Annotated in this window: 52 protein-coding genes and 4 tRNA genes; 2 read left to right on the top strand and 54 right to left on the bottom strand. The window is 56.3% G+C overall.

Features of this window, described 5'->3' with window-relative positions; genetic code table 11:
* Window positions 1-78: 78 nt before the first annotated feature.
* The 3 genes from AC3WWR_RS23700 to AC3WWR_RS23710 all read right to left on the bottom strand — a co-directional run bounded on the left by AC3WWR_RS23700 (window position 79) and on the right by AC3WWR_RS23710 (window position 3,133).
* Entirely contained in the window at window positions 79-837 is a 759-nt protein-coding gene (locus AC3WWR_RS23700) for an alpha/beta hydrolase family protein (RefSeq protein WP_020800587.1), read from the bottom strand.
* The gene (locus AC3WWR_RS23705; RefSeq protein ID WP_492599124.1) at window positions 827-1,936 is read right to left on the bottom strand and encodes a DUF3182 family protein; all 1,110 of its coding nucleotides are present in this window, start codon (window positions 1,934-1,936) and stop codon (window positions 827-829) included. The genes AC3WWR_RS23700 and AC3WWR_RS23705 overlap by 11 nt, the downstream gene beginning before the upstream one ends.
* Before the next feature lie 204 nt (window positions 1,937-2,140).
* Window positions 2,141-3,133, bottom strand: coding sequence for a GlxA family transcriptional regulator (locus AC3WWR_RS23710; RefSeq protein ID WP_489326534.1), 993 nt, complete (start codon window positions 3,131-3,133; stop codon window positions 2,141-2,143).
* A gap of 102 nt (window positions 3,134-3,235) precedes the next feature.
* Here AC3WWR_RS23710 and AC3WWR_RS23715 point away from each other — a divergent pair, with 102 nt between their 5' ends.
* Window positions 3,236-3,790, top strand: coding sequence for a cysteine hydrolase family protein (locus AC3WWR_RS23715; RefSeq protein ID WP_168759023.1), 555 nt, complete (start codon window positions 3,236-3,238; stop codon window positions 3,788-3,790).
* A gap of 118 nt (window positions 3,791-3,908) precedes the next feature.
* Here AC3WWR_RS23715 and AC3WWR_RS23720 read toward each other — a convergent pair whose 3' ends face one another.
* Together AC3WWR_RS23720 and AC3WWR_RS23725 are read right to left on the bottom strand one after the other, a co-directional pair.
* Complete coding sequence (locus AC3WWR_RS23720; protein WP_020799826.1) at window positions 3,909-4,430, bottom strand: single-stranded DNA-binding protein; 522 nt, start codon at window positions 4,428-4,430, stop codon at window positions 3,909-3,911.
* 9 nt (window positions 4,431-4,439) lie between these two features.
* Entirely contained in the window at window positions 4,440-5,837 is a 1,398-nt protein-coding gene (locus AC3WWR_RS23725; RefSeq protein ID WP_008065728.1) for an MFS transporter, read from the bottom strand.
* 191 nt (window positions 5,838-6,028) lie between these two features.
* On the opposite strand from AC3WWR_RS23725, the gene uvrA reads away from it, so the two are divergent.
* Window positions 6,029-8,863, top strand: a complete 2,835-nt coding sequence (uvrA, locus tag AC3WWR_RS23730) for an excinuclease ABC subunit UvrA (protein ID WP_492599125.1) — start codon at window positions 6,029-6,031, stop codon at window positions 8,861-8,863.
* A gap of 66 nt (window positions 8,864-8,929) precedes the next feature.
* On the opposite strand, the gene bfr is transcribed toward uvrA, so the two are convergent.
* The 49 genes from bfr to birA form a co-directional block, all read right to left on the bottom strand.
* A complete protein-coding gene (bfr, locus tag AC3WWR_RS23735; RefSeq protein WP_008053867.1) occupies window positions 8,930-9,394 on the bottom strand; it encodes a bacterioferritin in 465 nt (154 codons plus the stop codon).
* A 149-nt stretch (window positions 9,395-9,543) separates the two neighbouring features.
* Window positions 9,544-10,998: a catalase gene (locus AC3WWR_RS23740; RefSeq protein ID WP_033039276.1), complete on the bottom strand. Its 1,455-nt coding sequence runs from the start codon at window positions 10,996-10,998 to the stop codon at window positions 9,544-9,546.
* A gap of 238 nt (window positions 10,999-11,236) precedes the next feature.
* Complete coding sequence (gene rplQ / locus AC3WWR_RS23745; RefSeq protein WP_007970429.1) at window positions 11,237-11,623, bottom strand: 50S ribosomal protein L17; 387 nt, start codon at window positions 11,621-11,623, stop codon at window positions 11,237-11,239.
* A gap of 42 nt (window positions 11,624-11,665) precedes the next feature.
* Window positions 11,666-12,667 (bottom strand): DNA-directed RNA polymerase subunit alpha, encoded by a 1,002-nt coding sequence (locus AC3WWR_RS23750; protein ID WP_007970428.1) that lies wholly within the window; start codon window positions 12,665-12,667, stop codon window positions 11,666-11,668.
* Window positions 12,668-12,689: 22 nt separating this feature from the next.
* Entirely contained in the window at window positions 12,690-13,310 is a 621-nt protein-coding gene (gene rpsD, locus AC3WWR_RS23755; protein WP_003176404.1) for a 30S ribosomal protein S4, read from the bottom strand.
* A gap of 18 nt (window positions 13,311-13,328) precedes the next feature.
* A complete protein-coding gene (gene rpsK, locus AC3WWR_RS23760) occupies window positions 13,329-13,718 on the bottom strand; it encodes a 30S ribosomal protein S11 (protein ID WP_002555466.1) in 390 nt (129 codons plus the stop codon).
* Between the two features lie 30 nt (window positions 13,719-13,748).
* A complete protein-coding gene (gene rpsM / locus AC3WWR_RS23765) occupies window positions 13,749-14,105 on the bottom strand; it encodes a 30S ribosomal protein S13 (protein ID WP_009045849.1) in 357 nt (118 codons plus the stop codon).
* A gap of 130 nt (window positions 14,106-14,235) precedes the next feature.
* A complete protein-coding gene (gene rpmJ / locus AC3WWR_RS23770; protein ID WP_002555468.1) occupies window positions 14,236-14,352 on the bottom strand; it encodes a 50S ribosomal protein L36 in 117 nt (38 codons plus the stop codon).
* 24 nt (window positions 14,353-14,376) lie between these two features.
* Complete coding sequence (gene secY / locus AC3WWR_RS23775) at window positions 14,377-15,705, bottom strand: preprotein translocase subunit SecY (protein ID WP_008065724.1); 1,329 nt, start codon at window positions 15,703-15,705, stop codon at window positions 14,377-14,379.
* Complete coding sequence (rplO, locus tag AC3WWR_RS23780) at window positions 15,706-16,143, bottom strand: 50S ribosomal protein L15 (protein WP_003228720.1); 438 nt, start codon at window positions 16,141-16,143, stop codon at window positions 15,706-15,708.
* A gap of 3 nt (window positions 16,144-16,146) precedes the next feature.
* Window positions 16,147-16,323, bottom strand: a complete 177-nt coding sequence (gene rpmD / locus AC3WWR_RS23785) for a 50S ribosomal protein L30 (RefSeq protein WP_003176408.1) — start codon at window positions 16,321-16,323, stop codon at window positions 16,147-16,149.
* Between the two features lie 2 nt (window positions 16,324-16,325).
* The gene (gene rpsE / locus AC3WWR_RS23790) at window positions 16,326-16,826 is read right to left on the bottom strand and encodes a 30S ribosomal protein S5 (RefSeq protein WP_003186035.1); all 501 of its coding nucleotides are present in this window, start codon (window positions 16,824-16,826) and stop codon (window positions 16,326-16,328) included.
* Between the two features lie 3 nt (window positions 16,827-16,829).
* The gene (gene rplR / locus AC3WWR_RS23795) at window positions 16,830-17,180 is read right to left on the bottom strand and encodes a 50S ribosomal protein L18 (RefSeq protein WP_003186037.1); all 351 of its coding nucleotides are present in this window, start codon (window positions 17,178-17,180) and stop codon (window positions 16,830-16,832) included.
* Between the two features lie 10 nt (window positions 17,181-17,190).
* A complete protein-coding gene (gene rplF / locus AC3WWR_RS23800) occupies window positions 17,191-17,724 on the bottom strand; it encodes a 50S ribosomal protein L6 (protein ID WP_003176412.1) in 534 nt (177 codons plus the stop codon).
* A 12-nt stretch (window positions 17,725-17,736) separates the two neighbouring features.
* On the bottom strand, window positions 17,737-18,129 hold the full coding sequence (gene rpsH / locus AC3WWR_RS23805) for a 30S ribosomal protein S8 (protein ID WP_008065722.1): 393 nt from the start codon (window positions 18,127-18,129) through the stop codon (window positions 17,737-17,739).
* A 209-nt stretch (window positions 18,130-18,338) separates the two neighbouring features.
* Window positions 18,339-18,644 carry a 30S ribosomal protein S14 gene (rpsN, locus tag AC3WWR_RS23810; protein ID WP_003176414.1) on the bottom strand — a complete coding sequence of 102 codons (306 nt, stop codon included), beginning with the start codon at window positions 18,642-18,644 and terminating at the stop codon, window positions 18,339-18,341.
* Between the two features lie 13 nt (window positions 18,645-18,657).
* Window positions 18,658-19,197 (bottom strand): 50S ribosomal protein L5, encoded by a 540-nt coding sequence (gene rplE / locus AC3WWR_RS23815; RefSeq protein ID WP_003210069.1) that lies wholly within the window; start codon window positions 19,195-19,197, stop codon window positions 18,658-18,660.
* A 20-nt stretch (window positions 19,198-19,217) separates the two neighbouring features.
* Window positions 19,218-19,532, bottom strand: a complete 315-nt coding sequence (gene rplX, locus AC3WWR_RS23820) for a 50S ribosomal protein L24 (protein ID WP_003186046.1) — start codon at window positions 19,530-19,532, stop codon at window positions 19,218-19,220.
* 11 nt (window positions 19,533-19,543) lie between these two features.
* Window positions 19,544-19,912: a 50S ribosomal protein L14 gene (gene rplN / locus AC3WWR_RS23825; RefSeq protein WP_002555479.1), complete on the bottom strand. Its 369-nt coding sequence runs from the start codon at window positions 19,910-19,912 to the stop codon at window positions 19,544-19,546.
* Window positions 19,913-19,935: 23 nt separating this feature from the next.
* Window positions 19,936-20,202: a 30S ribosomal protein S17 gene (gene rpsQ, locus AC3WWR_RS23830; RefSeq protein ID WP_003176419.1), complete on the bottom strand. Its 267-nt coding sequence runs from the start codon at window positions 20,200-20,202 to the stop codon at window positions 19,936-19,938.
* Between the two features lie 2 nt (window positions 20,203-20,204).
* Entirely contained in the window at window positions 20,205-20,396 is a 192-nt protein-coding gene (rpmC, locus tag AC3WWR_RS23835) for a 50S ribosomal protein L29 (protein WP_002555481.1), read from the bottom strand.
* Window positions 20,396-20,809, bottom strand: a complete 414-nt coding sequence (gene rplP / locus AC3WWR_RS23840; protein ID WP_003228729.1) for a 50S ribosomal protein L16 — start codon at window positions 20,807-20,809, stop codon at window positions 20,396-20,398. The genes rpmC and rplP overlap by 1 nt, the downstream gene beginning before the upstream one ends.
* Before the next feature lie 12 nt (window positions 20,810-20,821).
* Complete coding sequence (gene rpsC / locus AC3WWR_RS23845; protein ID WP_008065719.1) at window positions 20,822-21,508, bottom strand: 30S ribosomal protein S3; 687 nt, start codon at window positions 21,506-21,508, stop codon at window positions 20,822-20,824.
* A 13-nt stretch (window positions 21,509-21,521) separates the two neighbouring features.
* A complete protein-coding gene (gene rplV, locus AC3WWR_RS23850; RefSeq protein ID WP_003103908.1) occupies window positions 21,522-21,854 on the bottom strand; it encodes a 50S ribosomal protein L22 in 333 nt (110 codons plus the stop codon).
* Between the two features lie 11 nt (window positions 21,855-21,865).
* Window positions 21,866-22,141 carry a 30S ribosomal protein S19 gene (gene rpsS, locus AC3WWR_RS23855; protein ID WP_002555486.1) on the bottom strand — a complete coding sequence of 92 codons (276 nt, stop codon included), beginning with the start codon at window positions 22,139-22,141 and terminating at the stop codon, window positions 21,866-21,868.
* Between the two features lie 16 nt (window positions 22,142-22,157).
* Complete coding sequence (gene rplB, locus AC3WWR_RS23860; RefSeq protein ID WP_003186055.1) at window positions 22,158-22,982, bottom strand: 50S ribosomal protein L2; 825 nt, start codon at window positions 22,980-22,982, stop codon at window positions 22,158-22,160.
* 14 nt (window positions 22,983-22,996) lie between these two features.
* Entirely contained in the window at window positions 22,997-23,296 is a 300-nt protein-coding gene (rplW, locus tag AC3WWR_RS23865) for a 50S ribosomal protein L23 (RefSeq protein WP_002555488.1), read from the bottom strand.
* On the bottom strand, window positions 23,293-23,895 hold the full coding sequence (gene rplD / locus AC3WWR_RS23870; RefSeq protein ID WP_003228735.1) for a 50S ribosomal protein L4: 603 nt from the start codon (window positions 23,893-23,895) through the stop codon (window positions 23,293-23,295). Before rplD ends, rplW begins: the two co-directional genes overlap by 4 nt.
* A gap of 12 nt (window positions 23,896-23,907) precedes the next feature.
* Complete coding sequence (gene rplC / locus AC3WWR_RS23875; RefSeq protein ID WP_003186059.1) at window positions 23,908-24,543, bottom strand: 50S ribosomal protein L3; 636 nt, start codon at window positions 24,541-24,543, stop codon at window positions 23,908-23,910.
* 80 nt (window positions 24,544-24,623) lie between these two features.
* A complete protein-coding gene (gene rpsJ / locus AC3WWR_RS23880; RefSeq protein ID WP_003186070.1) occupies window positions 24,624-24,935 on the bottom strand; it encodes a 30S ribosomal protein S10 in 312 nt (103 codons plus the stop codon).
* 158 nt (window positions 24,936-25,093) lie between these two features.
* Window positions 25,094-26,287 (bottom strand): elongation factor Tu, encoded by a 1,194-nt coding sequence (gene tuf, locus AC3WWR_RS23885; RefSeq protein ID WP_008065716.1) that lies wholly within the window; start codon window positions 26,285-26,287, stop codon window positions 25,094-25,096.
* Between the two features lie 30 nt (window positions 26,288-26,317).
* Window positions 26,318-28,423, bottom strand: a complete 2,106-nt coding sequence (fusA, locus tag AC3WWR_RS23890; RefSeq protein WP_008065706.1) for an elongation factor G — start codon at window positions 28,421-28,423, stop codon at window positions 26,318-26,320.
* Between the two features lie 30 nt (window positions 28,424-28,453).
* The gene (rpsG, locus tag AC3WWR_RS23895; RefSeq protein WP_002555493.1) at window positions 28,454-28,924 is read right to left on the bottom strand and encodes a 30S ribosomal protein S7; all 471 of its coding nucleotides are present in this window, start codon (window positions 28,922-28,924) and stop codon (window positions 28,454-28,456) included.
* Window positions 28,925-29,046: 122 nt separating this feature from the next.
* On the bottom strand, window positions 29,047-29,418 hold the full coding sequence (gene rpsL, locus AC3WWR_RS23900; protein ID WP_003186084.1) for a 30S ribosomal protein S12: 372 nt from the start codon (window positions 29,416-29,418) through the stop codon (window positions 29,047-29,049).
* A gap of 215 nt (window positions 29,419-29,633) precedes the next feature.
* A complete protein-coding gene (gene rpoC / locus AC3WWR_RS23905) occupies window positions 29,634-33,833 on the bottom strand; it encodes a DNA-directed RNA polymerase subunit beta' (protein ID WP_008065703.1) in 4,200 nt (1,399 codons plus the stop codon).
* Between the two features lie 64 nt (window positions 33,834-33,897).
* Entirely contained in the window at window positions 33,898-37,971 is a 4,074-nt protein-coding gene (gene rpoB / locus AC3WWR_RS23910; protein WP_008018199.1) for a DNA-directed RNA polymerase subunit beta, read from the bottom strand.
* A gap of 220 nt (window positions 37,972-38,191) precedes the next feature.
* Window positions 38,192-38,557, bottom strand: a complete 366-nt coding sequence (gene rplL / locus AC3WWR_RS23915) for a 50S ribosomal protein L7/L12 (RefSeq protein ID WP_020799830.1) — start codon at window positions 38,555-38,557, stop codon at window positions 38,192-38,194.
* A gap of 75 nt (window positions 38,558-38,632) precedes the next feature.
* The gene (gene rplJ / locus AC3WWR_RS23920; protein ID WP_008065701.1) at window positions 38,633-39,133 is read right to left on the bottom strand and encodes a 50S ribosomal protein L10; all 501 of its coding nucleotides are present in this window, start codon (window positions 39,131-39,133) and stop codon (window positions 38,633-38,635) included.
* A 198-nt stretch (window positions 39,134-39,331) separates the two neighbouring features.
* Complete coding sequence (rplA, locus tag AC3WWR_RS23925; RefSeq protein WP_003186095.1) at window positions 39,332-40,027, bottom strand: 50S ribosomal protein L1; 696 nt, start codon at window positions 40,025-40,027, stop codon at window positions 39,332-39,334.
* The gene (gene rplK, locus AC3WWR_RS23930) at window positions 40,027-40,458 is read right to left on the bottom strand and encodes a 50S ribosomal protein L11 (protein WP_007933726.1); all 432 of its coding nucleotides are present in this window, start codon (window positions 40,456-40,458) and stop codon (window positions 40,027-40,029) included. The genes rplA and rplK overlap by 1 nt, the downstream gene beginning before the upstream one ends.
* A gap of 117 nt (window positions 40,459-40,575) precedes the next feature.
* A complete protein-coding gene (gene nusG / locus AC3WWR_RS23935) occupies window positions 40,576-41,109 on the bottom strand; it encodes a transcription termination/antitermination protein NusG (RefSeq protein WP_007933727.1) in 534 nt (177 codons plus the stop codon).
* A 9-nt stretch (window positions 41,110-41,118) separates the two neighbouring features.
* Window positions 41,119-41,487 carry a preprotein translocase subunit SecE gene (gene secE / locus AC3WWR_RS23940; protein WP_007896620.1) on the bottom strand — a complete coding sequence of 123 codons (369 nt, stop codon included), beginning with the start codon at window positions 41,485-41,487 and terminating at the stop codon, window positions 41,119-41,121.
* Window positions 41,488-41,532: 45 nt separating this feature from the next.
* A tRNA-Trp gene (locus AC3WWR_RS23945) sits at window positions 41,533-41,608 on the bottom strand.
* Between the two features lie 173 nt (window positions 41,609-41,781).
* Window positions 41,782-41,857 (bottom strand) — tRNA-Thr (locus AC3WWR_RS23950).
* Window positions 41,858-41,883: 26 nt separating this feature from the next.
* Window positions 41,884-41,957, bottom strand: a tRNA-Gly gene (locus AC3WWR_RS23955).
* Between the two features lie 24 nt (window positions 41,958-41,981).
* A tRNA-Tyr gene (locus tag AC3WWR_RS23960) sits at window positions 41,982-42,066 on the bottom strand.
* 143 nt (window positions 42,067-42,209) lie between these two features.
* A complete protein-coding gene (locus tag AC3WWR_RS23965) occupies window positions 42,210-42,650 on the bottom strand; it encodes a hypothetical protein (RefSeq protein WP_020799831.1) in 441 nt (146 codons plus the stop codon).
* Window positions 42,651-42,657: 7 nt separating this feature from the next.
* Window positions 42,658-43,407, bottom strand: coding sequence for a pantothenate kinase (locus AC3WWR_RS23970; protein WP_033040659.1), 750 nt, complete (start codon window positions 43,405-43,407; stop codon window positions 42,658-42,660).
* Complete coding sequence (birA, locus tag AC3WWR_RS23975; protein WP_033040658.1) at window positions 43,397-44,356, bottom strand: bifunctional biotin--[acetyl-CoA-carboxylase] ligase/biotin operon repressor BirA; 960 nt, start codon at window positions 44,354-44,356, stop codon at window positions 43,397-43,399. Before birA ends, AC3WWR_RS23970 begins: the two co-directional genes overlap by 11 nt.
* Window positions 44,357-44,526: the final 170 nt, after the last annotated feature.

Raw genomic sequence — 44,526 nt, forward strand, 5'->3', positions numbered from 1 at the left:
GGCTCGCTCCCACATTTGAAATGCATTCCCCTGTGGGAGCGAGCCTGCTCGCGAAGGCGTCATGAGCGACACTACTATTCATTTTGACTGAATAATGCTCAACCGTTCACCCACCACCATTTCCGTTATCCAGTCCACCAGGATCGAGGTGTAGGCCTGCTGTGAAACCGGATCGCTCAGCGCATGATCGGCGCCGTCGATGATGCGGTGGGTCAGCGAGTGTGTCTGCTGGCACGCCGCGCGATAACTCATGATGGTCGCGTGAGGCACGTAATCATCGGTTTCGGACTGTACCAACAACACATCACCCGTGAATTGCGAACAGGCATGCAGTGCCCGATTGCTGTCGGCGCGCACCAGCGTGCTGCGGTAATCGCGCAGATCGAGCTTGTCCAAATCGCGCTTGGGCGTATGCCATTGATCGTCGCGGTACAGCGCCGGCACTCGCAGGGCCAGCCAGCGCACCGGCCGTAGCGAGGTGAGGATCGAGGCCAGGTATCCGCCGTAACTGGTGCCGACCACGGCAATCGCCGAGGTATCCAGCGCCGGGTGCGCCAACAAGCGGTCGTAGGCCGCCAGCAGGTCACGCAGATTGTCTTCACGGGTCACGCGGGTCAACGGAATACCCGTGCCGCCGGTATGCCCGCGCAGGTCGAAGGTCAAACATACGCACCCCAGACCGGCGATGCCTTTCGCCCGCTCCAGATCTCGCTCCTGGCTACCCCCCCAACCGTGCACGAACAGCACGCCAGGGACTTTTGATTTGGGGCTCAGGAAAGTCCCACTCATCTGTTCGTCGTCGATGTCGATTTGAATGCTTTCGCTTCTAGCCGTCATAGGATTTGACCGTTACGTACTTGAGAAGAAAATCACTGTTTTCCGCTGGCCCTCGGTACACCTCGATGGCGTCCGCCGGCAGTGGCTGATCGATGTAGGTTTCCACCGAAGACACAAGAATCGCGCGCATCCCCGGATCGTTGACGAAGCTCTGCAACGCTGCCACTTCCGCGCTGCTGGCCCCGCCCATGCGCCAGGATTGCTCGAGCACGCCGCTGCGTCGCTGGCCGTCACTGGCAATTCCCTGGGCGATGTCGTAATTGCGCCGCGAGGCGTAGAAACCGGGATAGGCTTCATCGGCGGCCGCGTCGAACACCTTGGCCTGCCTGATCGCCAATCGCACATCGTCAGGCAAATCCAGCGCCAGCAGATCGTCGTAGCCACCCTGCACCACCAGCAGGTTCGAACCACCATAGACCTCTTCGCCATGAGCGTCTTTGGTCAAGTATTGATCACCGCAATAACTGAGCAACCTGGCGCCGATGAAACTCTGCCCGACGCTGTGGGTAATCACCTGGTCCAGGTCCTGCTCCAGTACCACACCTTCACTGAACAGCGCCTTGGCTTCAGGACGGGCGAGGATTTCGTCGAACTGGTCGAGGCTAGTGATGACTTCCTGGCCGCGCCCCGCACAGGCATGAATTGGCTTCATACGGATCGGACCGCTGTAGAGCAGATGCTCCGCCGCCGGCCGTGCATCGTCGAAGGAGAAAACACTGAGACCGTCGAGCACTACCGTGCGCACCCGTTCGGAAAACATCGGCGCCCAGCCTTGCGGTGCATGGGCATGCCTGTTCAACAAACCATGGCTGATGGCCTTGGTGCAGATGAAATCGTGCTCGACGTATCCGCCCCATAAATCCTCTGGTCCCTTGACGCCCAACTGCCGGGCGGCAGCGGCGCCCACCAGGGTCTGGGTCGGCAACAAATAGATGTCCCGCCCGCCATGCACCTGCGGGTCGTAGCTGCCGCCGTATTTGAGCCCGAGGATTTGCGCCAGACAACGGGCCAGGGCGCGATTGGTTTCGACTTCGTGCTGCGGCGCATCGGGGCGGACCGAATGGGCGACTACCAGTTTTTTGCGGTTGGTTGGGGTCATGCGTCCCCCTTCAATTGTCGCTAAATGAATGTAGCTGATGGGGTGCAGGGTTCAGGCCAATCGTCCCTCGAAAATAACGGTTTTAAAATCAATCGGTTGTGCAAAAAGCATAGCGTCGCGCCTGCTTTATTCTGCACGACGGGTATCAGGACTCTGGCATTTTGCACGACTCGAGCATTTTGGCACTCCCGCAGGGTGATGCTTCTATCGGGGGGCCGCACTCGGCATCACCCCAAACCGCGCCCGGTAATCACTGGGGGCCAGTCCGGTAATCTTCTTGAATGTCGAACGAAACGCCCCCGGATCCTGATATCCCACGGTCCAGGCGATGTGATCGATGGTGCCGTTGGTGAATTCGAGCATTTCCCGGGCCTTGCCGACTCGCAGGTGCTGGCAGTACTCCGTCGGCTTAAGCCCGGTTGCCGCACGGAATCGCCGTAGGAACGTCCGCTCCTCCAGCCCTGCCCGTTCAGCCATCGCCGTCAGCGAGACATCGGTGGCACCCGTGCTTTGCAGCCAGTGTTGAACCCTGAGGATCGCGGCATCGCCATGGTTGAGAATCGGGGCGAAATTGCTGCCACACTCACTGGCGCTGTCGCTGTGTTCCACCACCAGGAAACGCGCAGTGCCGGTGGCAATGCTCGGGCCCAGCAGACGATTGACCAGGCGCAGACCCAATTCAGACCACGCCATCAGCCCGGCCGTGGTAATCAGGTCGCCGTCATCGACGATGGGCGTATCAGCCTTGAGCTTGATCGCCGGGTAGCGCTCGGCGAAGGTTTTCGCGGAAGTCCAATGGGTGGTGGCGCTGCGACCGTCCAGCAGTCCGCTTTCAGCCAATAGCAGCGAGCCCACGCAGACACCGCCCAGGGTCGCGCCGTTGGCGTGCTGCTGGCGAAGCCAACGCAGCAGCGCATGCGGCGCCTGGGCTTCGGTGAAGCCGGCAATCGACGGCGGAATCAACACCGCTACCAATGCGCTGTCCGCAGCGGGATGGCTGTCATAGACACGAACGGGCGCCTGTTCGCCATCGACCTGCCAATGGCTGATCCGCAACAAAGGCAAGCGCGCCGCCTGGTGCTCTGCAGCGATACGGTTGGCCACCCCGAACAGGTCCGTCAACCCATGCACCGCCGCCATCTGCGCGCCGGGATAGATCAACACGCCCAGCTCGGCGATTGCCCTTTGTGCTTCCATTGTCAGTTTTCCCCCTTCTATTGTCGGTGCGGCCAATCCCCGGACGGTCTGCCAGGGTCAATACTTCATTCCACACCCAAACCGCACTTCGAGGAAACAGTCATGGCCAAGCAAGCACTCATCGTAGTCGATATCCAAAAAGACTACTTCCCCCAGGGCAAGTGGCCGTTGGTCGGTGCCGATGCCGCCGCAGACAACGCTGTTCGTCTGCTCAAGGCCTTTCGTGAGGCCGGTGATTCGGTAGTGCACATCCGCCACGAGTTCACCTCCGCACAAGCGCCGTTTTTCACCCCGGGCTCGGACGGTGCGAAGCTGCACCCTAAAGTCCTCAACCAAGGCAATGAGCCGGTGGTGCTCAAGCACTTCGTCAACTCGTTCCGCGAAACCGAACTGCAGAGCATTCTCGACGAGCAAGGCATCAAGGAACTGGTGGTGGTCGGCAGCATGAGCCACATGTGTGTCGACGGCATCACCCGCGCCGCCAACGACCTCGGCTACAGCGTCACGGTGATCCACGATGCCTGTGCCTCCCGTGACCTGGAGTTCAATGGACTGACCGTTCCGGCAGCCCACGTGCATGCCGCGTTCATGTCGGCATTGGGTTTTGCCTACGCCAAGGTGGTGTCCACCGACGAGTTCCTCGCCGCCAGCCGTTAACCACAAAACGCGCCTTGCCGCGCAATACGGCTCCTACAGGGGAATCGAAAACCGCGGGTAACAAAAAGCCCGGCATCCTGATGGGAGTGCCGGGCTTTCATTCGTTCGAAGCTATTGCTTAGAACGGAATATCGTCATCAAAGCTGTCGAAATCCGGAGCTGGCTGCGGCGCGGCCTGCTGAGGAGCCGGGCGCGACTGTTGCGGTGCCGACTGCTGTGGACGCGGAGCCTGCTGGCGAGGAGCGGATTGCTGGTAGTTGTTACCGCCGCCCTGGCCTTGTTGGTCACCCTGTTGAGGACGACCGCCCAGCAGTTGCATGGTGCCTTGCATGTCGACCACGATTTCAGTGGTGTAACGCTTGATACCGTCTTTTTCCCACTCGCGGGTCTGCAGCTTGCCTTCGATGTAGACCTGCGAACCTTTACGCAGGTATTCGCCGGCGATTTCCGCGACCTTGCCGAACATCGACACGCGGTGCCATTCGGTTTTTTCGACTTTCTGACCGGTTTGCTTGTCGGTCCACTGTTCGCTGGTTGCCAGACTCAGGTTGGTCACGGCGTTGCCATTCGGCAGGTAACGAACTTCAGGATCCTGGCCGCAAGTGCCGACCAATATGACTTTGTTAACCCCACGGGCCATTACGTTCTCCTAGGCTACGCACGCTGCCCCGGCCGGGTTGTTCACCAGGCTTTCAAGGGTGGTGCGATCCAATAGTTCGGTGTCCAATTTGATGTAAATCGCCGCTTCGTCTGCGACTATCACTGCATCTGTTACCCCTACGACGGCCTTCAGGCGCTCAACCAGCCCCGCTTCGCGGATCGCCTCGGGCGACAATGGCAAGCGCAGGCTTGTCACGTAGGGAGGTTCACGCATGGTAACAGCAAAGGCCAGCCAGAGGGCAGCCAGACCAGCGCATCCAAGGAACACAACCGACAGACCGCCATGCTGGAACAGCCAGCCGCCAAGTATGCCGCCCAGTGCCGAGCCAAGGAACTGACTGGTGGAGTAGACCCCCATCGCCGTGCCCTTGCCGCCCGCCGGTGAAACCTTGCTGATCAGCGACGGCAACGAAGCTTCCAGCAGATTGAAGGCGGTGAAAAACACCACGGTACCAATCACCAGAGCCCGCAAGCTGTCGCCGAACTGCCAGAAGAATAGCTCAGTGAGCATCAGCGTCACGACGGCGCCGAGTAAAACACGTTTCATTTTGCGTCTCTTCTCGCCGTAGATGATGAACGGGATCATGGCGAAGAAGGAAATCAGCAGCGCGGTCAGGTACACCCACCAATGCTGCTCCTTGGGCAGCCCGGCTTTTTCGACGAGCGCCAGGGGCAAGGCGACGAAACTCGACATCAGCATTGCGTGCAACACAAAGATACCAAGATCCAGGCGCAGCAGGTCCGGGTGCTTGAGCGTCGGTATCAGGGCCTGGCGCGCGACGCCGGATTCACGGTGCTGCAACGGGCCCGTGGAGCGCGGCACCATGAACATCACAATCACGATGCCAACCAGCGCCATGCCACCTGTGGCAAGGAACAGTCCGGACAGCCCGAAGGCACGGGTCAGCAACGGTCCTACTACCATGGCAACAGCAAACGACAGGCCGATCGTCATGCCGATCATCGCCATGGCCTTTGTCCGGTGCTGTTCGCGTGTCAGGTCTGACAGTAAAGCCATCACCGCGGCGGAAATCGCCCCGGCACCTTGCAGGATGCGCCCGGCGATCACGCCCCAAATCGAGTCGGCGTTGGCCGCCAGGACGCTGCCAAGCGCGAAGACGATCAGCCCCAGGTAAATCACCGGGCGGCGGCCAATGCGGTCGGAAATGAAACCGAAGGGAATCTGGAAAATCGCCTGGGTCAGGCCATAAGCGCCAATCGCCAGCCCGATGAGGGCCGGGGTCGCTCCTGCGAGGTCCATGCCATAGGTCGCCAATACCGGCAACACCATGAACATGCCGAGCATACGGAAGGCGAACACCAGGGCCAGACCGCTTGCCGCGCGGGTCTCGCTGCCACTCATGCGCTCGCTGTGGGGATCGTGCATGGAAAAACCTCATGTGAACCGGCGGCGATTCTACCAGTCCCATCGATTGGCAGGGTATATCGCGACGCTTTGCCGCGTGTAGATGACAGAGCTTTCATGTAAGGCAGCCATTGCAACATTCGATAGTGTGCATCCATCCAGTATTTGGCCGTATACTCCTACGTTTTCGACGCCCGCCGAGCGAGGCCACCTTGGACAAGATCCTGATTCGTGGGGCTCGAACCCACAACCTGAAGAACATCGACCTGACCCTGCCACGGGACAAGCTGATCGTCATCACCGGCCTGTCCGGCTCGGGCAAGTCGTCCCTGGCTTTCGACACGTTGTACGCCGAAGGCCAGCGCCGCTATGTCGAGTCGCTGTCGGCCTATGCCCGGCAGTTCCTGTCGATGATGGAAAAGCCTGACGTCGACACCATCGAAGGCCTGTCGCCGGCGATTTCCATCGAACAGAAGTCGACCTCGCACAACCCGCGTTCGACCGTGGGCACCATCACCGAAATCTACGACTACCTGCGCCTGCTCTATGCGCGCGTCGGCATTCCACGCTGCCCGGACCACGACATTCCCCTGGAAGCGCAGACCGTCAGCCAGATGGTCGACCTGGTCCTTGCCGAACCTGAGGGCAGCAAGCTCATGCTGTTGGCCCCGGTCATTCGCGAGCGCAAAGGTGAGCACCTTTCGGTCTTCGAGGAACTGCGCGCACAAGGTTTCGTCCGTGCCCGGATCAACGGCAAGTTGTATGAGCTGGACGAAGCACCGAAGCTCGATAAACAGAAAAAACACACCATTGATGTCGTGGTCGACCGCTTCAAGGTGCGTGCAGACCTGCAACAGCGCCTGGCCGAATCCTTCGAGACCGCGCTGAAACTGGCAGATGGCATCGCCCTGGTGGCACCGATGGACGACGAGCCGGGCGAAGAGATGATCTTCTCCGCGCGCTTCGCCTGCCCAATTTGCGGGCACGCCATCAGTGAACTCGAGCCCAAGCTGTTTTCCTTCAACAACCCGGCCGGTGCCTGCCCGACCTGTGACGGCCTGGGGGTCAAGCAGTTCTTCGACATCAAGCGCCTGGTTAATGGAGAGTTGACCCTGGCCGAAGGCGCGATTCGCGGCTGGGACCGGCGCAACGTCTATTACTTCCAGATGCTTGGCTCGCTGGCCTCCCACTACAAGTTCAGTCTGGAAGTGCCGTTCAACGAACTGCCGGCCGAGCAGCAGAAGAGCATCCTGCACGGCAGCGGTTCACAAAACGTCGATTTCAAATACCTGAATGACCGGGGCGATATCGTCAAGCGCTCGCACCCGTTCGAAGGCATCGTGCCAAACCTGGAACGCCGCTACCGTGAAACCGAGTCGGCCTCGGTACGCGAAGAGCTGGCCAAGTTCCTCAGCACCCAGTCCTGCCCTGATTGCCGCGGCACCCGTCTGCGTCGCGAAGCACGGCATGTGTGGGTCGGCGAGAAAACCCTGCCGGCGGTGACCAACCTGCCAATCGGTGATGCCTGCGACTATTTCGAAGGGATGAAACTGACTGGCCGCCGTGGCGAGATCGCCGACAAGATCCTCAAGGAAATTCGCGAACGCCTGCAGTTCCTCGTCAACGTCGGCCTCGATTATCTGTCGCTGGATCGCAGCGCAGACACCTTGTCCGGTGGTGAGGCCCAGCGTATCCGCCTGGCCAGCCAGATCGGCGCCGGGCTGGTCGGTGTTCTGTACATCCTCGACGAACCCTCGATCGGCCTGCACCAGCGTGATAACGACCGGTTACTTGGCACACTGAAACACCTGCGGGACATCGGCAACACGGTGATCGTGGTAGAGCACGATGAAGACGCGATTCGCCTGGCCGACTATGTGGTGGATATCGGCCCTGGTGCGGGGGTTCACGGCGGACACATCATTGCTGAAGGTACGCCGGCCGAGGTAATGGCACATCCCGACTCCCTGACCGGCAAGTACCTCTCGGGCCGCGTGAAGATCGCGGTGCCGGCCAAGCGCACACCGCGCAACAAGAAGCTGTCGCTGACGCTCAAGGGCGCCCGTGGCAATAACCTGCGCAACGTAGACCTGGATATTCCCATCGGCCTGCTGACCTGCGTGACCGGCGTGTCCGGCTCAGGCAAGTCGACACTGATCAACAACACGCTCTTTCCGTTGAGTGCCACGGCGCTCAACGGTGCAACCACCCTGGAAGCGGCTGCTCACGACAGCATCAAGGGCCTGGAGCATCTGGATAAGGTCGTCGACATCGACCAGAGTCCCATTGGTCGTACCCCACGCTCCAACCCGGCCACCTACACCGGTCTGTTCACACCGATTCGTGAGCTTTTTGCCGGCGTACCGGAGTCACGATCGCGCGGTTATGGCCCCGGGCGCTTCTCCTTCAACGTGAAGGGCGGACGCTGCGAAGCTTGTCAGGGTGATGGCCTGATCAAGGTGGAAATGCACTTCCTGCCGGATATCTATGTGCCGTGCGATGTGTGCAAGAGCAAGCGCTACAACCGCGAAACCCTTGAGATCAAATACAAGGGCAAGAGCATTCATGAAACCCTCGAGATGACCATCGAGGAGGCCCGGGAGTTCTTCGATGCGGTGCCGGCTTTGGCGCGCAAACTGCAAACTCTGATGGACGTCGGCTTGTCGTACATCAAGCTGGGACAATCGGCGACCACACTTTCCGGTGGTGAGGCCCAGCGGGTCAAACTGTCGCGCGAACTGTCCAAGCGTGACACTGGCAAGACCCTGTACATCCTCGACGAGCCAACTACCGGGCTGCACTTTGCGGACATCCAGCAACTGCTGGATGTGTTGCACCGTCTGCGCGACCACGGCAATACGGTGGTGGTGATCGAGCACAACCTCGACGTCATCAAGACCGCTGACTGGCTGGTGGACCTGGGCCCGGAGGGCGGTTCCAAGGGCGGGCAGATCATTGCCGTTGGTACGCCGGAAGAGGTTTCAGAGATGAAGCAATCCCATACCGGTTATTACCTCAAGCCCCTGCTGGAGCGTGACAGGGCTTAACTGGGCCCCCACGAAAAAGCCCCTGTCACTTCATCGGTGACAGGGGCTTTTTTGTATTCGCCGCAATCAGGTGTGGGATTGCAGGTAATTCTCGAGACCGATCAACTTGATCAGGCCAAGCTGCTTTTCAAGCCAATAGGTGTGATCTTCTTCGGTGTCATGCAGTTGGACCCGCAGCATTTCGCGGCTGACATAGTCCTTGTGCTGTTCGCAGAGCTTGATGCCCTTGCACAGCGCGGCCCGAACCTTGTATTCCAGGCGCAAGTCCGCTTCGAGCATTTCAGTAACCGTGGTGCCGACATCCAGATCGTCCGGACGCATGCGCGGCGTGCCTTCGAGCATCAGAATCCGGCGCATCAGTGCATCAGCGTGCCCTGCTTCTTCTTCCATCTCGTGGTTGATTCGTTCGTAGAGCTTGGTGAAACCCCAGTCCTCATACATCCGCGAGTGGACGAAATATTGATCACGCGCGGCCAGTTCGCCGGTCAGCAACGTGTTGAGGTAATCGATAACGTCTGGGTGGCCTTGCATCGCCCTACATCTCCCTGCTTGAAAGTCTGTAGTTTGAACCAACATGACCACAACGTCACTCGCCGCACGCAATAAAAGCGAAGATATTCTGAGAAAAGCAGCTTAAATAACGCAAAAACCGCCCTAATAAGGGCGGTTCTGCTTCTCATTTAGACTTCGTTAAGCTGTACGTTGAGCAGCGTTGCAATTGCTTCTCCATACGCCGGATCGGCCTTGAAGAAATGCTGCAGTTGACGGTCGACGACGTCGCTTGAGACCCCCGCCATTGCGCCCGCAATGTTGTGGACCAGCAACGCTTTCTGTTCGTCATTCATCAATCGGTACAGTGCGCCAGCGTGACTGTAATAGTCGGTGTCTTTGCGATGATCATAACGATCAGCTGCGCCGTTTAATGCCAATGCAGGTTCAGCATAACGGGGCGCCTGCTTTGGCGACTCGATATAGCTATTGGGCTCGTAGTTGGGCGCCGCACCACCATTGCTGCCAAACGCCATCGAGCCATCGCGCTGATAGGTGTTCACCGGACTGCGCGGCGCATTCACCGGCAATTGCTGGTGATTGGTACCGATGCGGTAGCGGTGCGCATCAGCGTAAGCGAATACCCGACCTTGCAGCATGCGATCTGGCGACAGACCTACACCGGGCACCATGTTACTTGGGCCAAACGCAGCTTGCTCGACCTCGGCGAAGTAGTTCAGTGGATTTCGATTGAGCTCCAACTCACCCACTTCGATCAACGGGAACTCCTTCTGTGACCAGGTTTTAGTCACGTCGAACGGATTCTCATAGTGCGCGCAAGCCTGGGCCTCGGTCATGATCTGGATGCACACGCGCCATTTTGGGAACTCGCCTCGCTCGATCGCTTCGAACAAGTCGCGCTGGGCGTAATCAGGATCGGTACCCGCCAGCCGCGCCGCCTCTGCAGGTGCAAGATTCTTGATGCCTTGTTGGGTCTTGTAGTGCCACTTCACCCAATGACGCTCGCCCGTGGCGTTGATCAGGCTGTAAGTGTGGCTGCCGAAGCCGTGCATGTGACGATAGCCGTCGGGAATTCCCCGGTCGGAGAACAGAATGGTGACCTGGTGTAACGCTTCCGGTGAGTGCGACCAGAAGTCCCACATCGCCTGTGCACTTTTGAGGTTGCTTTGTGGCAGGCGCTTTTGAGTGTGGATAAAGTCCGGGAACTTGAGTGGGTCGCGAATGAAGAATACCGGCGTGTTGTTGCCAACAATGTCCCAGTTGCCTTCTTCGGTATAGAACTTCAGCGCGAAGCCACGAGGATCACGTTCGGTGTCTGCCGAACCGCGCTCACCACCGACAGTGGAGAATCGCAGGAAGGTTGGCGTTTGCTTACCGACAGCCTCAAATAGCTTGGCATTGGTGTATTGGGTGATATCGCGGGTGACGGTAAACGTACCGTAAGCACCTGAACCCTTCGCGTGCACACGACGCTCCGGGATATTTTCACGGTTGAAGTGGGCAAGCTTCTCGAGCAGGTGGAAGTCGTCGAGCAGCAATGGGCCGCGAGGGCCGGCGGAGCGGGAATTCTGGTTGTCGGCGACAGGAGCGCCACTGGCAGTTGTTAGCGTGTTGTTTTGGCTCATGTGATCTTCCTTCCTCTGTCGGTCTTGAACTGCCGGCTAATCGGCTGAGAGGGAGTATTGATCATCAATCTGACACCTACAAATTCATTAACCTATAGGCATCGATAGAAAATTACTAATGATCATCCCCGACCCATGATGACCACTTGAAGCGGTTAAAAGCTTGTACGCAGCGCGCTTTACTTTCAGGCACAAAAAACCGGGCACTAGGCCCGGTTTTTTGTTTCAGACTGACGTCTTACTCGGCGGATACAGCTTCGCCAGCAGTAGCACGATCAACCAACTCGACGTACGCCATAGGCGCGTTGTCGCCAGCGCGGAAACCGCACTTGAGGATGCGCAGGTAGCCACCCTCACGGGTAGCGTAACGCTTGCCCAGGTCGTTGAAGAGCTTACCAACGATAGCTTTCGAACGGGTACGGTCGAAAGCCAAACGGCGGTTAGCAACGCTATCTGTCTTGGCCAAAGTGATCAGCGGCTCGGCAACGCGGCGCAGTTCTTTAGCTTTTGGCAGAGTAGTTTTGATCAGCTCGTGCTCGAACAGCGACACCGCCATGTTTTGGAACATGGCCTTGCGGTGCGAGCTGGTGCGGCTCAGGTGACGACCACTTTTACGATGACGCATGGTTCATTCCTTACCAAACACTACGTTCGGTGATTACGACGATCAGGCAGTCGCCTTGTCGTCCTTCTTAAGACTTGCAGGCGGCCAGTTGTCGAGGCGCATGCCGAGGGACAGACCGCGGGAGGCCAGAACGTCCTTGATTTCAGTCAAGGATTTCTTGCCCAGGTTCGGAGTCTTCAACAGCTCTACTTCGGTACGCTGAATCAGGTCGCCGATGTAGTAGATGTTTTCCGCCTTAAGGCAGTTAGCCGAACGTACAGTCAGTTCCAGATCGTCAACCGGGCGAAGCAGGATCGGATCGATCTCGTCTTCCTGCTCGACAACCACTGGCTCACTGTCACCCTTGAGGTCGACGAACGCAGCCAACTGCTGTTGCAGAATGGTTGCAGCACGGCGGATAGCCTCTTCAGGATCCAGGGTACCGTTGGTTTCCAGATCAATAACCAGCTTGTCCAGGTTAGTACGCTGTTCGACACGGGCGTTTTCCACCACGTATGCGATACGGCGAACCGGACTGAACGAAGAGTCAAGCTGCAAGCGACCGATGCTGCGGCTTTCGTCTTCATCGCTCTGACGCGAGTCTGCCGGTTCATAACCACGACCACGAGCTACTACGAGCTTCATGTTCAGGGCGCCGTTAGACGCCAGGTTAGCGATTACGTGATCGGGATTAACGATCTCGACATCATGATCCAGCTGAATATCGGCAGCGGTAACCACCCCCGAACCCTTCTTCGACAAGGTCAGCGTAACTTCGTCACGGCCGTGCAGCTTGATAGCCAGACCTTTAAGGTTCAACAGGATTTCAATTACGTCTTCCTGTACACCTTCGATGGCGCTGTACTCGTGGAGCACACCGTCAATCTCGGCCTCGACTACTGCACAGCCGGGCATTGAGGACAACAGGATGCGGCGCAGCGCGTTGCCCAGGGTGTGGCCAAAGCCACGCTCGAGAGGCTCGAGCGTGATCTTGGCGCGGGTTGGACTGACAACCTGCACATCAATGTGGCGGGGTGTCAGGAACTCATTTACCGAAATCTGCATGGATGCACCTATTTTCTAGCCCTTACTTGGAGTAGAGCTCGACAATCAGGCTTTCGTTGATGTCGGCGGACAGATCACTGCGAGCTGGAACGTTCTTGAAAACGCCCGACTTCTTCTCAGTGTCTACTTCTACCCATTCTACGCGGCCACGTTGGGCACACAGATCGAGAGCTTGGACAATGCGAAGTTGGTTTTTTGCTTTCTCGCGAACAGCAACCACGTCACCAGCACGAACCTGGTAGGACGGAACGTTAACGGTCTGACCGTTTACGCTGATCGACTTGTGCGATACCAGCTGACGGGATTCGGCACGAGTCGAACCAAAGCCCATACGGTATACAACGTTGTCCAGACGGCATTCGAGCAGTTGCAGCAGGTTTTCACCGGTTGCACCTTTCTTGCCAGCTGCTTCTTTGTAGTAGCCGCTGAATTGACGCTCGAGAACGCCGTAGATACGACGGACCTTCTGCTTTTCACGCAGTTGGGTGCCGTAATCGGACTGGCGACCGCGGCGTTGGCCGTGGATACCAGGTGCTGCTTCAATGTTGCACTTCGATTCGATCGCGCGCACGCCGCTCTTCAGGAAGAGATCGGTGCCTTCGCGACGAGCGAGTTTGCATTTTGGACCAATGTAACGAGCCATTCTTTACAATCTCCTGGATTACACGCGGCGCTTCTTCGGCGGACGGCACCCGTTGTGCGGGATAGGCGTCACGTCGGTGATGCTGGCGATCTTGTAGCCACAGCCGTTCAAAGCGCGGACTGCGGATTCACGACCTGGACCTGGACCTTTGACGTTTACGTCGAGGTTTTTCAGGCCGTATTCCAGCGCAGCTTGACCAGCACGTTCAGCAGCTACTTGAGCAGCAAACGGGGTGGACTTGCGGGAACCGCGGAAACCCGAACCACCGGAGGTAGCCCAGGAAAGAGCGTTACCTTGACGGTCGGTAATGGTCACGATGGTGTTGTTAAAAGAAGCATGGATGTGGGCGATGCCATCAACCACTGTCTTTTTAACTTTTTTACGAGGACGAGCAGCAGGTTTTGCCATGATAATTTTCCTGTCGATTCGCTGGGGCGATTACTTGCGGATCGGCTTACGCGGACCTTTACGGGTACGCGCGTTGGTCTTGGTACGCTGACCGCGTACTGGAAGACCACGACGATGACGCAGACCGCGATAGCAACCGAGGTCCATCAAGCGCTTGATTTTCATGTTGATTTCGCGACGCAGGTCACCTTCAGTGGTGAACTTCGCCACTTCGCCACGCAGCTGTTCAATCTGCTCGTCGCTCAGATCCTTGATCTTTGCGGCTGGGTTTACCCCAGTCTCTGCACAAATTTTCTGTGCAGTAGTGCGACCAACACCATAGATGTAGGTCAGCGAGATAACAGTATGCTTGTTATCTGGAATGTTAACGCCTGCAATACGGGCCATTCAGTGGGACTCCAATTGACAGCTACCTACGCCCCGGAAGCCAAGAAATAGGGCGCGAGATAATATCGCTGTAATAACAAATAATCAACCCGGCAGCGCACTAGCTGCCGGGCTTGAAGCACAATCACACTCAGCCTTGGCGCTGTTTGTGACGCGGTTCCGCGCTGCAAATTACTCGAACAACACCTTCGCGGCGAATAATCTTGCAGTTACGGCACAGCTTTTTCACCGATGCACGAACTTTCATCACCAACTCCTCGAACCTTATGGGTCAGCGCAGCATGCCGCTGCCGTAACCCTTCAGGTTGGCTTTCTTCATCAGGGATTCGTACTGGTGCGAAACGAGGTGCGATTGTACTTGGGACATGAAGTCCATCACAACCACGACGACGATCAGCAACGAGGTCCCGCCAAGGTAGAACGGTACGTTCGCTGCAACCACCAGGAACTGGGGCAACAGGCAGACGGCCGTCATGTAAAGAGCACCGAACAGGGTCAAACGAGTCAGAACGCCATCAATGTAGCGCGCAGACTGCTCACCTGGACGGATACCCGGAATAAAGGCACCGGACTTCTTCAGGTTCTCCGCTACGTCTTTCGGATTGAACATCAACGCCGTATAGAAGAAGCAGAAGAAAATAATCCCTGCACTAAACAGCAGAATATTCAACGGCTGACCAGGAGCGATCGACTGCGAGATGTCCTGCAACCAGCCCATACCTTCAGACTGGCCGAACCAGGCACCCAACGAAGCCGGGAACAGCAAGATGCTGCTCGCGAAAATAGCCGGGATAACACCGGCCATGTTCACCTTCAGCGGCAAGTGGCTGGTCTGCGCAGCGAAGACCTTGCGGCCCTGCTGACGCTTGGCGTAGTGAACAGCAATACGACGCTGACCACGCTCAATGAACACCACGAAACCGATAATCGCTACTGCCAGCAAACCGATGGCAACCAGGGCGAAGATATTGATATCACCCTGACGCGCAGACTCGAAAGACTGCCCGATCGCTCTCGGAAGACCGGCGACGATACCCGAAAAAATCAACATCGAGATACCGTTGCCAACACCACGCTCAGTAATCTGCTCACCCAGCCACATCATGAACATCGCACCAGCCACAAAAGTGGTTACTGCGACGAAATGGAAGCTAAAGTCACCAGTGAACGAAACGCCCTGCCCTGCCAGACCAATGGACATGCCAATGGCCTGGACAAGAGCAAGAACGACGGTGAGGTAGCGGGTGTACTGGCTGATCTTGCGACGGCCAGCTTCACCTTCCTTCTTCAACTGCTCCAGCTGCGGGCTGACGGCGGTCATCAGTTGCATGATGATCGATGCCGAGATGTACGGCATGATCCCCAGTGCAAAAATGCTCATCCGCTCCAGCGCGCCGCCGGAAAACATGTTGAACAAGCTAAGAATGGTCCCCTCATTCTGTCGAAACAGGTCCGCGAGTCGGTCCGGGTTGATACCTGGAACCGGGATGTGTGCGCCTATTCGGTAGACGATAATCGCCAGGAACAGAAAACGCAGACGAGCCCAAAGTTCAGACATACCGCCTTTGCCGAGCGCAGAGAGAGCACCTTGCTTAGCCATTTATTCCTCGAACTTGCCGCCAGCTGCTTCGATAGCCGCACGCGCACCTTTGGTGGCGCCGATTCCCTTGCCGATAGTGACAGCGCGAGTCACTTCACCGGACAGCATGATTTTCACACGCTGTACGTTGACGTTGATCACGTTGGCATCTTTCAGGGACTGCACGGTGACGATGTCGCCTTCCACTTTAGCCAGCTCGGACAGACGCACTTCTGCGCGGTCCATGGCCTTCAGGGAAACGAAACCGAACTTCGGCAGGCGACGATGCAGCGGCTGTTGACCGCCTTCAAAGCCTGGAGCAATGGTGCCACCGGAGCGGGAAGTCTGACCTTTGTGACCACGGCCACCAGTCTTACCCAAACCACTACCGATACCACGGCCCGGACGATGCTTTTCGCGACGGGAACCCGGCGCTGGACTCAGATCATTGAGTTTCATCGATTAACCCTCGACACGCAGCATGTAGTAAGCCTTGTTGATCATCCCGCGATTCTCGGGAGTATCCTGGACTTCTACAGTGTGACCGATGCGACGCAGACCCAGACCCTTAACGCACAGTTTGTGGTTAGGGATGCGGCCGGTCATGCTTTTGATCAGCGTAACTTTAACGGTAGCCATGATCAGAAGATCTCCTTGACGCTTTTGCCACGCTTGGCGGCAATGGATTCAGGAGACTGCATTGCTTTCAAACCCTTGAAAGTGGCGTGAACCACGTTTACCGGGTTAGTCGAGCCATAGCACTTGGCCAGAACGTTCTGAACGCCAGCAACTTCGAGAACGGCACGCATTGCGCCGCCAGCGATGATACCGGTACCTTCAGAAGCAGGCTGCATGTACACCTTCGAAGCGCCGTGGGCGGACTTCATTGCGTACTGCAGGGTGGTGCCGTTCAGATCAACCTGGATCATGTTGCGGCGAGCAGCTTCCATTGCCTTCTGGATCGCAGCAGGCACTTCACGCGACTTGCCACGGCCGAAGCCAACACGCCCTTTACCATCACCAACCACGGTCAACGCGGTGAAAGTGAAGATACGGCCGCCTTTAACGGTTTTGGCTACGCGGTTAACTTGAACCAGCTTCTCGATGTAGCCTTCGTCGCGCTTTTGGTCGTTATTTGACATAACTTAGAACTCCAGCCCAGCTTCACGAGCAGCATCAGCCAGCGCTTTAACGCGGCCGTGGTACTTGAAGCCAGAGCGGTCGAAAGCCACCTGCGAGACGCCAGCGGCCTTAGCACGCGTAGCGACCAGCTGGCCAACCTTAGTGGCCGCGTCGATGTTGCCAGTGGCGCCATCACGCAGTTCTTTATCCAAAGTCGAGGCGCTTGCCAGGACTTTGTTGCCGTCGGCCGAAATGACCTGGGCGTAGATGTGCTGCGAAGAGCGGAACACGCAGAGACGCACGACTTCGAGTTCGTGCATTTTCAGGCGTGCTTTGCGAGCGCGACGCAGTCGAGTAACTTTTTTGTCGGTCATTTGCTATGCCCTACTTCTTCTTGGCTTCTTTACGACGGACGACTTCGTCCGCGTAGCGCACACCTTTGCCTTTGTACGGCTCTGGTGGACGGAAGTCGCGGATCTCGGCGGCCACTTGACCTACCAGCTGCTTGTCGATGCCCTTGATCAGGATATCGGTCTGGCTAGGAGTCTCAGCGGTGATGCCTTCCGGCAGTTCGTAATCCACTGGATGCGAGAAGCCAAGAGCCAGGTTCAGCACTGTGCCTTTTGCTTGCGCTTTGTAACCAACACCGACCAGCTGGAGCTTGCGCTCGAAGCCTTGGCTTACGCCTTGGACCATGTTGTTTACCAACGCACGAGTGGTACCAGCCATTGCGCGAGTTTGTTGATCGCCATTGCGAGCAGCGAAACGCAGCTCACCAGCTTCTTCAACGATCTCAACGGACGAATGGATGTTCAGTTCGAGAGTGCCCTTGGCACCCTTCACCGAAAGCTGTTGGCCTGCGAATTTTACTTCGACGCCGGCTGGCAGCTTAACGGGGTTCTTAGCGACGCGAGACATGCTTATCCCCCCTTAGAACACAGTGCAAAGAACTTCGCCGCCGACACCGGCAGCGCGCGCAGCACGATCAGTCATCACACCCTTGTTGGTGGAGACGATAGACACACCGAGACCGCCACGAACTTTTGGCAGATCATCGACGGACTTGTACTGACGCAGGCCTGGACGGCTAACGCGCTTCACTTCTTCGATAACCGGACGGCCTTCGAAGTATTTCAGCTCGATAGACAGCAGTGGTTTTGTTTCGCTGCTGATCTGATAACCCGCGATGTAACCTTCGTCCTTCAGGACTTTGGCAACAGCTACCTTCAACGTGGAAGATGGCATGCTTACGACGGACTTTTCAGCCATCTGGGCATTACGGATTCGAGTTAGCATGTCCGCTAACGGGTCCTGCATACTCATGGGCTAGACGCTCCTAATACAGAAAAATTAGCCTTGCGGCTACTACGTGTCGCCGAGAATCTCCGGGTATAAAAAACACGGGCTCAGGCGAGCCGGGTATTCTAGACACACCCCAGAAATGAATCAAGCCCCAAAAGGGGCTTGATCCAGATTCAAGGCCACCGGTGGTCAGGTTCTTGCGAACCCTTGCACCGAGACTTTGACAGTACTTACCAGCTGGCTTTAACCAGACCTGGTACGTCACCACGCATTGCCGCTTCACGCAGTTTGTTACGGCCAAGGCCGAACTTGCGGTAAACGCCGTGTGGACGACCGGTCAGGCGGCAGCGGTTACGCATGCGCGAGGCGCTTGCGTCACGTGGCTGCTTCTGCAGGGCAACTGTAGCTTCCCAACGCGCTTCTGGACTTGCGTTCAGATCAACGATGATAGCTTTCAGTGCTGCACGCTTCTTGGCGTACTTGGCAACCGTGAGCTGACGCTTCAGCTCGCGGTTTTTCATGCTCATCTTGGCCATGGTCCTACTCCAATCAGTTGCGGAACGGGAATTTGAACGCACGCAGCAGAGCGCGGCCTTCATCATCGTTCTTGGCAGTGGTGGTCAGGGTGATGTCCAGACCGCGGAGAGCATCGATCTTGTCGTAGTCGATTTCCGGGAAGATGATCTGCTCTTTCACGCCCATGCTGTAGTTGCCACGACCATCGAAGGACTTGGCATTCAGGCCGCGGAAGTCGCGAACCCGAGGCAGGGAGATCGACAGCAGACGATCCAGGAACTCGTACATACGCTCACGGCGCAGGGTCACTTTGACGCCGATCGGCCAACCTTCACGGACTTTAAAGCCAGCGATGGATTTGCGAGCGTAGGTCACAACGACTTTCTGGCCGGTGATCTTTTCCAGGTCAGCTACAGCGTGCTCGATGACTTTTTTGTCGCCGATCGCTTCGCCCAGACCCATGTTCAGGGTGATTTTGGTAACGCGCGGAACTTCCATCACGTTCGAAAGCTTAAGTTCTTCCTTAAGTTTCGGAGCGATTTCCTTCCGGTAAATCTCTTTTAGTCGTGCCATGGTCTTCTACCTAGCAGTGTTCAAGCATCAACCGCTTTTTGGGTCGACTTGAAGACACGAATTTTCTTACCGTCTTCTACTTTGAAACCAACGCGGTCAGCCTTGTTGGTTTCGCCGTTGAAGATGGCGACGTTAGAAGCGTGCAGTGGCGCTTCTTTCTCGACGATACCGCCTTGTACGCCCGACATCGGGTTAGGCTTGGTATGACGCTTGACCAGGTTCAGACCACCAACAACCAGACGGTTGTCAGCAAGAACCTTCAGCACCTTACCGCGCTTACCTTTGTCTTTGCCGGCGATCACGATGATCTCGTCGTCACGACGAATCTTTTGCATGTCGGATCTCCTTACAGCACTTCTGGGGCGAGCGAGACGATCTTCATGAACTTCTCAGTACGAAGTTCACGGGTCACTGGCCCAAAGATACGGGTGCCGATTGGCTCTTGCTTGTTGTTCAGAAGAACAGCAGCGTTGCCATCAAAGCGGATAATGGAGCCATCAGCACGACGTACGCCGTGACGAGTGCGGACTACAACAGCAGTCATCACTTGGCCTTTTTTCACTTTACCGCGAGGAATTGCTTCCTTCACGGTAACTTTGATGATGTCACCGATACCAGCGTAACGACGATGGGAGCCACCCAGCACCTTGATGCACATAACACGGCGAGCGCCGCTGTTATCGGCCACATCGAGCATGGATTGAGTCTGAATCATATAATTTCTCCGACCCCTAGTCCTTAGACTTCCACAGCGCGTTCGAGAACATCAACCAGCGCCCAAGACTTGGTCTTGGCCAAAGGACGAGTTTCACGAATAGTGACTTTGTCGCCGATGTGGCACTGATTGGTTTCGTCGTGCGCGTGCAGCTTAGTCGAACGCTTAACGTATTTACCGTAGATCGGGTGCTTAACGCGACGCTCGATCAGAACGGTGATGGTTTTGTCCATCTTGTCGCTGACAACACGGCCAGTCAGCGTACGGACAGTTTTTTCGGCTTCAGCCATGATTACTTACCTGCCTGCTGGTTGAGCACAGTCTTCACGCGAGCGATGTCACGCTTAACTTGCGAGAGCAGATGAGACTGCCCCAACTGGCCAGTTGCTTTCTGCATACGCAGATTGAACTGGTCGCGCAGCAAGCCGAGCAGTTGCTCGTTCAGCTGCTGTGCGGATTTTTCACGAAGTTCATTCGCTTTCATCACATCACCGTCCGTTTAACAAAGGAGGTGGCGAGCGGCAGCTTTGCAGCAGCCAGGGCGAAAGCCTCACGCGCCAGCTCTTCAGAAACACCCTCGATTTCATACAGGACTTTGCCTGGCTGAATCTGGGCAACCCAGTATTCCACGTTACCCTTACCTTTACCCATCCGAACCTCGAGAGGTTTTTTGGAGATCGGCTTGTCCGGGAATACACGGATCCAGATCTTGCCACCACGTTTTACGTGACGGGTCAGAGCACGACGCGCTGACTCGATCTGACGAGCGGTGAGACGACCACGAGCTACAGACTTCAGCGCGAACTCGCCGAAGCTGACTTTGCTACCGCGCAATGCCAGGCCACGGTTGTGACCAGTCATTTGCTTGCGGAACTTCGTACGCTTTGGTTGCAACATTTGGCGTACCCCTTACTTAGCAGCTTTTTTACGAGGCGCTGGTGCTTGTGGTTTCAGTTCTTCTTGGCGACCACCAATTACTTCGCCTTTGAAGATCCAAACCTTTACACCGATCACACCGTAGGTGGTGTGAGCTTCGTAGTTGGCATAGTCGATGTCGGCACGCAGGGTGTGCAATGGCACACGACCTTCGCGATACCATTCAGTACGTGCGATTTCAGCACCGCCGAGACGACCGCTCACTTGGATTTTGATGCCTTTGGCACCAATGCGCATGGCGTTCTGTACAGCGCGCTTCATAGCGCGACGGAACATTACGCGACGCTCCAGCTGCTGAGCTACGCTCTGCGCAACCAGCATACCGTCGAGCTCCGGCTTGCGGATCTCTTCGATATTGATGTGCACAGGCACACCCATTTGCTTGGTCAGGTCCTGACGCAGTTTCTCAACATCTTCACCTTTCTTCCCGATAACGATACCTGGACGAGCGGTGTGGATGGTGATGCGTGCAGTTTGAGCCGGACGATGGATATCGATACGGCTTACGGACGCGCTTTTTAGTTTGTCTTGGAGATACTCACGCACCTTCAGATCTGCGAGCAAATAGTCCGCATAAGTCCGACCGTCTGCGTACCAGACGGAGGTGTGCTCCTTGACGATTCCCAGGCGAATGCCAATGGGATGTACTTTCTGACCCATCTCTTCGACTCCGTTACTTGTCAGCAACCTTGACAGTGATATGGCAAGACCGCTTGACGATGCGATCAGCACGGCCTTTGGCACGTGGCATGATGCGCTTCAGCGAACGCCCTTCGTTGACGAAAACGGTGCTGACCTTCAGGTCATCAACGTCTGCGCCTTCGTTATGCTCGGCGTTGGCTACGGCCGACTCCAGCACTTTCTTCATGATCTCGGCGGCTTTCTTACTGCTGAAAGCCAACAGGTTGAGCGCTTCGCCCACCTTCTTCCCGCGGATCTGGTCGGCGACCAAGCGGGCTTTCTGGGCGGAGATTCGAGCGCCCGACAACTTAGCGGCTACTTCCATTTCCTAACCCCTTAACGCTTGGCTTTCTTGTCTGCCACGTGCCCGCGATAAGTGCGGGTACCGGCGAACTCGCCCAGTTTGTGGCCGACCATGTCTTCGTTCACGAGAACTGGGACGTGCTGACGACCGTTGTGTACTGCGATGGTCAAACCGACCATTTGTGGCAGGATCATCGAACGACGCGACCAGGTTTTCACCGGTTTGCGATCGTTCTTTTCCGCCGCCACTTCGATCTTCTTCAGTAGGTGAAGATCGATAAAAGGACCTTTTTTCAGAGAACGTGGCACTGTCGTATCCCTCTATTTACTTGCGACGACGGACGATCATTTTGTCGGTACGCTTATTACCACGAGTCTTCGCGCCCTTAGTCGGGAAGCCCCATGGCGATACCGGATGACGACCACCAGAGGTACGACCTTCACCACCACCATGTGGGTGGTCAACCGGGTTCATGGCAACACCACGAACGGTTGGGCGAACGCCACGCCAGCGTTTGGCACCAGCTTTACCCAGCGAACGCAGGCTGTGCTCGGAGTTCGAGACTTCGCCCAGGGTCGCACGGCATTCAGCCAGGACTTTACGCATTTCACCGGAACGCAGACGCAGGGTAACGTACACGCCTTCACGAGCGATCAGCTGAGCCGAAGCACCAGCGGAACGAGCGATCTGAGCGCCTTTACCTGGCTTCAATTCGATGCCGTGTACGGTGCTACCAACTGGAATGTTACGCAGTTGCAGAGCGTTGCCCGGCTTGATCGGTGCCAGGGCACCTGCGATCAGCTGGTCGCCAGCGCTCACGCCTTTAGGGGCGATGATGTAGCGACGCTCGCCATCTGCGTACAGCAGCAGAGCGATGTGAGCAGTACGGTTTGGATCGTATTCGATACGCTCGACAGTGGCAGCGATGCCATCTTTGTCGTTGCGACGGAAATCGACCAGACGATAATGCTGCTTATGACCACCACCGATGTGACGAGTGGTAATACGGCCATTGTTGTTACGACCACCAGACTTCGACTTCTTCTCGAGCAGCGGTGCGTGAGGAGCGCCTTTATGCAGCTCCTGGTTGACCACCTTGACCACAAAACGGCGGCCAGGGGAAGTCGGTTTGCATTTAACGATTGCCATGATGCACCCCTTCCTTACTCAGCACTGCTGCTGAAATCGAGATCTTGGCCTGGCTGAAGGGAGATAACTGCCTTCTTCCAGTCATTACGCTTGCCCAGACCGCGAGCAGTGCGCTTGCTCTTACCCAGAACATTCAGGGTAGTAACACGCTCTACTTTCACGCTGAACAGGCTTTCGACGGCCTTCTTGATTTCCAGCTTGGTTGCATCAGTAGCAACCTTGAAAACGAACTGGCCTTTCTTGTCTGCCAGAACCGTAGCCTTCTCGGAAACGTGCGGGCCAAGCAGAACTTTAAATACGCGTTCCTGGTTCATCCCAGCAGCTCCTCGAATTTCTTCACGGCCGACACGGTGATCAACACCTTGTCGTATGCGATCAGACTAACTGGATCGGAACCTTGCACGTCACGTACATCTACGTGTGGCAGGTTACGAGCAGCCAGGTACAGGTTCTGATCAACAGCGTCCGACACGATCAGAACGTCGGTCAGGCTCATGTTGTTCAGCTTGCCCAGCAGGTCTTTGGTTTTCGGTGTTTCAACGGCGAAATCCTGAACCACGACCAGACGATCAGTACGCACCAGCTCAGCAAGGATGGAACGCATTGCTGCGCGATACATCTTCTTGTTCAGCTTCTGCGAGTGATCCTGAGGACGAGCTGCGAAAGTGGTACCGCCGCCACGCCAGATTGGGCTACGGATAGTACCGGCACGAGCACGGCCAGTACCTTTCTGACGCCATGGGCGCTTACCGCCACCACGAACGTCGGAACGGGTCTTCTGCTGCTTGCTACCCTGACGGCCGCCAGCCATGTAGGCCACGACTGCTTGGTGAACCAGCGTCTCGTTGAATTCGCCGCCAAATGTCAGTTCGGAAACTTCGATCGCTTGAGCGTCATTTACATTTAATTGCATGTCAGCTTCCCCTTAACCGCGAGCCTTGGCTGCTGGACGTACAACCAAGTTGCCGCCAGTAGCGCCAGGAACAGCGCCCTTGACCAACAACAGATTGCGTTCAGCGTCCACGCGCACTACTTCGAGGGACTGCACGGTCACGCGCTCAGCGCCCATATGACCGGACATTTTTTTGCCCTTGAATACACGACCAGGAGTCTGGCACTGGCCGATAGAGCCTGGAACGCGGTGGGATACGGAGTTACCGTGGGTGTTATCTTGCCCGCGGAAATTCCAACGCTTGATCGTACCCTGGAAGCCTTTACCCTTGGACTGACCGGTTACATCAACCAGTTGACCAGCGGCGAAGATTTCAGCGTTGATCAGATCGCCGGCCTGGTACTCGCCTTCTTCAAGGCGGAATTCCATTACGGTACGACCAGCGGCAACGTTCGCTTTAGCGAAGTGGCCAGCCTGAGCTGCTGTTACACGCGAAGCACGACGCTCGCCGACAGTGACTTGCACTGCACGATAGCCATCGGTCTCTTCAGTTTTGAACTGGGTGACGCGATTCGGCTCGATCTCAATGACCGTGACCGGAATGGAGACACCTTCTTCGGTGAAAATACGGGTCATACCGCATTTACGACCGACTACACCAATAGTCATGTTGTAAACCTCATGAGTGTACGGGGCTTTCACCCGCTATGGCCGCCCATTTCAGAGCGTTACACGACTAAGACCGAGTCTTAGCCGAGGCTGATCTGCACTTCCACACCGGCCGCAAGATCAAGCTTCATAAGTGCATCAACGGTTTTATCCGTTGGCTGGACGATGTCCAGAACGCGCTTATGAGTACGGATCTCGTACTGGTCACGCGCGTCTTTGTTGACGTGCGGGGAGACCAGAACGGTGAACCGCTCTTTACGGGTAGGCAGTGGAATTGGACCACGCACTTGAGCACCAGTACGTTTCGCGGTTTCCACGATTTCCTGGGTGGATTGGTCGATCAGGCGATGGTCAAAAGCCTTCAACCTGATACGGATTTGCTGATTTTGCATTGGATTTCAGACTCCGGCTGCTATTCCCACCAGGCGCAATACGCCTGTTAAAAGGAGGCGCAATTCTATAGACGCCCCAGATAGGTGTCAACCCAATAAAAAAGGCCCCCGCTGAGCGGGGGCCTTTTCAAAACATCAAAGCTTTCTCGGTGAAGAGATTACTCGATGATTTTAGCTACAACGCCAGCACCAACGGTACGGCCGCCTTCACGGATAGCGAAGCGCAGACCGTCTTCCATTGCGATGGTTTTGATCAGGGTAACAGTCATCTGAATGTTGTCACCTGGCATTACCATTTCAACGCCTTCTGGCAGCTCGCAGTTACCGGTCACGTCAGTAGTACGGAAGTAGAACTGTGGACGGTAGCCTTTGAAGAACGGAGTGTGACGACCGCCTTCTTCCTTGCTCAGAACGTAAACTTCTGCGGTGAACTTGGTGTGCGGCTTAACCGAACCTGGCTTAACCAGAACCTGGCCACGCTCAACGTCGTCACGCTTGGTGCCACGCAGCAGAACGCCGCAGTTCTCGCCAGCACGACCTTCGTCGAGCAGCTTGCGGAACATCTCAACACCGGTGCAGGTGGTGGTGGTGGTGTCACGCAGACCAACGATTTCCAGTGCATCTTGAACGCGAACGATACCGCGCTCGATACGACCAGTCACAACAGTACCACGACCCGAGATCGAGAATACGTCTTCGATTGGCATCAGGAATGGCTTGTCGATAGCACGCTCTGGCTCTGGGATGTAGGTATCCAGAGTTTCGACCAGCTTACGAACGGCAGTGGTGCCCATTTCGTTGTCGTCTTTGCCTTCCAGCGCCATACGAGCAGAACCGATGATGATCGGAGTGTCGTCGCCTGGGAAGTCATAGGTGGACAGCAGGTCGCGAACTTCCATCTCAACCAGTTCCAGCAGCTCAGCGTCGTCTACCAGGTCAGCCTTGTTCAGGAAGACCACGATGTACGGAACGCCTACCTGACGGGACAGCAGGATGTGCTCACGGGTTTGTGGCATCGGACCATCAGCGGCCGAGCAAACCAGGATCGCGCCGTCCATCTGGGCAGCACCGGTGATCATGTTCTTCACGTAGTCAGCGTGACCTGGGCAGTCAACGTGAGCGTAGTGACGAATGTTCGAGTTGTACTCGACGTGCGCGGTGTTGATGGTGATACCGCGAGCTTTTTCTTCTGGTGCGCTGTCGATCTTGTCGAATTCAACTACGGCCGAACCGAAAACTTCGGAGCAGACGCGAGTCAGAGCAGCGGTCAGAGTGGTTTTACCGTGGTCAACGTGGCCGATGGTGCCAACGTTTACGTGCGGTAGGGAACGATCAAATTTTTCTTTAGCCACGACAATTAACTCCTTGCCTAAAGGACTGAATCAGCCTTGTTTTTTGGTAACGGTTTCGACGATGTGCGACGGAGCCGTATTGTATTTTTTGAATTCCATAGAGTAGCTTGCGCGACCCTGGGACATCGAACGAACGTCGGTCGCATAACCGAACATCTCGCCCAACGGAACTTCAGCACGGATAACCTTACCGGAAACCGTATCTTCCATACCCAGAATCATGCCGCGACGACGGTTCAGGTCGCCCATCACGTCACCCATATAGTCTTCAGGCGTAACAACCTCTACCGCCATGATCGGCTCGAGCAACTCACCACCACCCTTCTGGGCCAGTTGCTTGGTCGCCATGGAAGCAGCCACCTTAAACGCCATCTCGTTCGAGTCGACGTCGTGGTAAGAACCATCAAACACGGTAGCCTTCAGGCCGATCAGCGGATAGCCGGCAACAACACCGTTCTTCATCTGCTCTTCGATACCCTTCTGGATAGCCGGGATGTATTCCTTAGGAACCACACCACCCACTACTTCGTTCAGGAATTGCAGACCTTCCTGACCTTCGTCAGCAGGAGCAAAACGAATCCAGCAATGACCGAACTGGCCACGACCGCCGGACTGACGAACGAACTTGCCTTCAATTTCGCAGCTCTTCGTGATGCGCTCACGGTACGAAACTTGAGGCTTACCGATGTTGGCTTCGACGTTGAACTCACGGCGCATCCGGTCAACCAGGATGTCCAGGTGCAACTCGCCCATGCCAGAGATGATCGTCTGACCAGTCTCTTCATCAGTTTTAACGCGGAAAGACGGGTCTTCCTGAGCAAGTTTGCCCAGAGCAATACCCATTTTTTCCTGGTCATCCTTGGTCTTAGGCTCTACGGCAACCGAAATAACCGGCTCCGGGAAGTCCATGCGAACCAGGATGATTGGCTTGTCAGCGTTGCACAAGGTTTCACCAGTGGTGACGTCCTTCATGCCGATCAAGGCCGCGATGTCACCAGCGCGCACTTCCTTGATCTCTTCGCGGGCGTTTGCGTGCATTTGCACCATACGACCCACACGCTCTTTCTTGCCTTTAACCGAGTTGATCACGCCGTCGCCGGAGGCCAACACGCCCGAGTAAACGCGGACGAAGGTCAAGGTACCCACGAATGGGTCGGTAGCGATCTTGAACGCCAGAGCCGAGAACGGCTCGTTGTCGTCTGCGTGACGCTCCATCTGCTTTTCCTCGTCATCCGGGTCAGTACCCTTGATGGCAGGAATGTCGGTTGGAGCCGGCAGGTAGTCGATAACGGCGTCGAGAACCAGGGGAACGCCTTTGTTCTTGAAGGAAGAACCGCAAACAGCCAGGACGATTTCGCCAGCGATAGTACGCTGACGCAGAGCGGCCTTGATTTCCTCGATGGTGAGCTCTTCGCCTTCGAGGTACTTGTTCATCAGCTCTTCGCTGGCTTCGGCCGCAGCCTCAACCATGTTGCTGCGCCACTCTTCAGCCAGCTCCTGCAGTTCAGCAGGGATGGCTTCGCGACGTGGAGTCATGCCCTTGTCAGCATCGTTCCAGTAAACCGCTTCCATGGTCATCAGGTCGATCTGACCCTGGAAGTTGTCTTCGGAACCGATAGCCAACTGGATTGGCACCGGGGTGTGACCCAGACGCTGCTTGATCTGAGCGATCACGCGCAGGAAGTTAGCGCCGGCACGGTCCATCTTGTTCACGTAGACGATACGTGGAACACCGTACTTGTTGGCTTGACGCCATACGGTTTCGGACTGAGGCTCAACGCCGGAAGTGCCACAGAACACAACGACCGCGCCGTCGAGTACACGCAGGGAACGCTCAACTTCAATGGTGAAGTCTACGTGACCCGGGGTGTCAATGACGTTGAAGCGATATTGGTCTTTGTGCTGCTTAGCAGAACCCTGCCAGAAGGCGGTAATAGCAGCAGAAGTAATGGTAATACCACGCTCCTGCTCCTGAACCATCCAGTCGGTGGTCGCGGCGCCGTCATGCACCTCGCCCATCTTGTGGCTTTTGCCAGTGTAAAAAAGGACGCGCTCGGTGGTGGTGGTTTTACCAGCATCCACGTGAGCAACGATACCAATGTTACGGTAGCGATTAATCGGTGTAGTACGAGCCATAAAGCCCTCGCAAATTGAGTGACGCTAAAATTAGAAGCGGTAGTGCGAGAAAGCTTTGTTAGCTTCAGCCATACGGTGCACGTCTTCACGCTTCTTAACTGCAGCACCTTTACCTTCGGCAGCGTCCAACAGTTCGCCAGCCAAACGCAGAGCCATAGACTTCTCGCCGCGCTTACGGGCGAAGTCTACCAACCAGCGCATTGCCAGAGCGTTACGACGGGACGGACGAACTTCAACCGGAACCTGGTAAGTAGCACCGCCTACACGGCGCGACTTTACTTCGACCAGCGGAGCGATGGCGTCGAGAGCTTTCTCGAAGATTTCCAGGGGGTCGCTGTTCTTGCGTTCTTTAACCTTTTCCAGCGCGCCATAAACGATACGCTCGGCAACGGCTTTCTTGCCGCTTTCCATCACGTGGTTCATGAACTTGGCCAGGATTTGGCTTCCGTATTTTGGATCGTCAAGCACTTCGCGCTTGGCTGCTACGCGTCTTCTTGGCATGGATAAGCCCTCAAACGGTCTTCAGGTTCGCTCGGAATCGGTGCCCATTACTACGGGACGCCTCCGACCTTACTCTTATCGACTCAGAAAAATAGAAATCAGTTTTTTGCAGCAAGCGACCATTACTTCGGACGCTTGGTACCGTACTTCGAACGACCCTGGTTACGACCTTTAACGCCGGAAGTATCCAACGAACCGCGAACGGTGTGGTAACGAACACCTGGCAAGTCTTTTACACGACCGCCGCGGATCAGTACCACGCTGTGCTCTTGCAGGTTGTGGCCTTCACCGCCGATGTACGAGGAAACCTCGAAACCGTTGGTCAGGCGCACACGGCATACTTTACGCAGTGCCGAGTTAGGTTTTTTCGGCGTGGTGGTGTACACACGGGTGCACACGCCACGGCGTTGCGGGCAGTTCTGCAGCGCAGGCACGTCGGATTTCTCGACGATACGCTTACGCGGCTGACGTACCAGCTGGTTGATAGTTGCCATCTACTAGCTCCACTGTTGTCTTGCGACGCTATTGTCTTGCAAGAAAAGCAAAATGGCAGGAACGAATTCCCGCCAAATTTAGGGGTACAAGAGTCTAAAGAGGATCTTGTCCCCAGTCAAGGCAAGGCCCCGACCTCCCCGCCCATCAAACCTCGACAAATTGTCTCGATTCGATGAACGGAGTGACCAGGGCCTCAGCTCATTTACCGCAGAACTCAGTTACCGCTCGAGTTCAGCGCTTCGGTCAGTGCAGCTTCCACTTCACTGGCGCTTACGCGCAACGGCTTGTCTGCATCACGGCGGCGCTTACGCTCGCTGTGGTAGGCCAGGCCGGTACCCGCCGGGATCAGACGACCCACGACCACGTTTTCTTTCAGGCCGCGCAGGTAGTCGCGCTTGCCGGTAACCGCCGCCTCGGTCAGTACACGGGTGGTTTCCTGGAAGGAAGCCGCCGAGATGAACGATTCGGTGGACAACGACGCCTTGGTGATACCCAGCAGAACGCGAGTGAACTTGGAGACAAATTTGTCTTCGCCGCTCAAACGTTCGTTCTCTACCAGAACATGAGTCAATTCCATCTGGTCGCCCTTGATGAAACTGGAATCGCCGGATTCAGCGATCTCAACTTTACGCAGCATCTGACGCAGGATGGTCTCGATGTGCTTGTCGTTGATCTTCACGCCTTGCAGACGGTAAACGTCCTGGATCTCGTTGACGATGTACTTGGCCAGCGCACTCACACCCAGCAGACGCAGGATGTCGTGCGGATCGCTTGGGCCGTCGGAGATAACTTCGCCGCGGTTTACCTGTTCGCCTTCGAACACGTTCAGGTGACGCCACTTCGGAATCAGCTCTTCGTACGGATCGCTACCGTCGTTCGGGGTAATAACCAGACGGCGCTTGCCCTTGGTTTCTTTACCGAACGCGATGGTGCCGCTGACTTCAGCCAGAATCGAGGCCTCTTTCGGACGACGAGCTTCGAACAAGTCCGCAACACGCGGCAGACCACCGGTGATGTCACGGGTCTTCGAAGTTTCTTGCGGGATACGAGCGATAACATCACCGATCGCGATCTTCGCGCCGTCCGCCACACCGACCAGGGCGTTGGCTGGCAGGAAGTACTGAGCGATAACGTCAGTGCCTGGCAGCAACAGATCCTTGCCGTTGTCATCAACCATCTTCACAGCAGGACGGATATCTTTACCGGCAGCTGGACGGTCTTTGGCGTCGAGTACTTCAATGTTGGTCATACCGGTCAATTCGTCAGTCTGACGCTTGATCGTGATGCCTTCTTCCATGCCCACGTAGGTCACGGTACCTTTCATTTCGGTAACGATCGGGTGAGTGTGCGGATCCCACTTGGCCACGATGGCACCAGCGTCGACCTTGTCACCTTCCTTAACCGAAATTACCGCACCGTACGGCAGCTTGTAACGCTCGCGCTCACGACCGAAGTCATCAGCGATAGCCAGCTCACCGGAACGGGACACGGCAACCAGGTGACCGTCCACTCGCTCAACGTGTTTCAGGTTGTGCAGACGGACGGTACCGCCGTTCTTAACCTGAACGCTGTCGGCTGCGGAGGTCCGACTTGCCGCACCACCGATGTGGAACGTACGCATCGTCAGCTGGGTACCCGGCTCACCGATGGACTGGGCAGCGATAACGCCGACCGCTTCACCGATGTTCACCTGGTGACCACGAGCCAGGTCGCGACCGTAGCACTTGGCGCAGATACCGAAACGGGTTTCGCAGCTGATCGGCGAACGAACGATCACTTCGTCGATGCTGTTGAGCTCGATGAACTCGACCCACTTCTCGTCAACCAGGGTGCCGGCAGGAACGATGACGTCCTCGGTACCTGGCTTGAATACGTCACGGGCGATAACACGACCCAATACGCGCTCACCCAGCGGCTCTACAACGTCACCGCCTTCAATGTGCGGAGTCATCAGCAGGCCGTGTTCGGTGCCGCAATCGATCTCGGTTACAACCAAGTCTTGCGCCACGTCTACCAGACGACGGGTCAGGTAACCCGAGTTCGCTGTTTTCAACGCGGTATCCGCCAGACCTTTACGAGCACCGTGAGTGGAGATGAAGTACTGGAGTACGCTCAAACCTTCACGGAAGTTCGCGGTAATCGGCGTTTCAATGATGGAACCGTCCGGCTTGGCCATCAGGCCACGCATACCGGCCAGCTGACGAATCTGTGCTGCGGAACCCCGCGCACCCGAGTCGGCCATCATGTACATCGAGTTGAAAGACTCTTGGTCGACTTCGACGCCATGACGGTCGATGACTTTCTCTTTCGAGAGGTTGGCCATCATCGCCTTGGAAACTTCGTCGTTCGCCTTGGACCAAAGGTCGATCACTTTGTTGTACTTCTCGCCCTGGGTTACCAGGCCGGAGGCGTACTGACTTTCGATCTCTTTCACTTCGTCGGTGGCTGCACCGATGATGCGGGCTTTTTCATCCGGGATAACGAAGTCGTTAACACCGATGGAAACGCCGGAAATGGTCGAATAGGCAAAACCGGTGTACATCAACTGGTCAGCGAAGATCACGGTCTCTTTCAGACCAACCACGCGGTAGCACTGGTTGATCAGCTTGGAGATCGCCTTTTTCTTCATCGGCAGGTTGACGACGTCGTACGACAGACCTTTTGGCACAACCTGGAACAACAGCGCACGGCCGACAGTGGTGTCGACGATACGGGTGTTGGTCACGCTGCCGCCATCACGGTCGTTGACGGTTTCGTTGATCCGCACTTTGACCTTGGCGTGCAGTGCGGCTTCGCCGGCACGGAACACACGGTCAACTTCCTGCAGATCCGCGAACACACGACCTTCGCCTTTGGCGTTGATCGCTTCACGGGTCATGTAGTACAGGCCCAATACAACGTCCTGCGACGGAACGATGATTGGCTCACCGTTGGCTGGCGACAGAATGTTGTTGGTCGACATCATCAACGCACGCGCTTCCAACTGGGCTTCCAGTGTCAGCGGTACGTGCACGGCCATTTGGTCGCCGTCGAAGTCGGCGTTGTACGCGGCGCAGACCAGAGGGTGCAGCTGGATAGCCTTACCTTCGATCAGTACCGGTTCAAACGCCTGGATACCCAGACGGTGAAGGGTCGGTGCACGGTTGAGAAGAACCGGGTGTTCGCGAATCACTTCAGCGAGAACGTCCCAAACCTCTGGCAATTCGCGCTCGACCATCTTCTTGGCTGCTTTGATGGTGGTAGCGAGACCACGCATTTCCAGCTTGCCGAAAATGAACGGCTTGAACAGCTCGAGAGCCATCTTCTTCGGCAGACCGCACTGGTGCAGACGCAGGGTCGGACCTACGGTAATTACCGAACGGCCGGAGTAGTCAACACGCTTACCGAGCAAGTTCTGACGGAAACGACCTTGCTTACCCTTGATCATGTCAGCCAGGGATTTCAGAGGACGCTTGTTGGAACCGGTGATAGCGCGGCCACGACGACCGTTGTCGAGCAGTGCGTCGACGGCTTCCTGCAACATACGCTTTTCGTTGCGCACGATGATGTCCGGAGCGGACAGATCCAGCAGGCGCTTCAAGCGGTTGTTACGGTTGATCACTCGACGATACAGATCGTTGAGGTCGGAAGTCGCGAAGCGACCGCCATCCAGCGGGACCAGTGGACGCAGATCTGGCGGCAGAACCGGCAGAACGGTCAGCACCATCCATTCTGGAAGGTTGCCGGAGCCCTGGAAGGCTTCCATCAACTTCAGACGCTTGGACAGCTTCTTGATCTTGGTTTCGGAGTTGGTTTGCGGAATTTCTTCACGCAGACGGCCAATCTCGTGCTCCAGGTCGATAGCGTGCAGCAGCTCACGGACAGCTTCGGCACCCATGCGGGCATCGAAATCGTCACCGAACTCTTCCAGCGCTTCGAAGTACTGCTCGTCGTTCAGCAGCTGGCCTTTTTCAAGGGTGGTCATGCCTGGATCGATAACGACATAGCTCTCGAAGTAGAGAACGCGTTCGATATCACGCAGGGTCATGTCCATCAGCAAGCCGATACGCGACGGCAGCGATTTCAGGAACCAGATGTGGGCAACTGGCGAGGCCAGTTCGATGTGCGCCATGCGCTCACGACGAACTTTAGCCAGCGCGACTTCAACACCGCACTTCTCGCAGATCACACCGCGGTGCTTCAAGCGCTTGTACTTACCGCACAGGCACTCGTAATCCTTTACCGGGCCAAAGATCTTGGCGCAGAACAGGCCATCACGCTCAGGTTTGAACGTACGGTAGTTAATGGTTTCCGGCTTTTTAACTTCGCCGAACGACCACGAACGGATCATCTCAGGCGACGCCAATCCGATACGGATGGCGTCGAACTCTTCGACTTGACCCTGGTTTTTCAGCAAATTCAGTAGGTCTTTCAAGGCCTTTCCTCCTGGCGGAGCAGAGAGCGGGCAGTGTTGCCCCGCTCTCGATTCGCGTCACGTGTTATTCGGTTTCCAGATCGATATCGATGCCGAGGGAACGAATTTCCTTGATCAACACGTTGAAGGACTCGGGCATGCCCGGCTCCATACGGTGATCGCCATCCACGATGTTCTTGTACATCTTGGTACGGCCGTTCACATCGTCCGACTTCACTGTGAGCATTTCTTGCAGAGTGTAAGCGGCACCGTATGCTTCCAGTGCCCAGACCTCCATCTCCCCGAAACGCTGACCACCGAACTGCGCCTTACCACCCAGCGGCTGCTGGGTAACCAGGCTGTACGAACCGGTAGAACGCGCGTGCATCTTGTCGTCTACCAAGTGGTTCAGCTTCAGCATGTACATGTAGCCAACGGTAACCGGGCGCTCGAACTTGTTGCCGGTACGGCCGTCGGTCAGCTGCATCTGGCCGCTTTCCGGCAGGTCTGCCAGTTTCAGCATGGCCTTGATTTCGCTTTCCTTGGCGCCGTCGAACACTGGAGTGGCCATTGGAACGCCGCCACGCAGGTTTTGAGCCAGGTCCAGGATTTCCTGGTCCGAGAAGTCATCGAGGCTTTCCTGACGACCGCCGATCTCGTTGTAGATCTCGTGCAGGAACTTACGCAGCTCGGCAACTTTGCGCTGCTCTTCAACCATGCGGTTGATCTTCTCGCCCAGACCTTTGGCCGCGAGGCCCAGGTGGGTTTCAAGGATCTGACCAACGTTCATACGCGAAGGTACGCCCAACGGGTTGAGGACGACGTCGACCGGGGTGCCATTGGCATCGTGCGGCATGTCTTCAACCGGCATGATCACGGAGACCACACCCTTGTTACCGTGACGACCGGCCATCTTGTCGCCCGGCTGGATGCGACGACGGATTGCCAGGTAAACCTTGACGATTTTCAGCACGCCTGGAGCCAGGTCATCGCCCTGCTGCAGTTTGCGCTTCTTGTCTTCGAACTTGTCGTCCAGCAGACGGCGACGATCAACGATGTAGGCCTGGGCCTTCTCGAGCTGCTCGTTCAGGGCATCTTCAGCCATGCGCAGTTTGAACCACTGGCCGTGCTCAAGACCGTCGAGCACTTCGTCGGTGATGTCCTGGCCCTTCTTCAGACCGGCGCCGCCTTCGGCTTTGTGGCCGACCAGAGCGGAGCGCAGACGTTCGAAAGTAGCACCTTCGACGATACGGAACTCTTCGTTGAGGTCCTTGCGGATCTCGTCCAGCTGGGACTTCTCGATCGACAGGGCACGCGCATCACGCTCAACGCCGTCGCGGGTGAAGACTTGTACGTCAATGACAGTACCTTTGGTACCGGTAGGTACGCGCAGGGAGGTGTCTTTAACGTCGCTGGCTTTTTCACCGAAGATCGCACGCAGCAGTTTTTCTTCCGGAGTCAGTTGGGTCTCGCCTTTCGGAGTGACCTTACCCACCAGGATGTCGCCTGCGCCAACTTCAGCACCTACGTAAACGATACCGGCTTCGTCCAGCTTGTTCAGTGCAGCTTCACCCACGTTCGGGATGTCCGCAGTGATTTCCTCTGGGCCAAGCTTGGTGTCACGGGCCACACAGGTCAGTTCCTGGATGTGGATCGTGGTGAAACGGTCTTCTTGAACAACGCGTTCCGACAGGCAGATGGAGTCTTCGAAGTTGAAGCCGTTCCATGCCATGAAGGCGATGCGCATGTTCTGACCCAGTGCCAGTTCACCCATGTCGGTGGACGGACCGTCGGCCATGATGTCGCTACGCTGAACCCGATCACCTTTACGCACCAGCGGACGCTGGTTGATGCAGGTGTTCTGGTTGGAGCGGGTGTACTTGGTCAGGTTGTAGATGTCGACACCGGCTTCACCGGTTTCTACTTCGTCATCGGCAACGCGAACCACGATACGGCTGGCGTCGACGGAGTCGATCACGCCGCCACGACGAGCCACGACGCAAACGCCGGAGTCACGGGCTACGTTACGCTCCATGCCGGTACCTACCAGCGGCTTGTCAGCACGCAGGGTTGGTACAGCTTGACGCTGCATGTTCGAACCCATCAACGCACGGTTGGCGTCGTCGTGCTCGAGGAACGGAATCAGCGACGCTGCAACCGAAACTACCTGCTTCGGCGATACGTCCATCAAGGTGACGTCTTCCGGCGCCTTGACGGTGAATTCGTTCAAGTGACGAACAGCTACCAGCTCGTCGATCAGGACTTTCTTGTCGTTCATCGTGGCCGAAGCCTGGGCGATCACGTGATCAGCTTCTTCGATGGCGGACAGGAACACGATCTCGTCGGTGACCAGGGCGTCTTTCACCACGCGGTACGGGCTCTCGAGGAAGCCGTACTGGTTGGTGCGCGCATAGGCAGCCAGGGAGTTGATCAGACCGATGTTCGGACCTTCCGGCGTTTCGATCGGGCAAACACGACCGTAGTGCGTCGGGTGTACGTCACGAACTTCAAAGCCGGCACGCTCACGAGTCAGACCACCAGGGCCGAGTGCAGAGACACGACGCTTGTGGGTGATCTCGGACAGCGGGTTGTTCTGGTCCATGAACTGGGACAACTGGCTGGAACCGAAGAACTCTTTCACCGCCGCAGCCACTGGCTTGGCGTTGATCAGGTCTTGCGGCATCAGGCCTTCGCTTTCAGCCATCGACAGACGCTCTTTGACCGCACGCTCAACACGTACCAGGCCAACGCGGAACTGGTTCTCGGCCATTTCGCCAACGCAGCGAACACGACGGTTACCCAGGTGGTCGATGTCATCGACGATGCCTTTACCGTTACGGATGTCGACCAGGGTCTTCAGTACCGCGACGATGTCTTCCTTGCACAGCACGCCCGAACCTTCGATCTCGGTACGACCGATACGACGGTTGAACTTCATCCGGCCGACCGCAGACAGGTCGTAGCGCTCAGGGCTGAAGAACAGGTTGTTGAACAGGGTCTCGGCAGCGTCTTTGGTTGGCGGCTCGCCAGGACGCATCATGCGATAGATCTCGACCAGCGCTTCCAGTTGGTTGCTGGTGGAGTCGATCTTCAGTGTGTCGGAGACGAACGGACCGCAGTCGATATCGTTGGTGTACAGAGTTTCGATGCGAACAACGCCGGCCTTGGCGATTTTCGCCAGGATCTCGGTGTTCAGCTCGGTGTTGCACTCTGCCAGGATTTCGCCGGTTGCCGGGTGCACGATGACCTTGGCGGTTGTGCGACCCAGGACGTAGTCCAGCGGCACATCCAGCTCTTTGATCCCGGCTTTTTCCAGCTGGTTGATGTGGCGAGCGGTGATACGACGACCCTGCTCGACAATAACCTTGCCTTTGTCGTCCTGGATATCGAGGACAGCGATTTCACCGCGCAGGCGCTGAGGCACCAGCTCCAGGCTCAGGGTCTCGCCCTTAACGTGGAATACGTTGGTGGTGTAGAACGCGTCCAGCACTTCTTCAGTGGTATAGCCGAGCGCGCGCAGCAGTACCGATGCAGGCAGCTTGCGACGACGGTCGATACGCACGAATACGCAGTCTTTCGGGTCGAACTCGAAGTCCAGCCACGAACCGCGGTAAGGAATGATGCGCGCGGAGTACAGCAGTTTACCGGAGCTGTGCGTCTTGCCACGGTCGTGGTCGAAGAACACGCCAGGGGAACGGTGCAGCTGGGAAACGATTACACGCTCGGTACCGTTGATTACGAAGGTACCGTTCTCAGTCATCAGGGGGATTTCACCCATGTAGACTTCTTGCTCTTTGATGTCCTTGATCGCTTTGTTCGACGATTCTTTGTCGAAAATGATCAGGCGCACTTTTACCCGCAAAGGTACGGCGTAAGTTACACCGCGCAATACGCATTCTTTGACATCAAATGCCGGTTCGCCCAAGCGATAACCGACGTACTCCAGCGCAGCATTGCCGGAGTAGCTGATGATCGGGAAAACGGATTTGAAGGCCGCATGCAGGCCCACGTCGCGGAACTGATCTTTAGTCGCTCCCGCTTGCAAGAATTCACGATACGAATCCAGCTGGATGGCCAGGAGGTAAGGCACATCCATGACGTCCGGCAACTTGCTAAAGTCCTTGCGGATACGTTTTTTCTCAGTATATGAGTAAGCCATCAGCGTTCCCCAGCTTGGTCACCTGCTTGTTTGGCCCCTCCCGACGGGAGCGACCAGAAAATCGTGCAAACCCCATGGTTTGCGCCACCGCATCGGGTGGTTACAGCTCGTTATCGGCACCGACCCAGTCGGCTGCCAATAACGGAAAAAGGCCGGTGGCAAGAGCCACCAGCCATCAGCCTGTCGCTTAACGCTCGGGCTGGAGACGCAAGGTCGGAGCTTACTTCAGCTCGACTTTAGCGCCTGCTTCTTCCAGAGTTGCTTTGGCTTTGTCAGCTGCGTCTTTGGCAACAGCTTCCAGAACCATGGCAGGAGCGCCGTCAACTACAGCCTTGGCTTCTTTCAAGCCCAGACCGGTCAGTTCACGTACTGCCTTGATCACGTTAACTTTCTTCTCGCCAGCTTCGGTCAGCATGACGTTGAATTCGGTTTGCTCTTCAGCAACGGCAGCAGCAACAGCTGGGCCAGCCGATGCAGCAGCAGCAGTAACGCCGAATTTTTCTTCGAAAGCTTTGATCAGCTCAACAACTTCCATTACGGACATGTTGCCAACTGCTTCAAGGATATCGTTCTGAGAGATAGACATGAATCTAATTCCTGATATTGGGGACGGCCTACGCGACCATCGAAAAAAACAAAAAACGCGAGAAGTTGACGAGCCTTAGGCTGCAGCAGCTTCTTTCTGGTCGCGAATTGCCGCCAGGGTACGAGCCAATTTGCTGGTAGCGCCTTGAATCACGCTCATCAGCTGAGAAATTGCTTCGTCACGGGTCGGCAGAGTTGCCAGTACGTCGATTTGGTTAGCTGCGAGGAACTTGCCCTCGAACGCAGCTGCCTTGATCTCGAACTTGTTCTGACCCTTGGCGAACTCTTTGAAAATCCGGGCAGCAGCGCCTGGATGTTCCTTGGAGAACGCGATAAGGGTAGGGCCGCTGAACACGTCGTTGAGAACACTGAATTCAGTGTCAGCAACGGCGCGCTTGAGCAGGGTGTTACGTACAACACGTACGTAAACGCCAGCTTCGCGAGCCTCTTTACGGAGTCCGGTCATTGCGCCTACTGTTACGCCACGGGCATCAGCCACGACAGCGGACAGAGCGACTTTGGCAGCCTCGTTGACTTCAGCGACGATGGCCTTCTTGTCTTCGAGTTTAATTGCCACGGGTTTAACTCCTGCTTGTTACCGTTTCATTCGATCGAAACCGAATGTCGTTTTGGTGTCTGATTCGGTAAGGAACCGGGAGCACCATCTGCGTAGGCTTGTGGTTTAAGACTTGCGTCGCCTACGGTCTTGGATAGCCCCCGCCAGGCAGGGACCCCAATTTTTCAATTGGCGCAATCGCTTGCGCCAATTTGTGTCTTACGCGTCGAGCGAGCTTTGGTCGATGACCAGACCTGGGCCCATAGTGGTGCTCAGGGTAACGCGCTTGACGTAGATACCTTTCGAGGAAGCTGGCTTGATACGCTTCAGGTCAGCGATCAGGGCTTCAACGTTTTCCTTCAGCTTGACGGCGTCGAAGCCGATCTTGCCAACGGAAGTGTGGATGATGCCGTTTTTGTCGGTGCGATAACGAACCTGACCAGCCTTGGCGTTTTTAACCGCGGTAGCTACGTCTGGCGTTACGGTGCCGACTTTAGGGTTAGGCATCAGGCCACGTGGACCGAGGATCTGACCCAGTTGACCTACAACGCGCATGGCATCCGGGGATGCGATCACTACGTCATAGTTCAGGTCGCCGCCTTTCATTTCGGCAGCCAGGTCGTCCATGCCTACACGGTCAGCGCCGGCAGCCAGAGCGGCTTCAGCAGCTGGACCCTGGGTGAACACAGCAACGCGAACGGTCTTGCCAGTGCCGTGTGGCAGCACAGTAGCGCTACGAACGACCTGGTCGGATTTACGCGGGTCAACACCCAGGTTTACAGCTACGTCGAACGACTCGCTGAACTTGACAGTCGACAGCTCAGCCAGCAGAGCAGCGGCGTCTACAAAGTTGTAGGCCTTGCCTGCTTCGATTTTGCCGGCGATAGCCTTTTGACGCTTGGTCAGCTTAGCCATTACACACCCTCCACGTTAAGGCCCATGCTACGAGCAGAACCGGCGATAGTACGCACGGCTGCTTCCATATCAGCTGCAGTCAGATCCGCGTTTTTGGTTTTCGCGATTTCTTCCAGCTGAGCACGGGTTACAGTGCCAACCTTAACGGTGTTCGGACGAGCGGAACCGCTGGTCAGACCTGCCGCCTTCTTCAGCAGAACCGAAGCAGGGGTGGATTTGGTTTCGAACGTGAAGCTACGGTCGCTGTAGACAGTGATGATCACTGGAGTCGGCAGACCTGGCTCAAGACCCTGAGTACGGGCGTTGAAAGCCTTGCAGAATTCCATGATGTTCACGCCGTGCTGACCCAGAGCAGGACCAACAGGTGGGCTTGGGTTAGCCTGAGCGGCCTTCACTTGCAGCTTGATGTAAGCGGTAATCTTCTTGGCCATGAGGCACTCCAATTACGGGTTCAAACGCCTCGAAAGGCTCCCCGGTTACTTGCGCGTTTATCCCAGTGACGACAAAACCCCACAGCCTAAGGCTGCGGGGTTGGGATGCTTGTTCAGTTAGACCTTTTCGACCTGACTGAACTCCAACTCTACCGGAGTAGAGCGTCCGAAAATGAGCACCGCGACCTGGATCCGGCTCTTTTCGTAGTTGACCTCTTCGACCGTGCCGGTGAAATCGGCAAACGGACCGTCGTTGACGCGCACCGACTCACCTGGCTCGAACAACGTCTTCGGCTTCGGCTTATCGCTACCATCAGCAACACGACGCAGAATCGCTTCTGCCTCTTTATCAGTAATCGGTGCCGGCTTATCAGCGGTACCGCCGATAAAGCCCATTACACGAGGAGTGTCCTTGACCAAGTGCCAAGTACCCTCGTTCATATCCATCTGGACCAGCACATAACCAGGGAAGAACTTACGCTCGCTCTTGCGCTTCTGGCCATTACGCATTTCAACCACTTCTTCAGTGGGAACCAGAATTTCGCCGAAGCCATCTTCCATGCCAGCCAGCTTTACGCGCTCGATCAGCGAGCGCATTACATGCTTCTCGTAACCGGAGTAAGCATGCACAACGTACCAACGCTTAGCCACGGGACACCCTTAGCCGACAATCAAGGAAACAAGCCAGCCGAGCAGGGAATCGAGCCCCCACAACAGCAACGCCATAACCAGGACAACAGCCACAACGATCAACGTGGTCTGCGTGGTTTCTTGGCGAGTCGGCCATACGACTTTACGAATTTCGGTGCGCGCTTCCTTAACCAGTACAAAGAAAGACTTGCCCTTGACTGTCTGCAGGCCTACAAAGGCAGCTACGGCAGCAATGACAAGCAAAGCGAGTACGCGGTACAGGATCGGCGAAGCAGAGTAATACTGATTGCCAACAACGCCAACAACCACCAAAGCGACTACTACAAGCCACTTGAGGAGGTCGAAACGAGAGCCTTGAGCTTCAGCTTTAGGAGTCATCTATGAAGATCCTGTGAAAAGAAAGCCAGACACACCGAGTGAATCTGGCAGGTCAGGAGGGAATCGAACCCCCAACCTACGGTTTTGGAGACCGTCGCTCTGCCAATTGAGCTACTGACCTAAAACAAAATCAGGCCGACCATTATGCAGACCTGAAAAAGACTTTACAACCACTTGCTAGGCGACCCGATCGAAACACCCTCACCCACAAGAGCAAGAACTCTCAGAGCCACAACGGGGCGCAGCCTTAGCCGCCTAAAACAAAGGCAGATATTTGCATATCTGCCTTTTGTATGGAGCTCTTGAGCGGATTTGAACCGCTGACCTCACCCTTACCAAGGGTGTGCTCTACCAACTGAGCTACAAGAGCGTAACACCGTGCAAAACCTGCAAACTTGGAGCGGGTAGCGGGAATCGAACCCGCATCATCAGCTTGGAAGGCTGAGGTTCTACCACTAAACTATACCCGCGAGGCTTGCAGCTCTCGCTAAAAATGGTGGAGGGGGAAGGATTCGAACCTTCGAAGTCGTAGACGTCAGATTTACAGTCTGATCCCTTTGGCCGCTCGGGAACCCCTCCTAAGCGAGCCGGCATTCTACATCATGCCAGCCTTCTGTCAAGCATTTTTCTCATTAAAATCCTGAGCTTATCTGCGTTGACCTCGCTTCACTTCGTTGACCGCTTTAGGTCTTCGCTGTGGAGCGGGCGCCATTCTATGCAAACTATTCGGTGGGTGCAACCCCCCCACAAGGCATTATTTTATGTTTTAACTCATTGAATTCTCTAGAAAGGTTTATCAGCTGCAAGTCATCCAGCCAACGCTTGCTTTCAGGGGCCACTCGAACCCAGTACACAGGGGGTTCAGTCGGACTCGCAGGTAGCGATTGATATTTCACGCCCATGCCCGTCAACCTGCGCTCAAGCGCCTTCTCGACGTCCTGACTTACAAATCCACCCAGATAAAGGCATTCAGCCTCTGCCTGTGCCACCTTCCCTTTATCCCTGGCCGTATCCGTCGCCTCGCTCAAGAGACGAATGTCCTGCTGGGAACCGCGATACAGACTCAAAGGCGTTACGTCCTTGGCACGCAGAGGCGCCTCCTGTTGATGCCAGATGTAATAAAACACATTGAGAACGAGCAGCAGCAGAAACAACCAACGCATAAAGACCTCAAGACAAAGGGCATGCCATCGCCAAGCCGACGAACACCAGATCGGGAACCACCCGGGCCTCAGGCACTATCTCGGACACCAACGACGCATCACCACCGGTGAGGAACACCGTAAAGTTCTCCCCCCAATAACCCCGCGCCATCTCCAGTTGCGTCAGCACAAATCCGCGAAGCATCAACAGGCACCCGCGCTCAACCGCTTCGACCGTCGTGCGTCCCGGAACAAGACGCTCCAAAGCGCGCTCAGCCGCAAGATCTCCGTAACGAATCTTGCGGGTATGGGTGCGCAGCTGGTTTCGCATCAACGGCATCCCAGGGCATATAAACCCACCGAGATGATCACCATCCCCGGCAACGAAGTCCGCGGTCACCGCAGTACCGAAATCAAGCACCAGGCACGCGCCAGAAGCCAGATGAAACCCTCCGAGCAGCGCCAACCAACGATCAAGACCGAGCCGCTCAAATTCTTCATAGCCATTACGAACACCGGCCATTTCCTCGGCTGGAGCGGCACAGACCACCGAAATTTCGAAGGCAGCCTTCAGCCGGGCGATCAATTCGCCGGTTTCTTCGGCAGTCCTGACACTCACCAGCCGACAGAACCTCAACGCAAGGCCTTCAATCCCCTTCACGCCCTCGAGCAATGCCAGGTCGGAATCGACTACTCCCTCCCCTACCACCTGACGGGCGTCCGCCTTGAGCACACGCCACTTGATGAAACTATTTCCGCAGTCGAGCTCAAGAATCATGACGCAACCTCAGGCTCAGCTCACCGCCACTGAAGACTTTCTCCACACCACCCACCTTCAAGCGCAGCGCACCCTGACTATCGATACCCAGCACTTCGCCATCTATTTGGTTTGCACCCGCGATCAACGACACCGCACGCCCCTGCCATAGGTGATGCTGCTCCCACTCAGCCTGGATCGCCGAAAATCCATCGGCCTGGTGGCGAGCCAGGTATCTGTGGAGCATTTCACCCAGCGCCGCGACCAGGCGATTGCGATCAAACGCCTTGCCCGACTCCAGGCGCATGGACGTCCATTGTTGATCGACTTCATCGGTCATTTGCATGTTTACATTAATTCCGACACCCAGCACCACGTGACAGACGTCGGCAGGATCCCCGACCAGCTCAAGCAGTATTCCGGCAATTTTCTTCTGCCCTACCAGGACATCATTGGGCCATTTCAACCCAACCCCGGGAACCCCAAGCTCACGCAAGGCCTGCATGACGGCGAGCCCCACTACAAGGCTCAAGCCCTCCAGCTGGCGCATACCGCCCTCAACCCGCAACACCAGGCTGTAATAGACATTCTCAGCGAATGGACTGACCCACTTGCGCCCTCGCCGCCCGCGCCCGGCAGTTTGCCGCTCGGCAAGCACCAGAAAAGGCGCAGCCTGGTGCCGCTCGATGGCGCGCAGGGCTTCGGCATTGGTGGAGTCAATAGAGTCGAAGACCAGGACCGGCCAATTAGACGTGGGCGACAGTCGCCCTATCTCCGCAGGATCAAGCAACGTCAACGGTGCAGCCAATTGATAGCCGCGCCCCCGAACCTTGTGAATGGACAACCCCAGCTCAGCCTCAAGATGCTGAAGCTGCTTCCACACAGCACTGCGACTGATGCCCAAGGCAGCGCCCAATGCCTGACCCGAATGGAATCGGCCATCCTTAAGAAGCTTTAACAACGTCAGCATGCAAGTCTCGCCTCACAATGAGGCCCGCATGATAGCCACGCCCCGAGCCGTTGCATAGAAACCCGAACAGACAGATTTTTCCAGCGGACAAAAACAAAACCCCTACCTGCATGCGCAGATAGGGGTTTTGGAATTTAATCTTGACGATGACCTACTCTCACATGGGGAAA

It is taken from the genome of Pseudomonas sp. EB271-G4-1 (assembly GCF_058791355.1).

Excerpts from the sequence above, each read along its gene's own strand:
- AC3WWR_RS23700 (WP_020800587.1), bottom strand. The coding sequence starts at position 837 with ATGACGGCTAGAAGCGAAAGCATTCAAATCGACATCGACGACGAACAG.
- AC3WWR_RS23705 (WP_492599124.1), bottom strand. The coding sequence starts at position 1,936 with ATGACCCCAACCAACCGCAAAAAACTGGTAGTCGCCCATTCGGTCCGC.
- AC3WWR_RS23710 (WP_489326534.1), bottom strand. The coding sequence starts at position 3,133 with ATGGAAGCACAAAGGGCAATCGCCGAGCTGGGCGTGTTGATCTATCCC.
- AC3WWR_RS23715 (WP_168759023.1), top strand. The coding sequence starts at position 3,236 with ATGGCCAAGCAAGCACTCATCGTAGTCGATATCCAAAAAGACTACTTC.
- AC3WWR_RS23720 (WP_020799826.1), bottom strand. The coding sequence starts at position 4,430 with ATGGCCCGTGGGGTTAACAAAGTCATATTGGTCGGCACTTGCGGCCAG.
- AC3WWR_RS23725 (WP_008065728.1), bottom strand. The coding sequence starts at position 5,837 with ATGCACGATCCCCACAGCGAGCGCATGAGTGGCAGCGAGACCCGCGCG.
- bfr (WP_008053867.1), bottom strand. The coding sequence starts at position 9,394 with ATGCAAGGCCACCCAGACGTTATCGATTACCTCAACACGTTGCTGACC.
- AC3WWR_RS23740 (WP_033039276.1), bottom strand. The coding sequence starts at position 10,998 with ATGAGCCAAAACAACACGCTAACAACTGCCAGTGGCGCTCCTGTCGCC.
- rplQ (WP_007970429.1), bottom strand. The coding sequence starts at position 11,623 with ATGCGTCATCGTAAAAGTGGTCGTCACCTGAGCCGCACCAGCTCGCAC.
- AC3WWR_RS23750 (WP_007970428.1), bottom strand. The coding sequence starts at position 12,667 with ATGCAGATTTCGGTAAATGAGTTCCTGACACCCCGCCACATTGATGTG.
- rpsD (WP_003176404.1), bottom strand. The coding sequence starts at position 13,310 with ATGGCTCGTTACATTGGTCCAAAATGCAAACTCGCTCGTCGCGAAGGC.
- rpsK (WP_002555466.1), bottom strand. The coding sequence starts at position 13,718 with ATGGCAAAACCTGCTGCTCGTCCTCGTAAAAAAGTTAAAAAGACAGTG.
- rpsM (WP_009045849.1), bottom strand. The coding sequence starts at position 14,105 with ATGGCCCGTATTGCAGGCGTTAACATTCCAGATAACAAGCATACTGTT.
- rpmJ (WP_002555468.1), bottom strand. The coding sequence starts at position 14,352 with ATGAAAGTTCGTGCATCGGTGAAAAAGCTGTGCCGTAACTGCAAGATT.
- secY (WP_008065724.1), bottom strand. The coding sequence starts at position 15,705 with ATGGCTAAGCAAGGTGCTCTCTCTGCGCTCGGCAAAGGCGGTATGTCT.
- rplO (WP_003228720.1), bottom strand. The coding sequence starts at position 16,143 with ATGAAACTCAATGATCTGAGTCCAGCGCCGGGTTCCCGTCGCGAAAAG.
- rpmD (WP_003176408.1), bottom strand. The coding sequence starts at position 16,323 with ATGGCTACCGTTAAAGTTACGCTGATCAAAAGCATGACCGGCCGCATC.
- rpsE (WP_003186035.1), bottom strand. The coding sequence starts at position 16,826 with ATGTCAAATAACGACCAAAAGCGCGACGAAGGCTACATCGAGAAGCTG.
- rplR (WP_003186037.1), bottom strand. The coding sequence starts at position 17,180 with ATGACCGACAAAAAAGTTACTCGACTGCGTCGCGCTCGCAAAGCACGC.
- rplF (WP_003176412.1), bottom strand. The coding sequence starts at position 17,724 with ATGTCTCGCGTCGCTAAGAACCCCGTTAAGCTGCCAGCCGGCGTCGAA.
- rpsH (WP_008065722.1), bottom strand. The coding sequence starts at position 18,129 with ATGAGTATGCAGGACCCGTTAGCGGACATGCTAACTCGAATCCGTAAT.
- rpsN (WP_003176414.1), bottom strand. The coding sequence starts at position 18,644 with ATGGCCAAGATGAGCATGAAAAACCGCGAGCTGAAGCGTCAGCTCACG.
- rplE (WP_003210069.1), bottom strand. The coding sequence starts at position 19,197 with ATGGCACGACTAAAAGAGATTTACCGGAAGGAAATCGCTCCGAAACTT.
- rplX (WP_003186046.1), bottom strand. The coding sequence starts at position 19,532 with ATGCAAAAGATTCGTCGTGACGACGAGATCATCGTGATCGCCGGCAAA.
- rplN (WP_002555479.1), bottom strand. The coding sequence starts at position 19,912 with ATGATTCAGACTCAATCCATGCTCGATGTGGCCGATAACAGCGGCGCT.
- rpsQ (WP_003176419.1), bottom strand. The coding sequence starts at position 20,202 with ATGGCTGAAGCCGAAAAAACTGTCCGTACGCTGACTGGCCGTGTTGTC.
- rpmC (WP_002555481.1), bottom strand. The coding sequence starts at position 20,396 with ATGAAAGCGAATGAACTTCGTGAAAAATCCGCACAGCAGCTGAACGAG.
- rplP (WP_003228729.1), bottom strand. The coding sequence starts at position 20,809 with ATGTTGCAACCAAAGCGTACGAAGTTCCGCAAGCAAATGACTGGTCAC.
- rpsC (WP_008065719.1), bottom strand. The coding sequence starts at position 21,508 with ATGGGTCAGAAAGTACATCCCATTGGCATTCGCCTGGGAATCGTCAAG.
- rplV (WP_003103908.1), bottom strand. The coding sequence starts at position 21,854 with ATGGAAGTAGCCGCTAAGTTGTCGGGCGCTCGAATCTCCGCCCAGAAA.
- rplB (WP_003186055.1), bottom strand. The coding sequence starts at position 22,982 with ATGGCAATCGTTAAATGCAAACCGACTTCCCCTGGCCGCCGTTTTGTG.
- rplW (WP_002555488.1), bottom strand. The coding sequence starts at position 23,296 with ATGAACCAGGAACGCGTATTTAAAGTTCTGCTTGGCCCGCACGTTTCC.
- rplD (WP_003228735.1), bottom strand. The coding sequence starts at position 23,895 with ATGCAATTAAATGTAAATGACGCTCAAGCGATCGAAGTTTCCGAACTG.
- rplC (WP_003186059.1), bottom strand. The coding sequence starts at position 24,543 with ATGACTATTGGTGTAGTCGGTCGTAAATGCGGTATGACCCGTATTTTC.
- rpsJ (WP_003186070.1), bottom strand. The coding sequence starts at position 24,935 with ATGCAAAATCAGCAAATCCGTATCAGGTTGAAGGCTTTTGACCATCGC.
- fusA (WP_008065706.1), bottom strand. The coding sequence starts at position 28,423 with ATGGCTCGTACTACACCGATTAATCGCTACCGTAACATTGGTATCGTT.
- rpsG (WP_002555493.1), bottom strand. The coding sequence starts at position 28,924 with ATGCCAAGAAGACGCGTAGCAGCCAAGCGCGAAGTGCTTGACGATCCA.
- rpsL (WP_003186084.1), bottom strand. The coding sequence starts at position 29,418 with ATGGCAACTATCAACCAGCTGGTACGTCAGCCGCGTAAGCGTATCGTC.
- rpoB (WP_008018199.1), bottom strand. The coding sequence starts at position 37,971 with ATGGCTTACTCATATACTGAGAAAAAACGTATCCGCAAGGACTTTAGC.
- rplL (WP_020799830.1), bottom strand. The coding sequence starts at position 38,557 with ATGTCTATCTCTCAGAACGATATCCTTGAAGCAGTTGGCAACATGTCC.
- rplA (WP_003186095.1), bottom strand. The coding sequence starts at position 40,027 with ATGGCTAAGCTGACCAAGCGTCAAAAGGCTATCGCCGGCAAAATCGAA.
- rplK (WP_007933726.1), bottom strand. The coding sequence starts at position 40,458 with ATGGCCAAGAAGATTACCGCTTACATCAAGCTGCAAGTGAAGGCCGCT.
- secE (WP_007896620.1), bottom strand. The coding sequence starts at position 41,487 with ATGACTCCTAAAGCTGAAGCTCAAGGCTCTCGTTTCGACCTCCTCAAG.
- AC3WWR_RS23965 (WP_020799831.1), bottom strand. The coding sequence starts at position 42,650 with ATGCGTTGGTTGTTTCTGCTGCTGCTCGTTCTCAATGTGTTTTATTAC.
- AC3WWR_RS23970 (WP_033040659.1), bottom strand. The coding sequence starts at position 43,407 with ATGATTCTTGAGCTCGACTGCGGAAATAGTTTCATCAAGTGGCGTGTG.
- birA (WP_033040658.1), bottom strand. The coding sequence starts at position 44,356 with ATGCTGACGTTGTTAAAGCTTCTTAAGGATGGCCGATTCCATTCGGGT.